The organism is Aquabacterium commune (assembly GCF_004362855.1).
GTDB classification, from domain to species: Bacteria; Pseudomonadota; Gammaproteobacteria; order Burkholderiales; family Burkholderiaceae_C; genus Aquabacterium; species Aquabacterium commune.
In genome coordinates this window covers 228,056-279,329 of sequence record NZ_SNXW01000006.1, presented here as the reverse complement: position 1 = coordinate 279,329, position 51,274 = coordinate 228,056, and the positions used below count along the sequence as shown (strand labels likewise).

Below are 51,274 nucleotides of genomic sequence, written 5' to 3'. Positions count from 1 at the left end.
ACGCTCCGAATCTGCCCTTTGAATGCAAAAATTTGTCGTCATCTGAAATAACAGCAGGCGGTCGCCGCGTCAGCGGTGGTTGTGCAGACCATCCCTAGAAGATCAGACTCAAGAAAAAATTGCCAACCTAATAAAAATCGCAGCTGAAGACTACGAAGAAGGTCAAAAGCTGAAAATCGTGATCATTGGCATAAATAAGGTTGGCAGCGAATTAATTCACCTTGTTCATGACATCGCCAAGCGTTGTGGCATACACAGAATCAAGCCAGCCCCACTCGACACAACAATTGAATTAATATCGAAAGGCGAGGAAAAATTAAACATCAAAATTTCCGATCACGAAGGCATATTTAAGGAGACAGGCGGCGACTATTGGCTAACCCAGCTGGTATGCCAGGCCATATGCCTATCGAAAAATATAACACAAACCGCCCCAACCAAGGCTGAGCTAGCACTTGACATTCCAGCCCTGCGTGCGAAGGTTACCGATAGACTCGATCATGCATATAGCGAGCCAGTAATTGAATTCTGCCGAGGAAACAGATTTAGATCAACAAACGATCCATATCTTAAGCTCTTGAAATGCGTGAGCGAGCAGGAAAGCTCAATTGTCGACCTAACTGAGCTTGCAAACGCTCACCCAGATGTACGCGGCAGCATCAACAACGTCAAAGAAAAAAGGCTTGCAATCCTTATTGATTCAAAGCCAATTTGCGAGAGATATTTCTACTACAACCCCGCAACAAAGCATTTTGCCATTGAAGACCCAGCATTATTTTATTTCATGAAGCACCTCAACTGGGATGATTTGCGAAAGAAGTGCGGATTTAGAGCCGGAGATCGCGAATTTGACTTTGACTTTGCAATTTCCTTCGCCGGCGAGAATAGGCCACTAGCACGTGCCATTAAAGCCCAACTTGAGACATTGGACTTCTCGGTATTCTTCGACGAATTGTTTGAGGCGAACTATCTTGGGCAAGCGTGGCACAAGACTTTTATGGATATATTTAGCGACAAGTCTCGATTTGTCGTCTGCCTGCTGGACAAATTCCATTTGGAAAAAATATGGCCAACCTTTGAGCGTGAGTGTTTTGTACCCCGAGTCCCCGAAGCCGCTGTGATCCCTATTTATTTGGATAATTCATCATTTCCTGGCATATCCAAAGACATCGTGGGAATCAAATTCTCACCCGATGGAGTACCGCAAGAGGATATTCAGAATAAAATTACGGACGAAATCATATACAAACTTGCAGCTCGCATCGAAAGCATTTGACCGATTTACAAATGAAGTCTAACTGTCGGTTCAACGCGGACGCGCAAGTGCCCGCAACCAAGGGCCATGCCTTCGGCATTCTCATGGCCTGTGTTGGTGCCCTACGCACCTGCGGTGCTCCGGCGCCGCTCACCTTGGTAGTTAATCCCACACCTGAATACCCCGTACGCATCACCCAATAGAACCACCACATCGACAACACGCCTCTGATGTCCGACCCATGTTGCTAACCCTGCTCATCGCCTCATTCGCAATCTCACTCCTGGGGTGGGGCACATACCTGCGTCACAAAGCCATGTCTCTTGCAGCAGCCGAGGTCGGCAAAGACCACACCACGTACATGAAAAATGTGCATGCAACACCGCGCCTCAACCGAACTTACCAAACGGGCTTGGCGCTTCATTTGTTGGCCGTGCTGATCGTCGTCATGTGGATCCTCTTGCGCAAATAGCCGCCCCGCCGTGAAACCCATCGTCACATCGCTCCTGTTATTCGTGTCGCTGACGCTCGGCACCGGCGCATTCGCTCAAACCTGGGCCACAGCCCAATCCAGGAACCCAAGCAATGGGCGTGTCATCGTTTTCCGATACGTCCAGACCTTTGCCTCTGGGTTTAGCAAGGCCCAGCAACCCATCAGGGTCATCGTGACCTGGCAGTACACATCGGAGAACGGCATGCCGACACCGGCGGAGCGCCAACGGATGGACGCATTGGAAGACCTGCTGGCGCCGGCCGTCGAAGCCACAGGCGTGGCCACGCTGGCGCTGGTGAGCACGGGCGAAGGGCTGCGCGAGTGGACTTACTACGCCAAGTCCGAGCAGGTGTTCCTCGGCAAGGTCAACCAAGCGCTCCAACGCCATCCCAAGTTCCCCATCGACATCCATGTCGCACAAGACAAGGCATGGCGCACCTACGAGCAGTTCGTCCAGCAAGTCCAGAAGCCGTAGCCGCATGCCATCACAACCACCACCCCAAACCACCCATGACCTCCCACCTCCTCCGCACCCTCGCCCTCACCTGCACGCTGGCCATGGCCGGCTGTGCCGCCACCGTCACCCGCAGTGGCCCGGCACCCGCGCCCTTGTCGGTCAGTCCGGCCGCCACGCGCGCCGTGTTCGTGCGGGTGGAGGCCGCGCCTGGCATGCCGCCCGGGGGAAACTGGGAGACCTTCAAAACCGACTGGCGCGACGGCATGGCCATCGCGGCCGGTCGCTCGGGCATGCAGGTGACGTGGTCTGACACCGAAGACGCGCGCAGCGCCGACCCAGCCGTGCTCGTCGTCGTGAAGGTGCGCAACTACCAGTACATGACGCCCGAAACACGCATTGGCCTGGGCATCCTGGCCGGCAACGCCTATGTGAACACCGAGGTCGAGTTCTACGAGCTGCCCGCCCGGAAGCTGCTGGGCAGCCGCCTGTATGGCACCACCACCAGCCCCGCCGAGGGCATCCTCTCGGCCACCACGCGCAAGCAGGTGCTGGCCATCAGCGACGAAGTCATCGCCGACATCCGCCGTTGAAACTGGCCACCTCCGGCAAGGCCCGCGCACGCAACCTCAGCCCATGAGCTCCACCCATCGCCACAACACCGGCTGGATCAGCTTGGCCCTGGCCCTGGCCACACAGGCACCAGCCCACGCCGCGCCCGCCGACACACCTGCAGCCGGCCTCACCGCCGCCCAGGTGCAAACCTACCGCGAAGGCCCCGGGCGCCAGCGCTGGATCGATGCCGCCCGGCAGATGGCGCAGTTGCGCCAGTCACCGCCCAGCACGGCCCTGGCCGACCTGTGGCGGGCGCTGGACGCCGGCGTGAACCGCCCTGCAGGCGTCAACCCGCTGCCCTTGGCCACCACGGCACAGTCCCTGCCCGAGCTGGAGGGCAAAACCGCCTGGCTGCGCGGCCAGGTGCTGGGCGGCCAGGCCGACGGGCGCTACAGCTACGCCTACGCCTTCAACCTGGCCCGCTTGGGCCGCTTCGGCGACCACCTGATGGAAGCCGCCATCTTCCTGGCGCATGGGCGTTTGGCGATGCAGATCGACACCGACCGCTGCACCGACCCGAGCGTGGCCATGGACACCACCGCGGCCTACGAAACACAGGCCCTGATGCGTGGCATGGACAGCGCCATCCAGACGCTCACGCCGCGCCAGCAGACCACCGCCTTGCTGGAAGCCGTGGTGCTGGAAGACACCCTGGGCGAGCGCCCACCCCAGTCTTGGCTGTGCGCCGCGCGCATGAACCCCTCGCACCTCACCGAGGTGCAGACGCCCAAGGGCGATGTGGGCCGCACCTTCGTCCTGAACCCGCCCCAGGCCAGCACGCTGTTCGTGGACGAGGCCACGTGGCGTGCCGCGCGGCGCCAACGGCTCGACAAGATGGCGCAAAGCCTGCTGCCCACACTGTGATCAACCCGCCCCAACACCAACCACCATGACACACACCCGCCACCGCACCGCCCTGGCCCTCCCCCTGAGCCTCACCCTCAGCCTGTGGGGCTTTGCCGCCCACGCCGGTCCGGCCATCGACCAGTTCAAGCAAGACATCGCGGCCTTCACGGCGGCCCAGGCCGCCAACCCCGACAAAACCATCCAGTACACCGACCCGCAAGGCGCGCTGGCCCGCGCGGTGCTGAACCCCGGGCGCATTCCCAGCGTGGTGGACGAAGCCCTGGCGGAGCCCAACGGCGCCGACCAGATCAAAGCCGCGCTGGAGGCCTACAAGCCCATCTCCAACAGGTACGCCGGGGCGTTCGAGCGCTTGCCCGGCAAATACGACGGGGAATACCTGGATTCTTTCGAAGCCATGTACCAAGTCACCCTGGCCGGGCTGAAGCCGCTCAAGGACGTCAAGCCGCAAGACATCCCGGACGAGACCCTGCGGCCCATGCTGGAAGCCGCCGTGAAAATGGCCGCAGCGATGCCCGCCATCTTGGTGAAGGTGCTGGAAAAGCAGGTGGACGCGGGCAAGTTCTCGGCGGATTTCACGCCGGTGGCGCGGGCGCGCATCGAAGCGCTGCGGGCAGCTCTGCCCAAGCCATGACAAAGTGATCTCCCCACGGCAGGGGGCTCCCCTTCGCTGGGATAATGCGGCCCCATGAACCCTCTGCTGCAGCGACTCCAGCCCTACCCCTTCGAACGCCTGCGCGGCCTGACCGCCGGCATCACGCCGAATGCGGCCCACCGGGCCATCAGCCTGGGCATTGGCGAGCCCAAGCACCCCACGCCGGCTTTCATCAAGCAAGCCCTCACCGACGCCCTCGACGGCCTGGCCGCCTACCCGGCCACCGCCGGTGAGCCCGCCCTGCGCGAGGCCTGCGCCGCCTGGGTGAAGCGCCGCTACGGCCTGACGTTGGACGCCGCCACGCAGATCCTGCCGGTGAACGGCTCGCGCGAGGGCCTGTTCGCCCTGGCGCAAACCGTCATCGACCCGAACCAGCACCGCGACGCGGGCGGCCCCACCGTGGTCTGCCCCAACCCCTTCTACCAAATCTACGAAGGCGCGGCCTTGCTGGCCGGGGCCCGCGTGGTGTTCGCCAATTCCGACCCGGCGCGCAATTTCGCGGCCGACTGGGGCAGCATCTCCGAGGAGGTCTGGGCCACGACGCAGCTGCTGTACGTGTGCTCGCCAGGCAACCCCACCGGCGCCGTGATGCCGCTGGACGAGTGGCAGCGCCTGTTCGCCTTGAGCGACCAGCACGGCTTCGTGATCGCCTCGGACGAGTGCTATTCGGAAATCTATTTCCGCGAAGGCGATGCGAACGGCCAAAGCGCAGCCCCCCTGGGGGGCCTGGAAGCCGCCGCCAAGCTCGGCCGCACCGACTTCAAGAACCTGATCGCCCTGACCAGCCTGTCCAAGCGCTCCAACGTGCCTGGCCTGCGCTCGGGCTTCGTGATGGGCGACGCGGCCCTGATGAAGGCCTTCCTGCTCTACCGCACCTACCACGGCAGCGCCATGAGCCCAGCCGTGCAGCGCGCCAGCGTGGCGGCCTGGAACGACGAGGCCCACGTGGTGGAAAACCGCAGGCTCTACCGCCAGAAGTTCGAGCGCGTCACGCCGATGCTGGCCGAGGTCATGAACGTGGCCCTGCCCGACGCCGGCTTCTACCTGTGGGCCGAGGTGCCAGCGCACCTGCCGGTGACGGGCGGGTTCTCGCCCGACGAATGGTTCACCCGAGAGCTGCTGGCTCAATACAATGTCGCGGTGCTGCCCGGCAGCTACCTGGCCCGCGAGGCGCATGGCGTCAACCCGGGCCGCGGCCGCATCCGCATGGCCCTGGTCGCCGGGGTGGACGAGTGCGTGGAGGCCGCCGAACGCATCCGCGCTTTCATCCAGTCCTTCCCGCGCTGACCTCCCGCGCTGACCTCCCGCGCTGATGTCCACGGCTTCAGCCCCTCCTTTTTTGCCTCCGAAGAACACACCATGAGCAACGCACTGCAAACCACCATCGACCAAGCCTGGGAACAACGCGCCGAGCTGTCCGCCGCCAGCGCCCCCGCCGAAGTCCGTGACGCCGTCAACCACATCATCGACCAGCTCGACACCGGCAAGATCCGCGTGGCCGAGAAGGTCAACGGCCCCAATGGTCTGCAATGGGAAGTGCACCAGTGGGTCAAGAAGGCCGTGCTGCTGAGCTTCCGCCTCAACGACAACGTGCCCATGGGCGACGGCGCCCTGCAGTTCTACGACAAGGTGCCCACCAAGTACGCCGGCATGAGCGCCGAGCAGCTCAAGGCCACCGGCGTGCGCGTGGTGCCCCCGGCCGTTGCCCGTCGCGGCTCCTTCCAGGCCAAGAACGTGATCCTGATGCCGTCCTATGTGAACATCGGCGCCTACGTCGATGAAGGCACCATGGTGGACACCTGGGCCACCGTCGGCTCCTGCGCCCAGATCGGCAAGAACGTCCACCTGTCGGGCGGCGTGGGCATCGGCGGCGTGCTGGAACCCCTGCAGGCCAACCCCACCATCATCGAAGACAACTGCTTCATCGGCGCCCGCTCGGAGGTGGTCGAAGGCGTGATCGTCGAAGAAAACTCGGTGATCTCGATGGGCGTGTACATCGGCCAGTCCACCAAGATCTACGACCGCGCCACGGGCGAAGTCAGCTATGGCCGCATCCCCGCCGGTTCGGTGGTGGTCTCGGGCAACCTGCCTTCGGCCGATGGCAAGTACTCGCTGTACTGCGCCGTGATCGTCAAGCGCGTGGACGCGCAAACGCGCTCCAAGACCAGCATCAACGACCTGCTGCGCGGCGCCTGATCGGCCCTTGCAGGCGATCTGCCCGTCTGAACCACATCCCAGGAGACCTTGATGAGCGGTGGCAACCTCGAACGCGTGCTGCGCCTGATGGCCGAGAAAAAGGCCTCGGACGTTTTCCTGTCGGCACGCACGCCCATCCTCATCAAGATCAACGGGCAGATCATGCAGTTGACCGACCAGGTGCTGACGCCGTCTCAGCCCCGGCAGCTGCTGGCCGAGATGGTGTCGCCCAGCCAGATGGAAGAGCTGGACGAAACCGGTGAGCTCAACCTCGGCCTGACGATTCCCGGCGTGGCCATCTTCCGCCTGAGCGCGTTCAAGCAGCGCGGCTCGGTGGCGGCGGTGTTCCGCCACATCCCTTCTGACATCCCGGCGCTCGACACGCTCAATGTGCCGCCGGTGCTCAAAGAGCTCATCCTGCAAAAGCGCGGGCTGATCTTGCTGGCCGGCGCCACGGGCACGGGCAAGAGCACCACCCTGGCGTCGATGCTGGAGTACCGCAACCAGCACATGACGGGGCACATCCTCACCATCGAGGACCCGCTGGAGTTCCTGTTCGTCAACAAGAAGTCCATCGTCAACCAGCGCGAAGTGGGCCGCGACACGCAGTCGCTTCAGGTCGGCCTGAAGAACGCGCTGCGTCAGGCGCCGGACTGCATCCTCATCGGTGAAATCCGCGACCGCGAAACCATGACGGCGGCGCTGTCGTATGCGCTGTCGGGCCACCTGGTGCTGTCCACCCTGCACGCCAACAACAGCTACCACGCGCTGGGCCGCATCCTGTCCTTCTACACGCCGGAAGCCCGCCCCGCACTGCTCAACGACCTGGCCTCGGGCCTCAAGGCCATCGTGTCGCAGCGCCTGCTCAAGGCCCAGGCAGGCCCCAATGCCGGCGGCCGCATCCCCGCCGTGGAGGTGCTGCTGAACACGCAGCTGGTGTCGGAAATGATCGAGCGTGGCGACATCTCGGCCGTCAAGGAAGCGCTGGAGAAATCCATGGCCGAGGGCTCGCAGAGCTACGAGCAGGACATCGCCCGCCTCATCAACGAGGGCATCGTCAGCCGCGACGAAGGCTTGCTGCATGCCGACTCGCCGACCAACCTGATGTGGCGCCTGCAGAACGACAACAGCCAGCAGACGAAGCTGATCCAGAAGCCGGAAGAGCAGGACCACGGCCCTTCCTTCACCGAGATCACGCTGGACGTGACCCCGGACGAGCCCGCCACAGGCTTCGGTGCCACGCGCTTCTGACCCCCGCTTTCTCCCGTTTTTCCCGGAACCGCCATGACCGCCACCCTGCGCCTCACCGAGGCGCTGATCGCCCGCCCCTCCGTCACGCCCGAAGACCAGGGTTGCCAGGCCCTCATGACCGAGCGCCTGAAGGCCTTGGGTTTCGAATGCCGCGCGCTGAGCTTCGGCCCAGCCGACGCCCCCGTGACCAACCTGTGGGCCATCAAGCGCGGCAGCGACGAGTCCGCGCCCGTGCTGGCCTTCGCTGGCCACACCGACGTCGTGCCCACCGGTCCGCTCGACCAGTGGGGCAGCCCGCCCTTCGTGCCCAGCCACCGCGACGGCCTGCTCTACGGCCGCGGCGCCGCCGACATGAAAACCTCGCTGGCCGCCATGGTCGTGGCCTCGGAAGAATTCATCGCCGCCCACCCGCAGCACAAGGGCAGCATCGCCTTCCTCATCACCAGCGACGAAGAAGGCCCCTCGGTCGATGGCACCGTGAAGGTGTGCGAGTGGCTGCAGCAGCAAGGCCAGCGCCTGGACGCCTGCATCGTCGGTGAGCCGACCTCGGTGCAGCAGGTCGGCGACATGATCAAGAACGGCCGCCGCGGTTCGCTCTCGGGCAAGCTGCGCGTCCAGGGCGTGCAAGGCCACATCGCCTACCCGCACCTGGCGAGGAACCCCATCCACGTGGTGGCTCCGGCCCTGGCCGAGCTGGTCGGCATCGTCTGGGACCAAGGCAACGAGCACTTCCCGCCGACCAGCTGGCAGATGTCGAACGTGCACGCGGGCACCGGCGCCAACAACGTCATCCCCGGCGAGGTTGTCATCGACTTCAACTTCCGCTTCTCGACCGAGTCCACGCCCGAATCGCTGCAGCAGCGCCTCAAAGACGTGCTGCGCCAGCACGGACTGGACTTCCACATCGACTGGACCTTGGGCGGCCGCCCCTTCCTGACCCGCAAGGGCCCGCTGGTGGAAGCCATGGCCGCGGCCATCGCGCAGGTCACCGGCGTCACCACCGAGCTGTCCACCACGGGCGGCACCTCGGATGGCCGCTTCATCGCGCAGATCTGTCCGCAGGTCGTGGAGTTCGGCCCCGTGAACGCCAGCATCCACAAGATCGACGAGCACGTGCGCGTCGCCGACATCGAGCCGCTCAAGGACATCTACCGCGGCACCCTGGAAAGGCTGCTCGCGTGAACGTCATCGAACTGATCGAAGCCAGCGCCCAGCGCCTGAGCGACGCCGGCGTGGCCTTCGGGCACGGCACCACCAACGCCTTCGACGAGGCCGCCTGGCTGGTGCTGTGGCGCCTGAACCTGCCCATCGATGGCCTCGACGAGGTCGCGGACCTGCCGGTCGGCACCGACCAGACCGACGCGGTCCACGAGCTCATCGGCGAGCGCATCGCCACGCGCAAGCCCGCCGCCTACCTGACGAAGCAAGCCTGGCTCCAGGGTGTGCCCTTCTATGTCGATGAGCGCGCCATCGTGCCGCGCTCCTTCATCGCCGAGGTGCTGGCCGATGGCAGCATCGACGCCTGGCTGGGGGAGCACACCCGCCGCGTGCTGGACCTGTGCACCGGCAACGGCAGCCTGGCCGTGCTGGCCGCCATGGCCTTCCCCGAGGTCACGGTGGACGCCGCCGACATCAGCGACGACGCCTTGGCCGTGGCCCGCATCAACGTCGATGCGCACGGCCTGCAAGACCGCATCACCTTGCTGAAAAGCGATGGCGTGTCTGGCGTGCGCGGGCCGTATGACCTGGTCCTGTGCAACCCGCCCTACGTCAACGCGGCGTCCATGCAAGCCCTGCCCGCCGAGTACCGCGCCGAGCCCGAACTCGCGCTGGCCTCGGGCGAAGACGGCATGGACTTCACCCGCGCCCTGTTCGCGGCCCTGCGCGCAGCGCCCGACCGATTCCTGAGCGAGGACGCCGTGCTGGTGCTGGAGATCGGCAACGAGCGCCCGAACTTCGAACGCGCCTTCCCCGAACTCGCCCCCGCCGTCACCTGGCTGCCCACGACGTCCGGCGACGACCAGCTCCTGCTCGTCACCCGCGACGCCCTGATCCTTCCCCATTGAGTCCTTCATGATCGTTCTGAAAAACGTCTCCCTGCTGCGAGGCGTGAAACCCGTCCTGGACCAGGCCAGCGCCACCCTCCACCCCGGCGAGAAGGTCGGCCTGATCGGGCGCAACGGCGCGGGCAAGTCCTCGCTGTTCTCGCTGCTGGCCGGACGCCTGCACCCGGACGCCGGTGACGTCGAGATCCCGCCCGCCTGGCTGCAACCGGGCGGCATGGCCGAGGTCGCGCAGAACATGCCCGAAACCGACGAGCCCGCCACCGACTTCGTGCTGCAAGGCGACGCCCGCCTGATGAAGGCCAAGGCCGATCTGGTTGCCGCCGAGGAAGCCGACGACGGCAACGCCATCGGCGAGGCCCACGCCAACCTGGCCGAAGCCGGCGTGTTCGACGCACCCGCGCGTGCGCAAGCGCTGCTGCTGGGCCTGGGTTTCACGCTGGAACAGGCCATGGCGCCAGTCAACAGCTTCTCGGGCGGCTGGCGGATGCGCCTGCAACTGGCCCGCGCGCTGATGTGCCCGGCCAAGCTGCTGCTGCTCGACGAGCCCACCAACCACCTGGACCTCGACGCCCTGGTCTGGCTGGAAGCCTGGTTGCAGCGCTACGAAGGCACGCTGCTCATCATCAGCCACGACCGCGAGTTCCTCGACGCCATCACCAAGGTCACCCTGCACCTCGACGACGGCAAGCTGACCCGCTACACCGGCGGCTACACGGCGTTCGAGTCGATGCGCGCCGAACGCATGAGCCAGCAACAGGCCGCGTTCAGCAAGCAGCAAGACAAGATCGCCCACCTGAGCAAGTTCATCGCGCGCTTCAAGGCGCAAGCCAGCAAAGCACGCCAGGCGCAAAGCCGCGTCAAGGCGCTGGAGCGCATGGAAAAGCTGGCCCCGGTGCTCACCGCCAGCGACTTCCAGTTCAACTTCCCTGAGCCGCTGAGCCTGCCCAACCCCATGCTCTCGCTGAAAGAGCTGGCCTGCGGCTACCACCGTGACGGCGCCGAGCCGCTCACCATCGTGTCGGGCATCAACCGCTCGGTGCTGCCGGGCCAGCGCATCGGCATCCTGGGTGCCAACGGCCAGGGCAAATCGACGGTGGTCAAAACGCTGTCGCGCATGAACAAGCTGGTCAGCGGCGAGATCACCGAGGGCAAGGGCCTGAGCATCGGTTACTTCGCCCAGCAAGAACTCGACGTACTGCGCATGGACGAAGGCCCGATGCAGCACATGCTGCGCCTGGCGCGTGAGGTCGGCCCCAACGCCCGCGAGCAGGAACTGCGCGACTTCCTGGGTCGCTTCCAGTTCACCGGCGACATGGTCAACCAGCCCGTGCACCAGTTCAGCGGCGGCGAAAAGGCCCGCCTGGTGCTGGCGCTGGTCGTGTGGCAGCGCCCCAACCTGCTGCTGCTCGACGAACCCACCAACCACTTGGACCTCACCACCCGCGAGGCGCTGAGCATGGCGCTCAATGAGTTCGAAGGCACGGTGATGCTGGTCAGCCACGACCGCGCCTTGCTGCGCGAAGTCTGCGACGAGTTCTGGCTGGTGGCCAAAGGCGAGGTCAGCACCTTCGACGGCGACCTCGACGACTACCAGAAGTACCTGGCCGACGTGGCCCGCGAAACGGCCCTGGCCGCACGGGCTGCGCGCGATGGCTCCAAGGCCCTGGCGGCGCAAACTGCACAAGCGACGGACCAGGCGGCATCCAGCCACACCGAGCCCACCGCCAGCGCCGAGCCCACCGTGTTCAACAGCAAGGGCAAGGAGGACCGCAAGGCGCAAGCCCAGGCCCGCGCCCGACTGAACGACCAGTTGCGCCCGCTGAAGGCCGAGCTGAAAAAGGTGGACGAGCGCATGGCCAAGGCCGCGGAGGAGCGCGACAAGCTCATGCAGGCGCTGGGCTCCATCAGCATCGGCCCCTCGGAGCGTGCCGACGGCGGCAAACGCCTCAAGTCGCTGGAAGAAGAGATCGAGCAACTCGAAGCGCGCTGGCTCGAACTGGGCGAGGCCATCGAGCGGGTCGGCAACTGAACAGCCACCACAGCGACCAGCCACTCGGCGCTACCATGCCGCATGCCCCGCTCCCCTCGCACCACCAGCAGCCCCAGAGCCCACAGCAACACCAGTCCCTCGGCAAGCACCCACGCTGACATGCTGCGCCTGGACAGCCAGCTGTGCTTTGCGCTCTACGCCACCTCGCTGGCCATGACCAAGCTCTACAAGCCGCTGCTGGCGCCCTTGGGCCTGACCTACCCGCAGTACCTCGTGATGCTGGTGCTCTGGGAGCGCGACGACCACACCGTGCTCGAGCTCGGCGAGCTGCTCCAGCTTGACTCCGGCACCCTCACGCCACTGCTCAAGCGCATGGAAGCGGCCGGCTGGGTGTCCCGCCAACGCGATGCCACCGATGAGCGCCGCGTGCGCATCTCGCTGACACCCCAGGGTGCCGCGCTGCGCGAACGGGCCGAAGGCGTGCCCGAGGCCATCTTCTGCCAGGCCGGGATGGCGATCGACGAGATGTCTTCGCTTCGGCGACAACTGCACGCCCTTCGGCAGCAACTCCAGGCCTGAACGACAGCCCCACACGCCGTGAGGGATTGGTGCCCTTGCGGCTGCCCAGCTCACATCATCCGCTTTAGACTGGGACCAATTCAGTTGCACACAATTGAATGACAAACACCTCAGACCTGAAAGGACACACCATGGCCTCCCCGACCCAAGTCATCTACACCGCCCACGCCACCGCCACCGGCGGACGCGATGGACGCGCCACCAGCTCCGACAACGCCCTGGACGTGGCACTGGCCCGCCCGGTGGAAATGGGTGGCAAGGGCGATGGCACCAACCCCGAGCAGCTGTTCGCCGCCGGCTACAGCGCCTGCTTCCTGGGTGCCATGGGCTTCGTCGCCGGCCAGAACAAGAAACTTCTGCCCAGCGGCACCCAGATCGCTGGCGCCGTCGGCATCGGCCCGATCCCTGCCGGCTTCGGCATCACCGTCAAGCTGAGCATCACCTTGCCCGGCATGGACCGCGCCGAGGCACAAGCCCTGATCGACGCCGCCCACCAGGTCTGCCCCTACTCCAACGCCACCCGCGGCAACATCGACGTCGTGCTCGAACTGGTCTGACGCCAACGCGGCCCAACGGCAGCAGGTGGCGGATTGCATGCCACAAACACATCCAGTTGCACCTGCTGCCAGTGGGCGGAATGCCAGAAAAAGGGTGTTAATCTCACGTTATCCCTGAGCATCCGAGATTGACGGGCGGCATCCCACCGCCTAACCTTGCGACCCATGCCTTTCACGACCCGACACTCCGGCCAGGCGGCGATTGCCACCGGTCACACTGCCGGGCCTGGATCGCAGCGCATCGCTTCTCTGGCTACCCTGCTTCTCTGTGTCGCGCTGATTTCCGGCCTCCTCTCGCAGCCTGTCCACGCACAAGCCGTGCCTCAGTCTGCGACCGTGTCCGTCACGGCGGCGCCAAGCAACACCGCGGAATCTGACGACCCCGTCGCGCGTTTCCTCGCCGACAAGGGCCTGATGCCATCCAAGCGCCCTGTGGCCGAATTGGCCCAGCAGGTGCGCAACACAGCCACCGACATCGCGTCCGAACTCGTGCTGTCGGCCATGAACTTCCTGGGCGTGCCCTACCGCCGCGGCGGTGACTCCAGGGAAACCGGCTTCGATTGCAGCGGATTCACGCGCCACGTCTTCGAAAACAGCATCGGTCTGATCCTGCCGCGCCGCGCCATCGAGCAGGCCAACTCCCCCGCGTTGATGCCGGTCCAGCAGGCCGAACTCAAGCCAGGCGATCTGGTGTTCTTCAACACCTTGCGCCACACCTTCTCGCACGTCGGCATCTACATCGGCGACAACAAGTTCATCCACTCGCCCCGCGCGGGTGGCCAAGTGCGCGTCGAAGACATGCGCCAGGCCTACTGGCAGCAGCGCTTTGACGGTGCACGGCGCGCACCGGCCGTGTCGGCGCAAAACGCCCCGACCTCGCGGAACAACTGAGTTGCGATCAGGCCCAAGGCTTGCGCGGCACAATCAGCGTCCATGAGCCTGCCCGCAGTACCGCGCCCTCACGGGGTCATCCCCATCCAGCCAGATACCAGCCTGAAGCCTGAGGCGCCTGTTCGTGTGGCCGGCGGTGAGGCTTTGCCCATGCCCGCCGCACTGGCACCCCAGGCTCCGCCCACGACGACATCGCCACGGGACCAGCGCGGCCGCGCCTTGCGCGACCTGCGCATCTCCGTGACCGACCGCTGCAACTTCCGCTGCGGCTATTGCATGCCGCGCGCTGCTTTTGGCCGCGACCACGTGTTCCTGCCGCACGAGGCCCTGCTGAGCTTCGAGGAAATCACGCGCGCCGCAGCCGCCGCCTTGCGCCTGGGCGTGCGCAAACTGCGCCTGACCGGCGGTGAACCGCTGATGCGCCGCGACCTGGAGCGGCTGATCGCCCAACTGGCGGCCCTGCGCACGTTGGACGGCACACCGCCCGAGCTCACCCTGACCACCAATGGCGTGCTGCTGACCCGCAAGGCCCAGGCCTTGAAAGACGCCGGCCTGCAGCGCCTGACCGTGAGCCTGGACGCCCTCTCCCCCGACATGTTCCAGCGCATGAGCGACAGCCAGAGCGAGGTGGGCGAGGTGCTGGCCGGCATCGAGGCCGCCCAGCGCGTGGGCCTGGCGCCGCTGAAGGTCAACATGGTGGTGCAAAAAGGCGTGAACGATGGCGAGATCCTGCCCATGGCCCGCCACTTCCGCGGCACGGGCATCGAGCTGCGCTTCATCGAGTTCATGGACGTGGGCCAGACCAACCGCTGGGACATGGCCCACATGCTACCCTCCAGCGACGTCCGCGCGCTCATCCACGCACAGCACCCGCTGCAAGCCGTCGATGCCCCTCGCCACAGCGACACCGCCGAGCGCTGGGCCTACGCCGACGGCGCAGGGCACGTCGGCTTCATCTCCAGCGTGACCCAGGCCTTCTGCGGCAACTGCACGCGCCTGCGCCTGTCCACCGACGGCCGCCTCTACACCTGCCTGTTCGCCTCGCAAGGCCATGACCTGCGCAGCCTGCTGCGCGACGGTCACACCGACGACGCCACTTTGACGCGCAGCATCGCCGCCCTCTGGCAGGGGCGCACCGACCGCTACTCCGAACTGCGCGGCCTGGACCACCCCGGCGAGCTGCCCGACGCCCCGCGCGTCGAGATGAGCTACATCGGCGGCTGAGCGCATGGCCAACATTGGCACCCCCGACGTGCCACCCACCCACACCGTCAGCGCCTGGCTGCTGGCCGGCGGCGAAGGCCGGCGCATGCAAGGCCAGGACAAAGGGTTGGTGAGCTGGCAAGGCCGCCCACTGGCCGCGTGGGTGCTGGACAGCCTCACCGCATCAGATACCGCATCCGACGCCGCATCGGCAGAAGCCTCGGCGAACGCGCAGACACGCGCGCCGGCCCGCCTGAGCGCCATCGGCATCACCGCCAACCGCCACCCGGAGCGCTACCGCGACCTGCTGGCCCGATGCGGCCCCGTGCTGCGGCAAGGCGTGCCCCTGGCGGTGCCCGGCGGCGTGCTGCCCGACGATGCCGACCTGCCCGAACGCAGTGGCCCGATGGCCGGCATCCTCACCGCCCTGCGCCACAGCCACACTGAGTGGGTGCTGGTGCTGCCATGCGACACCCCACGGCTGCCGCGCGACCTCTGGCCCAGGCTGCTGGCAGCCGCCCTCCAGCACAAGGCCGACATCGCCGTGCCCGTCACGCAGGACCCAGCCCCGGCAGACGGCAGCGACGGCACGCGCCACCAGTGGGTCTGCGCCCTCATGCGACGGCGGGTGTTCGATGGGATGCTGCGGTCATTCGTGAACGGTGAACGCAAAATCGGCCGCTGGACACAAGCCCAGCCATGGGTCGGCGTATGCTTCGACCCGGAGACCGATTTTCAAAACATGAACACCCTGGAGACACTGCATGGCCGGGACTGAGCCCACTGGGCACACACCCGCCGTGCGCATTTCGCGCGTGGCGCCAGCCCAGCTGAGCGCCTACAAAAGCCTGCGCGACGAGGCCCTGCGCCTGCATCCCGACGCCTTCGATGCCGACATCGAAAGCGAACAGGCCCGCCCGCCCGAAAGCTACCTGGGCCGGCTCGGCCTGGGCGAAACGCGCGGCGGCTCTTTCCTGCTAGGCGCCTGGCTCGGCCAGGACCTCATCGGCATGATCGGCCTGGAGCGGCAAACCCAGGCCAAGCTGCGCCACAGCGCCGAGCTCAACAGCATGATGGTCCACCCCGCCCACACCGGCAGCGGCGTGGGCCTGATGCTGATCGAAGCGGCCATCGCCGAAGCGCGCCAAGCGCTGGGCCTGGAGCAAATCGTGCTGCGCGTGAGCACCTCCAGCCAGTCGGCCATCCGCCTGTATGAACGCGCAGGTTTCCAGGGCTGCGGCGTCCTGCCGCATGCCCTCAAGCTCACCGACAAAAACGGCCAGGCGCGCTACTTCGACAAGCTCACCATGGTGCTCATCCTCTGAGCGCCCTGAGCGCCATCTGAGCGCCCCAGAAGCCGGTTCAGCGCGCCTCGGCCGCGCCCCGGTTGGCCAGGCCATCGGCCCGTTCGTTGCCCGGGTCGCCCGCGTGGCCCTTCACCCAGTGCCAATCGACTTTGTGCTGGAGCGTCAAGGCTTCCAGCCGCGTCCAGAGCTCCACGTTCTTGACCGGCTTGCCGTCGGCCGTTTTCCAGCCGCGGCGTTTCCAGCCCGTGATCCACTCGGTGATGCCCTTGCGCACGTACTCGCTGTCGGTGTAGATCGCCACGTGGCAATGCCGCTTGAGCACCTGCAGCGCCTCGATGACGGCAGTGAGCTCCATGCGGTTGTTCGTGGTCAGCATCTCGCCGCCCCACATCTCTTTCTCGTGGGGCCCACTGACCATCCACACCCCCCAGCCGCCACGGCCCGGGTTGCCCTTGCAGGCGCCATCGGTATAGACGACCACCGAGGGCTTGCTTGCCTCACTCATGCTTGCTCACGTTCCTTGTTGTGCCGCGCTGCGCGACCACGGCGGGTGCCGCGGCCGCATGCATGCGGGCTTTCTTGACCTTGCCCACCAGGTGCATGCCGCGCACCCGCTTGACGGCCACCACGAAATACACCGCGCCGAGCACGGGCCACCAGCGGTCACCCGCGTGCTCCATCCAGCGCAGCCGATCCCAGGACGATGCCTGACGCACCATGGGACGGTAACAACCGAAGCAGCCGCCCTCCACCTCCAGGTCGAGCAAGCGCAACCAGTCGCGCAGGCGCCAATAGGCGATGAACTCCCCCTGCGGCAAGACCAAGGCGGGCTTGACACCCCACCGCCCCATGCGCTGCCACAAGCCCCACAGGCTGGCCGGGTTGAAGCCGGCGATCACCACCCGCCCCTCGGGCACCAGCACCCGCTCGACCTCGCGCAGCGTGTGGTGCGGGTCGCGCGCCAGCTCCAGCGCGTGCGGCAAGACAACCAGGTCCAGGCTGTTCGATGGGAAGGGCAGCGACTCGAAGTCACAGCGCAAGCTGAACGGCGCACCGCACAACAGGCTGCTGTCGATCTCCACAGGCCCATGCACCAGGGGCGCCAGCTCGGCCGGGGGGCTCCAATGCTGGTAGGCTGTGTCCAGCGCCAGCCAACGGTGCTGCATGCGGTTGGCCCGCAAGGCGTCCAGCTCGGGCAGGCCCAGTTGCAGCGCATGGAAGCCGAAGATGTCGGCCACCAGCCTGTCCATCTGCTGCTGCTCCCACTCCAGCAGGGCCTGACCCGGCGTCAAGGCCAGCCAGGGGTGCAATTCAACGATGGGATCGACTTTGCTCATGGATCTGCTTGCCCTGCCCGCCTTCACCGACAACTACATCTGGATGCTTCACAACGGCCGCGAGGCACTGGTGATCGACCCCGGCGACGCCGCACCCGTGCAGCAGGCGCTCAGCGATGCAGGACTGACCTTGTCCGCCATTCTAGTGACCCATCATCACATGGACCATGTGGGTGGTCTGGCCGCACTGCAGCGCGAAGGCCTGCCAGTGTACGGACCTCGTCACGAAGACATCGCCGGGATCACCCACCCCCTGGGCGAGGGCGACACACTGACATGGCGCGGCCTGGACATGCAAGTGCTGGACGTGCCCGGCCACACGCGAGGCCACATCGCCTACTTCCTGCCCGATGGGCTGGGGTCGCTGGACCCGGACCCGCTGCTCTTCGCTGGCGACACACTTTTTTCAGCTGGATGCGGTCGCGTCTTCGATGGCACCATCGAACAGCTGTACGATAGCCTATCGAAGTTATCGCGCCTGCCGGATGCCACCCGCATCTGCTGCACGCACGAATACACGCTCGGCAACCTGCGGTTTGCGCAGGCGGTCGAACCCCACAACCCAGCGCTGGTCAGCCACACGGCCCACTGTGAAGCTTTGCGCGCACAGTCCTTGCCCACACTGCCCAGCACCTTGCGCGTCGAAAAGGGCATCAACCCGTTTCTGCGCTGCACCCAATCCGACGTGGTGGCCAGTGCCCTGCAGCACGGCGCCGAGGATGCCCGCCCACAGGCCATCTTTGCCGCACTGCGTCAATGGAAAAACCGTTTCTGACGATGAACGCCTTTCGCCCGATTCACCCGATTCAACGTGCCCTGCTGCTGAGCCTGACCACCGCATCCACCCTCGTGCTGTCCGCCTGCGGCAGCATGATGGAGAACCGCGCAGCCGATGCAGGACGCTCTGCCCGTGACACCCGCGACGTCCAGGAAGCACGCGAGGTGCGCCCGCTGCGCAACTTCGACCCCGACGCCCTGATCCGCCAATCGCCCACGGCCGCACGGGGTCCGGACCGCAACCTGACCCGTCAGGACCCGACCTCCGGACTGCGCGTGGACATCAACACCCCGATGGCAGCGGCCGGTCGCCAGGACAGCGCCGCGTCCGCGGAGGCGCTGGACGCCATCGGCACCCCGACGGACCCGCTGCGCCCCGACGCCACGCTGAATCTGTCCGACGCCAGCGCCACGCAAGACCTCTGGGGCCGCATCCGCAAGGGCTATGCCTTGCCGGAACTGCAATCCGACCTGGTCGCCGAGCACGAGCGCTGGTACGCCAGCCGCCCTGACTACGTGCAGCGCATGACCGACCGTGGCAGTCGCTACCTCTTCCACGTGGTCGAGGAAATCAACCGCCGCAACATGCCCACCGAGCTGGCCTTGCTGCCCTTCATCGAAAGCGCGTTCAACCCGCAGGCCATGTCTTCGGCGCGCGCTTCGGGCATGTGGCAGTTCATGCCCGCCACCGGCAAGGATTTCGAGCTCAAGCAGAACCTCTTCCGCGACGACCGCCGCGACGTGCTGGCCTCCACCCGCGCAGCGCTCGACTACCTGCAACGCCTCAACCGCATGTTCGGGGACTGGCACCTCGCCCTGGCCGCCTACAACTGGGGCGAAGGCAATGTGCAGAAAGCGATCGCGCGCAACCAGCGCCAGGGCCTGCCCACCGACTACCTCAGCCTCAACATGCCGCCCGAGACGCGCAACTACGTGCCCAAACTGCACGCCGTGCGCAACATCGTGATGCAACCCGAGCGCTTCGGGTTGAGCTTACCGCCGGTGGAAAACCACCCCTACTTCGTCAGCGTGCCCATCCAGCGCGACATGGACCTGTCCCTGGCCGCGCGCCTGGCTGGCCTGCCGCAAGACGAGTTCAAGGCGCTGAACCCCTCGCAGAACAAGCCCGTCATCCTGGCCGCCGGCACACCGCAGGTGCTGCTGCCTTACGACAACGCCAACCTCTTCGTGCACAACCTGGGCAAGCACAAGGGCCCGCTGGCCTCCTGGACCGCCTGGCAGGTGCCCAGCACCATGCGCCCCGGCGACGCCGCCAAGCGGGTCGGCATGAGCGAGACCGGCCTGCGCGAGCTCAACCACATCCCACCCAAGATGCTGGTCAAGGCCGGTTCGACGCTGCTGGTGCCTCGCTCCGAGCATCGCGAACAGGATGTCTCCGAAGCGCTCGCGGACAACGCCATGATGGCCCTGGCACCCGACCTGCCCCCACTGCGCCGCGTGAGCTTCAAGGCCGGCAAGCGCGACTCTGTGGTCAGCGTGGCCAAGCGCTACCGTGTCTCTGCCCAACAGGTGGCGCAGTGGAACCGAACTTCGGCATCGGCCAGCTTTGGCAAGGGCCAGAGCGTCGTGGTGTTCGTGCCCACGCGCAATGCCGTGACCACCAAGGTTGCGACCCACACGGGCACCCAGGGCACCCAGGCGCATCGCGCAGAGCCAGCAAGCCGCAAGACGACCTCTGTGGCGGCCTCACGCCGCGGTGCCGTTCGTGTGGCCAGCGCCGCACCGGCAGCGCGCTCGGCATCGGTGGCTCGCAGCAGCAATGGCAACGCCAAACTGCGCACGGCACCGTCACGCAACACGCGCATCCGCGTGGCCAGTGCGCGCTGAGCTTCGAGGGGGGTTGAGTCCGGACTGTTGAGCTTGGGCTGACTGGGGCTGCGAACAACCCAGCCTTCAGCGGCGGTCCATGAACGCATGGGCGATGGTGCCCAGGTCCACGTACTCCAGCTCGCTGCCCACCGGCACACCGCGGGCCAGGCGCGTGACCTTCAACCCACGGGCGCGGAGCTGCTCGCTCAGCACATGGGCAGTGGCTTCGCCCTCGGCGTGGAAATTCGTGGCCAGGATGACCTCCTGCACCACGCCATCGCTGGCGCGCTCCAGCAGCGCCGACATCCCGATGTCACGCGGGCCGATGCCGTCCAGCGGGCTGATGCGCCCCATCAGGACGAAGTACAAGCCTCGGTAACTGCCTGTGCGCTCCAGCGCAGCCTGATCGGCTGGACTCTCGACCACGCACAGCAGCTGACGCTCCCGCGCCTCGTCCAGGCACACCTCGCAAACCGGCTCGTGGCTGAAGGTGTAGCAGCGCGCGCAGTGCTTCACCTCTGACACGGCCGTCTCCAGGGCCTGCGCCAGGCGCAGGGCCGAAGGCCGGTCGTGCTGGAGCAGGTGGTAGGCCATGCGCTGCGCCGACTTCTGCCCCACGCCAGGCAGGCAGCGCAGGCTGTCGATGAGGGCGTCCAGTGCAGCGTCGGCCATGGTCGTGTCGGGGTGGTTCAGGCGTGCAAGACGGGATCAGAACGGCAGCTTCATGCCCGGGGGCATGGGCATGCCGGCGGTCAGGCGGCCCAGCTTTTCCTGGCTGGTGGTTTCGGCGCGGCGGGCGGCGTCGTTGAAGGCTGCGGCCACCAGGTCTTCCAGCATGTCCTTGTCGTCGGCCAGCAGGCTGGGGTCGATGGTCACGCGGCGCACCTCGTGCTTGCAGGTCATCACGACCTTGACCAGGCCCGAGCCCGACTGACCTTCGACCTCGATGTGGGCCAGCTCGTCCTGGGCCTTCTTGAGGTTGTCCTGCATCTGCTGGGCCTGTTTCATCAGGCCGGCAAGTTGTCCTTTGAGCATGGCTCGTCCTTTCTTGTCTGACTTTGGAAGCTGGGCACGCACTCGGGCGCGCCCCTGGGGTGGATTGTCGCCGGGAACGCTCGCAACATGCGGCCAACCGAGGCGCGGCAAGCGGTGTTCAGATCGGGACCACCGAGCCAGGCACGATCCGCGCACCCGGGTACTGGGCCAACAGACCACGCACCAAGGCATCGCCCTCGATCAGGGCCTCGGCCGCGTGCTGCCGGGCCTCGCGCGCGGCCAGGTCGCGCTGCGCGGGTGTGTTGACCGCGGCGCCCTGCGCCACATGGAGCTGCACCTCGCAGCCCAGCACCTGGGCCAGGGCCTGGGTCAGGCGATCTTTGTGCATGTCGCCGCACAGGCTGGCGCGCGGCACCTGCAAATGCCAGATGCTCAGCGCACCTTCTTGCCGCTGTGCCACGCACTGCGACTGCACGGCCAGCTCACGCACCAAGGCCGTGATCAAGCCCTGGGCCTGCATTTGCGCCACGAGTTCGGCCCAGCGGTCGGACAGCGGGTCAGGCGGCAGTTCGGCCAGTTGGCGAGACAGCGGCATGGGCGGCGCGCTGGCAGAGGCAGAGGCAGAGGCAGTGCCAGCCCCCGCAACGGCAGCAGCAGTCGATGCGTTCTCCGATGACGTGAATGCCTCAGGCGCTGCATCGGCACCATCGCCCCAGCCATCGTCAAAGCCAGGTGGCGGCCCGTTTTCCCAGGCCTCGACATGCTTCGTGCCAGACGACACCGAGGCCTCGTTGCCCATGTCGGGCGGCGCATCCAGGTGCTCGGGCGGCGCGTCGTCCCACGGCGCCGATGCCGGGCGCACGTCCCGAGCCACGGCGGATGGCACGGCAGACGCGACAGGCGGCACGGAGGGCTGCACAACAGGGGCTGCAGTCGGTGGCAAGGCGGCCCGTGTCGCAGGCGATGACGCCGCAACAATCGCCGCCGGTGTGCTTGGGGGCTCAGGCGGTCGCGGCTGAGAAGCCGCTGCCCTGGCCAGTTGCCCCGCTTGGGGCCCCCCTGTCACCACACTGCGAGGCTCGGCGGCTGTGGGGCGTGCCGCCGAGCCCTCAGATTTTGGGCTGGCGCCTGCGCCCCCTCCCGGCTTGAACGCCAACAATCGCAACAACAGCATCAGCAGGCCGCTGTATTCGTCGGGTGCCAGCGCCAGCTCGGCGCGGCCTTGCAGGCACAGGCTGTAGAACAGCTGGGTCTCGTCCTGGGCCAGCAACGGTGCCAGCTGCGTCCAGGTCTGCGCGTCCGGGTCCGTCTCATCGACCGCCTGCGCCATGGCGGGCACGGCCTGCACCACGGCCATGCGCTGCAGGCCCGCCGCCAGATCCTCCAGCGTGCCGGAGGCGGACAGGCCCAACTCGCGCAGGGCGTCCACCGCCGCGACCAAGCCCGCACCGTCGCCCGCCGCCACGGCCTCGATGATGCGCTGCACGTGCTGACGGTCCACCGACCCCAACATGCGCCGCACGGCATCTTCCTGCAAGGCACCGCCACCGAAAGCGATGGCCTGGTCGGCCAGGGACATGGCATCCCGCATGGACCCGCGCGCCGCACGGGCGAGCAGGCGCAAAGCGCCCGGATCGTGGGCGATGCCCTCGTGGTCCAGCACCTGGGCGAGGTGCAGCTGAACGGTCTGCGCCGCCATCGGCCGCAGGTTGAACTGCAGACAGCGCGACAGCACCGTCACCGGCACCTTCTGCGGGTCCGTCGTGGCCAGCACGAACTTGAGGTAGTCGGGCGGCTCTTCCAGCGTCTTGAGCATGGCGTTGAAGGCCGTGTTCGAGAGCATGTGCACTTCGTCGATCATGTAAACCTTGAAGCGCCCCACCACCGGCTTGTAAACCGCTTGCTCCAGCAACTGCGAGATCTCATCGACCCCGCGGTTGGACGCGGCGTCCAGCTCGACGTAGTCCACGAAGCGGCCTGCATCGATGTCTCGACAAGGCTGGCACTGGCCGCATGGCGTGGCGGTGATGCCGCCCTGCCCATCAGGCCCGGTGCAGTTCAACGACTTCGCCAGGATGCGCGACACCGTGGTCTTGCCCACGCCACGGGTGCCCGTGAACAGGTAAGCGTGGTGGAGTCGCTGCTGGGTGAGCGCGTTGGACAAGGCCTGCACCACATGCCCTTGGCCCACCATGGACTCGAAGCTGGTCGGCCGGTATTTCCGCGCGAGAACGGTTGTCGTCATGGCGCGATTCTAGGGGCTGGTGGCCTGCATCCACGACGGGAGGCAGTGCCGTGAGGGAGGGCAATCGTACAATCTTGCGCTCCGTTTGATACAATCCGTAACATCAGGGCTCGGAAAGTCACCCCCCATTTACCCATAAGTACTATCACAGCGTGGTGCTGGGGCATACAATTTCATTAACGCGGCTTGTCCAATACCACGCGATGCAATTCCTTGCTGCGCGTCGGGCAATCAGGCCGCATACCTTGACAGCCGGTTGACTCGCGCCGTTCCAGGCCCGGAACCCCGAGTGCAGTCGCCGCTTCATTTAACGTGGGCCAGTTGTATGTCGTTTGAAAATTTGGGTTTGGTCGAGCCTTTGCTGCGTGCGGTGCACGAGGCGGGCTACCACACCCCCACCCCGATTCAGACGCAGGCCATCCCTGCGGTTTTGACTGGCGGGGATTTGCTCGCTGGCGCCCAGACAGGCACTGGCAAAACCGCTGGGTTCACCCTGCCCTTGCTGCACCAATTGGCCACCAAGCCTTTGCCCCCAGGGCGGCGCGTGGTGCGAGCCCTGATTTTGACGCCCACCCGCGAATTGGCTGCGCAGGTGGAAGAATCTGTTCGGGTGTATGGCAAATACCTGCCACTGAAATCCATGGTGATGTTCGGTGGCGTGGGCATGAATCCGCAAATTGACGCATTGCGCCGAGGGATCGATATCCTGGTGGCCACGCCGGGCCGCCTGCTCGATCACCACCAGCAAGGCACGCTGGACCTCAGCCACGTCGAGTTTTTCGTGCTGGACGAAGCCGACCGCATGTTGGACATGGGTTTCATCCACGATATCAAGCGTGTTCTGGGCATACTGCCGGCCAAAAAACAAAGCCTGTTGTTTTCTGCCACGTTTTCAGACGAGATCAAGGCGCTGGCTGAGCGTCTGCTGAATTCGCCGAAGGTCATCGAGGTTGCGCGCCGCAACGCCACCGCAGACACGGTCGCACAGCGGGTTCACCCGGTGGACCGCGAACGCAAAAAGGACCTGCTGGCCCACCTGATCCAGACGCAGAACTGGCACCAGGTGCTGGTGTTCACCCGCATGAAGCATGGCGCCAACCGCCTGGTCGAGTTCCTGGAGAAGCAAGGCATCACGGCCATGGCCATCCACGGCAACAAGAGCCAGAGCGCCCGCACCCGGGCACTGGCCGACTTCAAATCCGGCGACCTGCGGGTGCTGGTCGCCACAGACATCGCGGCGCGGGGCATCGACATCGATCAGTTGCCGCATGTGGTGAACTTCGAACTGCCCAACGTGCCCGAGGACTACGTGCACCGCATCGGCCGCACCGGTCGGGCCGGCGCGGAGGGCGAGGCGCTGTCGCTGGTCTGCATCGACGAGGAAGGCTTCCTGTCTGCCATTGAGAAGCTCATCAAGCGCCCCATTCCCCGCGAGGTGGTGCCTGGTTTCGAGCCGGATCCGGACGCACGCCCCGAGCCCATCCAACTGGGCCGACGCGTGCTGCATGGCGGTGCAGGCACAGGCGGACAGCGCCCCTCGTCTTCGCGCGGCGGCGGTCAGGGAAGTGGCGGTCGCTCAGGTGGTTCGGGTGGCGGTGGCAGCCGTCAAGGACAAGGTCAGGGGCAGCGACAGGACGAGCGCACCCGCCAGGCCCAGCCTTTCTCCAACGCCCCCCGTCGCGCACGCAGCGGCTGAGTCCCTCGGCAAGCACATGAAAAACCCGGCCTAGGCCGGGTTTTTTGCTACAGGCGGCGCAGGCTGTGCGAGCCCGCTCGCCTGACCCAAGATCACTTGGATGCGGCACTGGCAGCGGCAGCGGCCTTCTTGGCCTTCTTGTGGTGGTGCTTCTTGACAGCCTTCTTGGCCGGCGCCGAAGCAGCCACGGGGACCGAGGCTGCGGCAGGCGCATCGGCAGCGAAAGCGCCAACGGCGAACATCGAGGTCATCAGGGCGACGATCAGTTTTTTCATGGGGTTCTCTCCAAATGGGACGGGGGGTTGCCGTTGAAAGGATTGCACGCCGGGCCTGGATTCGCAAGCCCGTGTGCCAGCAACGCCAAAGCACAGGTTCCAGTTGACAACACCGCCGGGCTGTCAATTCACCGAGGTCACATGAAAAGCCCTTCCCTCAGCCATTTGGTGGCCACCCATTTCTCGCCTTGCGTGACGGGCGCGCCGCCATGCAGGGTTTTGGTCTGGGGCGTGGGCAAGGGGTAAGCAAAAAACACCGCCGATCCCGCCACAGCATGCACGGTGACGCCCGCATCGGGGAATGTGGTGGCACCGCCGGCCATGGGCGTGTTGAGGTACATCAGCAAGGTGCCCACGCGCTGCCCGCCACGCTGCAATATCGTCGGTGTGCCGACTTGAATCGGGTCGAAATAATCGTAGTGCGGGCGGTATTCGGCGCCTGGCGGATAGCGCAGTATCTGGATGCCTTCGCCGTTTTCCACAGGCCATCGCAGCAGGGCGGCAATGCGCGCTTCGATGCGCACGCACAACGCGCTCTCGCCGCGGGCAAAAAACATGCCCTGGCTCGTGCGTGCCGCGTTGACCTCGCTGCCGCCGGTGGCGTTGACCACGGTTTCCGATCGCGTCAGGCGGGGCTGGGCCTGCGCCATCAGCTCGGTGCACTCCTCGGGGGAGAGGAAATCGCGGAACACCACGATGCGCGGGTGCTGGATCTGCAGCAGCACGGTGACATCGCGGTCGTGGGCGCGGACCACGTTGGGCTGTCCTGCGGCGATGTCGGGCATGGGCTTGACCGCCAGCTTCACCGCGTCGGCGCGGCCCTGCAACACCCCTTCCATCGCGGCGAGTGCCACATCCTCTTCCCAGCCGCTGGCGCGCATGGCCGTCAACACGGACTGGGGGCTGTGGCCCGCTTCCGCCTGGGCGATGATCCAGGCGCGCAATTCGGGGGTGATGTCCTGGGTGCGCATGGCCGTCAGGCTGCCGGGCTCGATCGGCGGCGAAACACCAGGCGATCGGGTTCGGACGCCGCTGCGTCATGGGCGTAGCCTTCGGCGTCGAAGCTCAACAAGGCCTTGAGCGTCTTGGCGCGGTGCTGGATGGCGTGGCGGGCCATCAGGCCGCGGGCGCGCTTGGCGTGGAAGCTGATGATCTTCCACTGGCCGTTCTTCCAGTCTTCGAAGACGCACTCGACCACACGGGCCTTCAGGGCCTTGCGCTTGACGGACTTGAAGTACTCCTGCGAGGCCAGGTTGACGACGAGGTCGCTGCCTTGCTCGGCCAGGCGCTGGTTGAGGTGCTCGGCCAGGCGGTCGCCCCACCAGGCGTAGAGGTCCTTGCCGCGCGGGTTGGCCAGCTTGGTGCCCATCTCCAGGCGGTAGGGCTGCATCCAGTCCAGGGGCCGCAGGATGCCGTACAGGCCGCTGAGGATGCCGACGTGTTCTTGCGCCCAATCGAGGTCAGCCGGCTTCAGGCTGGCCGCGTCCAGGCCCTCATAGACATCGCCGTTGAAGGCCAGCACCGCCTGCTTGCTGTTGGTTGCCGTGAACTTCGGTTGCCACGCGGCGTAGCGGGCCACGTTGAGGGTGGACAGCGCGTCGCTGAGGTCCATGAGCAAGGCCAGTTGCGACGGCGTGTAGGGCTTGAGCACCTCGATGAGCGCGGCCGATTCGTCGGTGAACTGCGGCAGGGTGTGGCGGGTGGTTGTGGCGGGGGTGTCGTAGTCCAGGCTCTTGGCCGGAGACAGCAGGATCAGCATGGGCGCTCTCGGGAACGGTCAATCAGGATGCGGTGGTGCGGTGGTTCAAAGCGTCGGGCCGCCGACCTCACGCTGGCAGGCGCACGGCGCATCGGTTTGCAAGGCGTCGAGCACGCGCAGGACTTCGTCCGGGTTGCGCCCGACCAGCAGGCTGTTGGCGGACACGTGGCGGATGACGTTGTCAGGATCGACGATGAAGGTGGCGCGCAGGGCGATGCCGGTGGCGCGGTCGCGCACGCCGAGTTGATCGACCAAGGCGCCAGCCTCGTCGGCGAAGGCATGGTGGCCAGGCTGGTCCAGCGCGGGCGTCTCGCGGCGCCAGCCAAGCTTCGAATGCTCGTTGTCGGTGGAGCCCCCCAACAGCACGGCGTTGTGGTCTGAGAAGGCCTTGGCCAGGGCGGCGAAGGCCTCGACCTCGCTGCCGCAGACCGAGGTGAAATCCTTGGGGTAGAAATAGATCACCTTCCACTTGCCAGGGAAGCTGGTCTCGGTGATGTCCTCGAACGCCGACTGGCCGTGTTCCTCTGGGTGCTTGAAACCTGGCTTCACGCCCACAACTTGGAACGGTTCCAGCTTGTCACCAACGGTTTTCATCTGCGCCTCCGGGCCGGGGTTTCATCGACACCCCTTCATCATAGATGTCTGCCCCCTAGAATTCATCCCTCCACCGCACAAGCACCGCATTCGCGGTCCACGACCATGGCGCTCTACCGCATCCAGGACCAGTCTCCGACCGTCCACCCCACGGCCTATGTGGCTGAGTCGGCCGACGTCATCGGCAATGTGACGTTGGCCGAGAGCAGCAGCGTGTGGTCGCACGTGACCTTGCGCGGCGACAACGAGCCCATCGTGATCGGCGCCCGTTCGAACGTGCAGGAGTCTGCGGTGCTGCACACCGACATCGGCTTTCCGCTGACCATTGCCGAGGACGTGACCGTGGGCCACCAGGCCATGCTGCACGGCTGCACCGTGGGCGCGGGTGCGCTGATCGGCATCCAGGCCGTGGTGCTCAATGGCGCCGTGATCGGCAAGAACTGCCTGGTGGCGGCCGGTGCGCTGGTCACCGAAGGCAAGGTGTTCGAAGACGGCATGCTGATCATGGGATCGCCCGCGAAAGCCGTGCGCCCATTGAGCGACACCGACCTGGCCCGTATGCACATGGGCACGGCCCTGTACGTGGCCAAATCTGCGCAATACAAGACCGAGATGGTGCGCATCGACACCCCGAAAGAGTCCCCATGAGCGAACTGCACAAATTCCTGTTCGAAGGCATGCCGGTGCGCGGCGTGCTCGTGCGCCTGACCGACTCCTGGCAGGAACTGCTGCGCCGGCGCGCTGCTGCCGAGGGCTATGACGCTCCGGTGCGCCGCCTGCTCGGCGAGATGAGCGCTGCGGGCGTGCTGCTGCAGTCCAACATCAAGTTCAATGGCGCGGTGATTTTGCAGGTGTTCGGCGAAGGCCCCATCAAGCTGGCCGTCACCGAGGTGCAGCCGGACCTGAGCTTTCGCAGCACGGCCAAGGTGGTCGGTGAACTGCCGGCCAGCGACACCGGCCGGCTGCCGCTGGACGTGATGGTGAACGTCAACGGCCACGGCCGCTGCGCCATCACCCTGGACCCGAAAGACCGCCAACCCGGCCAGCAGCCCTACCAGGGCGTGGTGCCGCTCAATGCCGCAGACGGCGAAGTGCTGCAGGACCTGAGCGCGGTGCTGGAGCAGTACATGCGCCAGTCCGAGCAATTGGACGCCAAGCTCATCCTGGCGGCGAATGACGAGATCGCGGCGGGCCTGCTCATCCAGCGCATGCCCGTCGAGGGCGAAGCGAACCTGGCCGGCACCGACCGCGCGGCCGCGGCCGAGATGGACGTGGCCGAGCAGTACAACCGCATCGCCCACCTGGCCGCCACGCTGACGGCCGAGGAATTGCTGACGCTGGACGCGCCCACCATCCTGCACCGGCTGTTCTGGGAAGAGACGCTGCGCTACTTCGAGCCGGCCACCGGCGCATCCGGGCCGCAGTTTGCGTGCTCCTGCTCGCGTGAGCGCGTGGCGAGCATGCTGCGCAGCCTGGGCAAGGCCGAGATCGACAGCATCGTGGCCGAGCAAGGTCAGGTCGAGATCGGCTGTGACTTCTGCGGCGAGCGCTACCACTTCGACCCCATCGATGCGGCCGAGTTGTTCCGCGATGGCGCCGACGTGCCGCCGGGCTCGCAGCGGCTGCAGTGAAGCGTCCAGGGCTGCGCCAGCAAGGCGCACCAGTCGGAGTTGAGCGCTGCGTCGTGCGGGTCTGAACGCAGCACCAGTTCGCGCCCATCGGCAGGATGCTGCAAGCGCAGCTCGGTGGCATGCAGCCACAGGCGCTGCAGCCCCAGGTGCTGCGCCCACCAGCGGTTGTGTGCGCCTTTGCCATGGGTGGCGTCGCCGATGATGGGGTGGGCGATGTGCTTGAGGTGGCGGCGGATCTGGTGCCGCCGGCCTGTCTCAGGCTGGGCCTCGACCAGGGCGACGCGGGTGTGTGGGTAGCGGTCCACCGGGACGTCGAGCTGCCAGGTGGCCAGGCGGCGCAGGTGCGTGAGCGCATCTTGCGGCGGGGTGTCGGGCGGGGTGTCGTCAGGGCGCAAGGGATGGTCCACGCTGAGCGACGTGCCAGGCCAGCCGCGCACCATGGCCAGGTAGCGCTTGTGCACCTGCCGTTGCGCGAACTGCTGCGCCATCGCCCGCGCAGCCTCCGGGCTCAGGCCCATCAGCAGGACACCGGAGGTGCCTTTGTCGAGGCGGTGCACCGGGAAGACGTGCTGGCCGAGCTGATCACGCAGGGTCTGCACCACAAAGCGGGTTTCGCCCGCATCCAGGCCGGTGCGGTGGACCAGCCAGCCGGCCGGCTTGTGGATGGCCAGCCAGTCGCCTTCGCGCCAGAGCACGGTCAGCGCGGGCTGGGCGCCCACATCACGGTGCGCCACCACGGGCTTCAGCCGCCGTTGCGCAAACCGCGCGTCAGCCAATGTTGCTCGCAGCTCGCGTCGTCATCGCAATGGGTGCAGACCGCACGCCAGCGCGGGGTCGCGGCTGCCGGGCCTGCTCCAGCGCCTTCGGTGCTGCGGCGCACGCGCGCAGGTGCATCCAGCATGTGATCGACCATGGCCAGGGCGTGGCGCAGGCGCTGGTTGCCCTGCCCCGCCACGATGCCAAAAGGCTGTCCGGCCTCCATCAGGGCCTGGCGCACCAGCCGGTCCACCGGCTCGCGCACCTGCGGGCCATCGCGCTGCAGGCCATCAGCCACCCAGGCCAGGTCCAGCGAGGTCAAGAGTGTGAGCTCGCAGCGCGCGTGCTCGGCCATGGCCTCGGCATACAGGCTGCGGTCGTCGAACAGCAGGTCGCTGTACACCGCGGTCATCAGGGCGGTGGTGTCGGCCAGGACCAGGGTGTGGCGCTGGGCAGCCTCGCGGATGCGCCGGCTGTGCTCGGCGGCCAAAGCGGCTTGCTCGTCGGCCCGGGGCGTGCGGCCCTGGGTGTCGCAAAAGGCGCGCAAGGTCTCGGACACGACCACGGCATCGTGACCACGTGCCAACAAGGCGCGGAACAGGTCGTGTGCCAGCGTGGTCTTGCCGGTGCTCTCGGCGCCCACGAGCGCAACGATGCGCCCCTGACGCGGCAAGGTCGTCTTCATGTGAGGGCCTCTCGGCGGCGCGGGCGCGGCAAGTGCGCACGCGCCTCGGCCAACCAGGCGCGCCACCCCACCACCGATAGCAGCGCGAACAACGCGTACAGCCACACCGTCAGCCACAGCGCCTTGTGTGCGAACAGGGCCATGCTGACCAGGTTGACCGCCAGCCAGCAGGGCCAGTTGTCCACGTATTTGCGGCCCAACAGCCATTGCCCGATGAGGCTGCCGGTGGTGGGCAGGGCGTCCCAGTAAGGCACGTCAGAATCGGTGGCATGGGCCAGCAGCGTGCCCACGAGCGGCCACAGCACGGCCAGGCTCAAACAGGCCAGCCACACACCACGCGGGCCCAAGGAGCGCACCCGCAAGGGCTGGCCATCCGGCGCCGACTCTGCGACCGCGTCCCGCAGGGCGTCATGGCCGCTGCCGTCGCTCGTGCCCCGCAACCACTGCCACCAACCCCAGGCCGACATGGCCACGAACACCAGTTGAAGCGCCGCCTCGCCATACAAGCGGCTGCGCGCGAACAACAGGCCATACAACACGGAACTGACCATGGCCAGCGGCCAGCCGGCCGGATGCACGCGCAGGTTGAAGCCCACCATGGCCAGCGACAGCGTGCAGGCCGCCAGCTCCAGCCAGCTGAAAGGCACGCCCCAGGCCGTCCATACCGGCAGCAGCCAGGGGTCGACCCAGGCCAGGTGAGCGGCCAGTGCCTCCATGCTTGAGCTCAAGGGGTGGGTGCGGGAGACGAAGCCTGCGCAGCAGGCGGCCATGGCGCGGCGCTGGGCGAGGTCGGTGGCAAGGTCCGCGGCGCTGCCGGCTGAGATGTCAACTGCACGTAGATTTCGTCAGGCTTGACCATGCCAAGCTCGGTGCGGGCCTTTTCCTCGACCATCTCCAGGCCTTCTTGCAGGTCACGGACCTCGGCGGCCAGGCGCTCGTTGCGGGCCTGGGCCTGGGCATTGACCTTCTGCTGGGCTTCCACCTGGGCGCGCAGCGACATCACGCGCGGCAACCCGCCCTTGCCGAGCCACAGCTCGACCTGGACCGCCGCCAACAGCGCCACGATGATGAAAAAGGCCACACGCATGGCGGCATTATCCACGACGCGCGCCCATGGAAAAGGGGCCCGAAGGCCCCTTTGCTGGCGTCACAGCTGCGATCAGCGCAGGTTGTAGAACGCGCTGCGGCCGGGGTACACGGCCACGTTGCCCAGGTCCTCTTCGATGCGCAGCAGCTGGTTGTACTTGCTCATGCGGTCCGAGCGGCTCATGGAGCCGGTCTTGATCTGGCCGGCGTTCAGGCCCACGGCGATGTCGGCGATGGTGTTGTCTTCGGTTTCGCCCGAGCGGTGGCTGATGACGGCGGTGTAACCAGCGCGCTTGGCCATCTCGATGGCGGCGAAGGTCTCGGTCAGGGTGCCGATCTGGTTGATCTTGATGAGGATCGAGTTGGCGATGCCCTTGTCGATGCCTTCCTTCAGGATCTTGGTGTTGGTCACGAACAGGTCGTCACCCACCAGCTGCACCTTCTTGCCCAGGCGCTCGGTCAGGTGGGCCCAGCCGGCCCAGTCGCCTTCGTGCATGCCGTCTTCGATGCTGATGATCGGGTACTTGTCCACCCAGGTGGCCAGCATGTCGGTCCACTGCTCGGCCGTCAGCTCCAGGCCTTCGCCTTCGAGGTGGTACTTGCCGTCCTTGTAGAACTCGGAGGCCGCGCAGTCCAGGCCCAGGGCGATCTGCTCACCGGCCACGTAGCCCGCGGCTTCGATGGCTTGCAGGATCAGCTGGATGGCTTCTTCGTGGCTGGCCACGGAAGGCGCGAAACCACCTTCGTCGCCCACTGCCGTGCTGATGTGCTTGTCGTGCAGGATCTTCTTCAGCGCATGGAAGACCTCGGCGCCATAGCGCAGGGCTTCGCGGAAGGTCGGGGCGCCCACGGGCAGGATCATGAACTCCTGGATGTCCAGGTTGTTGTTGGCGTGCGCACCGCCGTTGATGACGTTCATCATCGGCACGGGCAGCTGCACCGCACCCATGCCGCCGAAGTAGCGGTACAGGGGCAGGCCGGCTTCTTCGGCAGCGGCGCGGGCCACGGCCATCGACACGGCCAGCATCGCGTTGGCGCCCAGGCGGCCCTTGTTGTCGGTGCCGTCGAGGTCGATCAGGGTCTTGTCCAGGAAGGCTTGCTCGGAAGCGTCCAGGCCCAGCACGGCTTCGGCGATTTCGGTGTTGATGTGCTCAACGGCCTTGAGAACGCCCTTGCCCAGGTAGCGGGACTTGTCGCCATCGCGCAGCTCGATGGCTTCGCGCGAACCCGTCGAAGCGCCAGACGGCACGGCAGCACGGCCCATGACGCCGCTTTCCAGCAGCACGTCGCATTCCACGGTGGGGTTGCCGCGGCTGTCGATCACTTCACGGCCGATGATGTCAACGATGGCGCTCATCTCAGGTTCCTCAGGAAGATTGAAAATTTGTGGATGTGGAAAAAAATAGCCCAGGGCGAATCTGCCAGTCGGCAGCAACGGGCCGCAACTTGACTCAGTTGAAATTCGACTCCAGGAAACCGTTCTTCTTGGTGACACGGTCAAGGGCCACCAGGGTTTCGAGCAAGGCTTTCATGTGCTTGAGGGGGACGGCGTTGGGGCCATCCGACAATGCACAGGCCGGATCGGGGTGCGTTTCCATGAAGAGGCCGGCCACGCCGACGGCCACGCCGGCACGCGCCAGCACGGGCACGAACTCGCGCTGACCGCCTGACGACGTGCCCTGCCCGCCCGGCAGCTGCACCGAGTGGGTCACGTCGAACACAACGGGGGCGTTGGTCTCGCGCATGATCGCCAGCGAGCGCATGTCCGAGACCAGGTTGTTGTAGCCGAAGCTGGCACCGCGTTCGCAGGCCATGAAGTTGTCTTCGTTCAAGCCTTTTTCGCGCGCGGCGGCACGGGCTTTGTCGATGACGTTCTTCATGTCGCCAGGCGCCAAGAACTGGCCCTTCTTGATGTTCACCGGCTTGCCGCACTGGGCGACCGCATGGATGAAATCGGTCTGGCGGCACAGGAAGGCAGGCGTCTGCAGCACATCGACCACGGCCGCCACGGCGGGGATCTCGGCCTCGGAGTGCACGTCCGTCAGGATGGGCACGTTCAGTTCGCGCTTGACCTTGGCCAGGATCTCCAGGCCCTTCTCCATGCCCGGGCCACGGAAGGACGTGCCGCTGGAGCGGTTGGCCTTGTCGTAGCTCGACTTGAAGATGAAGGGGATGCCGAGCGCCGAAGTGATTTCCTTCAGGTGCCCTGCCGTGTCCATCTGCAGCTGCTCGGACTCGACCACGCAGGGGCCGGCGATCAGGAAGAAAGGGTGGTCCAGGCCAACGTCAAATCCGCACAACTTCATGGCATCGGTCCTTCTTCAAACCTTCGGTTGCGTGGCCTGGTGGGCCAGCGCAGCCTGGATGTAGGCGGTGAACAGCGGGTGTCCGCCCCAGGGGGTGGACTTGAATTCCGGGTGGAACTGCACGCCCACGTACCAGGGGTGCACCGACTTGGGCAGCTCGACCATCTCGGTCAGCTTTTCGCGCTGGGTGATGGCCGAGATGACCAGGCCTGCGGCTTGCAGCTTGTCGAGGTAGCGCTCGTTGGCCTCGTAGCGGTGGCGGTGACGCTCGGTGACCACATCGCCGTAGATCTCGTGCGCGATGGTGCCGGGCTTCACATCGGAGCTTTGCGCGCCCAGGCGCATGGTGCCGCCCAGGTCGGAGGTCGCATCGCGCTTTTGCACGGTGCCATCGGCGTCCAGCCACTCGTCGATCAGGGCGATCACGGGGTGTGGGCCTTGGGGATCGAACTCCGTGGAGTTGGCGCCTTCGAGGCCGGCCTTGTGGCGTGCGTACTCGATGGTGGCCACCTGCATGCCAAGGCAGATGCCCAGGTAGGGGATGCCGTTTTCGCGGGCGAACTGGGCCGCGCAGATCTTGCCTTCCACGCCGCGCTTGCCGAAGCCGCCAGGCACCAGGATGGCATCGAACTGCGCCAGCTGGGAGACGGTCTCGGGCGTGAGCGTTTCGGAGTCCACGTACTCGATGCGCACGCGCGCATGGTTGTGGATGCCGGCGTGGCGCAGGGCCTCGTTGAGCGACTTGTACGAATCCGACAGGTCGGTGTACTTGCCGCACATGGCGATGGTGACGTCGCGCTTGGGGTTCTCGACCTCGAAGACCAGGTTGTCCCAGCGGGACAGGTCGGCCGGCCCGGTCTGCAGCTGCAGCTTGTTGCAGATGAGGTCGTCGAGGTGCTGCTCGTGCAGCATGCGCGGCACCTTGTAAATGGTGTCGGCATCCCAGACCGAGATCACGCCCGATTCCTGCACGTTGGTAAACAGCGAGATCTTTTCGCGCTCATCGGCAGGGATGGCGCGGTCAGCCCGGCACAGCAAGGCATCGGGCTGGATGCCGATTTCGCGCATCTTCTGCACGGTGTGCTGGGTGGGCTTGGTTTTCAGCTCGCCCGCGGCCGCGATGAAGGGCACGTAGGTCAGGTGCACGAAGGCCGTGTTGTTCGCGCCGCCGCGCAGGCTCATCTGACGCGCCGCTTCCATGAAGGGCAGCGATTCGATGTCGCCCACGGTGCCGCCGATTTCCACGATGGCCACGTCCACGGCCTCGGGCGTGCCGACGCCAGCGCCGCGGCGCACGAAGTCCTGGATTTCGTTGGTGATGTGCGGGATCACCTGGACGGTTTTGCCCAGGTAATCACCACGGCGCTCCTTTTCGAGCACGCTCTTGTAGATCTGGCCGGTCGTGAAATTGTTGGCCTTTTTCATGCGCGTCGTGATGAAGCGCTCGTAGTGGCCCAGATCGAGGTCGGTCTCAGCGCCGTCGTCGGTCACGAAGACCTCGCCGTGCTGGAACGGCGACATCGTGCCGGGATCCACGTTGATGTAGGGATCCAGCTTGATCAGTGTGACCTTGAGGCCGCGAGATTCAAGGATGGCGGCCAAAGACGCAGCGGCGATGCCCTTACCGAGGGAGGACACCACACCGCCGGTGACGAAGACAAACTTGGTCATTGCGCAGGGGCGATCGACAAACAGGATCGCTGCGGTGGTAAAGCGGCATTATAGGCGGAGTGCCGCGCGGCCCGCGGACATCGTTGCCTGCAGCACCGCCAGGGCCACTGTGCGCGGCGTATCATCGGCCGCTTCGCACCACCCTCGCAGGAGCTGTTTTGCTGTTTGTCCTCCGCGTCCTGCTGCTGGCCGCCCACTTCGTGATCGCCAGCGTGATCGGCCTGCTCATCGGCCTGTGCCGCCCCTTCAACCCCGACAACAGCCGCCTGTGCGCCCGGGTGTATTCGCTGCCGGCCTTGCGGATCATGGGCGTCCGCGTGAAGCTGGAAATCGGTGATTTGATCGAGCACGCCCGCCCCGCCGTGCTCGCGGCCAACCACCTCTCCAACCACGACCTGTTCGTCTTTGGCCGCGTGGTGCCCAGGCGCACGGTCAGCCTGGGCAAGAAGAGCCTGAAATGGATCCCGCTGTTCGGGCAACTGTACTGGCTGGCCGGCAATGTGCTGGTGGACCGCGGCAACGCCATCCAGGCCAAGAAGGCCATGCTCACCACCACCGACACCCTGCAGCACAAAGACATGTCGCTGTGGGTGTTCGTGGAGGGCACACGCAGCCATGGCAAAGGCCTGGGGCCCTTCAAGAAGGGCGCCTTCCAGATGGCCATCAACGCCCAGGTGCCCATCCTGCCGGTGTGCGCCAACAACTACACCCGCACGATGGACCTGAACCGCTGGCATGGCGGCACCGTCATCCTGCGGGCCTTGCCGCCCATCGCCACCACCGGGCTGACGCTGGACGACCTGCCCGCGCTGATGGCCACTTGCCACGCGCAGATGGCCGCTTGCATCGACGAACTCGACCTCGAGGCAGCCGCGCTGACTTGACTGGCGTGGTGCCGCTGCGGCACCGACACCTCAGCCGTTGGGCGCGTGGATCTTGCTCAGCGGGTTCATGGCCTGGGCCTGGGACGCCGCCGGCAGGTTGCCCGCATCGGCCTGCTCAGCTTGCCACACCGGGTCCGGGATGGAGTCAAACACCTGGCGCAGGCGCTGTCCCCAGGTGTTGCGGATCATGCGGAAGTAGGTGTCCGACTCGTCGATGTGGATGAGGCGCTCGACCTTCAAGGCGTTGGCCTCGTACACCAGCAAATCCAGTGGCAGGCCCACCGAGAGGTTGGACTTCAGCGTGGAGTCCATCGAGATCAGCGCGCACTTGGCGGCCTCTTCCAGCGGCGTGGTCGGCGTGATGACGCGGTCGATGACGGGCTTGCCGTACTTGGACTCGCCAATCTGGAAGTAGCAGACGCCGTCGATGCCCGCCTCGACGAAATTGCCCGCGGCATAGACATTGAACAGGCGCATCGTCTCGCCCTTGATCTGGCCGCCGACGATGAGGCTGCAGTTGAAGTCGATGCCGTGCTGCTTGAGCGCCTCGGCGTCGCGGGCGTGGACCTTGCGCACGGCGCTGCCCACGATGCGGGCCACATCGAACAGGCTTTTGGCCGTCCAGATCGTGCAGGGCTCACCGTCCGAGCCTTCGATGGTTTCGCTGCCCAGCAGTTGCTTGACCGCCTGGGTGATGGCCAGGTTGCCGGCCGACAGCACGACCAGGGTGCGGTCACCGGGCTGCTCGAACACCGTCATCTTGCGGAAGGTGCTGATCTGGTCCATGCCCGCGTTGGTGCGCGAGTCCGACAGGAAGACCAGGCCGGCGTTGAGGCGCATGGCGACGCAGTAGGTCATGATGAGATCACCGATTTGAGTTTGTACAGGGCGTCCAGCGCTTCGCGCGGCGTGAGGGTGTCGGGGTCGATGGCCACAAGCAGGTTCAGTGCCTGGGCCTCGGCGGGCGTCAGGGCGTCGGCGGCAGTCTGAGCGCCTGCCGGGAGTGAGGCCCGGGCGGCATCGGCCAAACCATCGAGGTCCAGCACCGCGCCGGCCGCGCTGCCATCGCCGCCCAACTCGGCAAAGAGGTCGATCTGCTGGTCGGACGCGCGCTGTTGCGACTCCAGAGACTCGAGTGTGGCACGCGCCTGACGGATCAGGGTGTGCGGCATGCCCGCCAGGCGCGCCACTTGCACGCCGTAGCTGCGGCTGGCCGGGCCGTGCTGCAGCTCGTGCAGGAAAACGATGTCGTCGCCCGATTCGGCCACCCCCACGTGCACGTTGAGCGCGCGCGGGTGCTTCTCTGGCAAGCGGGTCAGCTCGAAATAGTGCGTGGCGAACAGCGTGAAGGACTGGTTGCGGTCGTGCAGGTGCCCGGCAATGGCGCCGGCCAGGGCCAGGCCGTCGAAGGTCGAGGTGCCGCGGCCGATCTCGTCCATCAGCACCAGCGAGTGCTCGGTGGCGGTGTGCACGATGGCGGCGGCCTCGGTCATCTCCAGCATGAAGGTGGACTGGGCGTTGGCCAGGTCGTCGGCCGCGCCGATGCGGGTGTGGATGGCGTCCATCGGCCCCAGACGGCACGAGGCCGCCGGCACGTAGGAGCCCACGGCGGCCATCAGCGCGATCAGGGCCACCTGGCGCATGAAGGTCGATTTGCCGCCCATGTTGGGGCCCGTGACGATGAGCATGCGGCGCTTGGCGTCCAGGCGGCAGTCGTTGGGGATGAAGGCCGCGCCGGTGGTCTCCATCAGGCGGGCCTCGACCACGGGGTGTCGGCCCTTTTCGATGTCGATGCAGGGGTGCGAGACGAACTCCGGCCGCGTCCAGCGCAGCGTGGCGGCGCGCTCGGCCAGGGCGGCCAGGGCGTCCAGCGTGGACAGCGCCCGCGCCAGCGCGCCCAGGGTGCCGATGTGGGCCTGCAGGAAGTCGATGAGTTGCTCGAACAGGAACTTCTCGCGCGCCAGCGAGCGGTCTTGCGCCGACAGGGCCTTGTCTTCGAAGGCCTTGAGCTCGGGCGTGATGTAGCGCTCGGCGTTCTTCAGGGTCTGGCGGCGCTGGTAGTCCAACGGCACCTTGTCGGCGTGCGACTGCGTGACCTCAATGTAGAAGCCATGCACCTTGTTGAACTGCACGCGCAGGTTGGGGATGTTGGTGCGGGCGCGCTCGCGGGCTTCGAGGTCGAGCAGGAAGGCGTCGCAGTTCTGCGAGATGGCGCGCAGCTCGTCGAGGTCGGCATCGAAACCGGTGGCGATGACACCGCCGTCGCGCAACAGCACGGCGGGCGCCTCCATGAGCACGGCCTGCAGGCGCGCGGCCACGGCCGGATCGGGCGACAGGGCCGAGCGGACCTGCTGCAACAAACCGGGCGATGCGCCGTCTTCCTGCGCCAGATCGGGCACGCGGGCCAGCAAATCGGGCAGGCCCAGCAGCGTGTCGCGCAGGCCGGCCAACTCGCGCGGGCGCACCTGGCGCAAGGCCACGCGGGCGTTGATGCGCTCGACATCGCTCATCTGGCGCAAGGCCTCGCGGATGGCGTCGAAGCCCTGGGCGTGGGTGGGTGGCGCCAGCAGGGTGGCCACCGCGTCGTGGCGGGCGCGGGCCACGCTGCGATCGCGCAGAGGCTGCGTCAGCCATTGGCGCAAGGCGCGGCTGCCCATGCCGGTGCGGCAGGTGTCCAGCAGGGAGAGCAGCGTGGGCGCGTCCTCGCCACGCAGGGTCTGCACCAACTCCAGGTTGCGCAGGGTGGATGGCGGCACATCGAGCAGCTCCGACACCCGCGGCACCTCCATCGAGGCCACGTGCGCCAGCGCCCTGCCCTGCGTGTGCTCGGCGTAGCTCAGCAACGCGGCGGCGGCGGCATGCGCCAGGGGCATCTCCTGGGCGCCCCAGCTTTGCAGGTGCTGCACTTGCAACTGCTCGCACAGCTTGCGCAGGCCCAGACCGGCATCGAACTGCCAGGTCGGGCGGCTGGTCAGGGCCACGCCGCGCGGGCCGCCTCCGGATGCCGAGCCGGCATTGAGCAAAGGCAGCAAGGCGGGCGGCACGCGCTCGCGGTCGTAAAGGATTTCAGCGGGCTGCAAGCGGGCCAGCCAGCCCACCAGCTCGCGCGCGGTGCATTCGGTCAGCCCCAGCTTGCCGCTGGACAGGCCCACCCAGGCCAGGGCGCAGGGCGTGGTGTCGGAGGGCTTGTCCTTGCCACGTTCCTTGCCCATGACGACGGCCAGCAGCAGCGCATCGGCGCGCTCGGACAGCAACTCGGTGTCGATCAGCGTGCCGGGCGTCACCACCCGCACCACCTTGCGCGCCACCGGGCCCTTGCTGGCACCCACCTCGCCGACCTGCTCGCAAATCGCCACCGACTCGCCCAGGCGGATCAGCTTGGCCAGGTAGGTCTCGACGGCGTTCACCGGCACACCGGCCATCACCACCGGCTCGCCACCCGACTGCCCGCGCACCGTCAAGGTGATGTCGATGAGGCGGTTGGCCTTGCGCGCGTCGTCGTAGAAAACCTCGTAGAAATCGCCCATGCGGTAGAACACGAGGGTGTCCGGGAACTCGCTTTTGATGCGCAGGTACTGCTGCATCATGGGCGTGTGGCCTGAGTAATCGGCCGTGGCGCTGGAGGGTGTGGGGGTGCTGGGCGTGTCCATGGGAGGGGGCATGGCTGTCGGGCGCCTGAGTCTTGCAGGCGCGCATGGAGATGCAAGTCGCCCCACAGAGCAGAGGCGGCATCTCAGGGCCGTGAGTGTATGCGCTTTGCCCAAGCGCCCTGCCCCCGGACTTTCGAGGCGCCCATGAAAAAAGCCGACCCCTGCGAGTCGGCTTGTTTTGGGCCTGAAACAGGCCGCGCTGCGTTCCGAACCCTCAGATCACCGAAGGCTCAGGATGCGTCAGACGCTGGCGATCAGTAACCGCCACGGCCACCGCCGTAGCCGCCGCCGCTGCCGTAGCCGCCACGCGAGCCGCCGCCACCGAAACCACCGCTCGGACGGTCTTCCTTGGGACGGGCCAGGTTGACGGTCAGGTCACGGCCTTCCAGTTGTTGACCGTGCAGGGCACGGATGGCAGCTTGCGCTTCTTCGGCGGTGCCCATTTCCACGAAGCCGAAGCCCTTGGAGCGGCCGCTGTCACGGTCCATCATGACCTTGGCGGATTGGACCGAACCGAATTCGGAGAAGGCGTGCTGCAGGCTTTCGTCGCGCACGGAGTAGGCCAGGTTGCCAACGTACAGTTTGTTGTTCATGGTGTGTCTTTCAAAAATGAAAAGGGATATTGAGCGGGTGCTCAGCGGAATTTGCGACGCATGGGTGCAGGTGCACCACCAGCGCGCGGTTCGAGGTGGCGGAAGGTGATGCGGCCTTTGCTCAAGTCATACGGCGAGAGCTCCAGCGACACCTTGTCGCCCGCCAGGATGCGGATGCGGTTTTTGCGCATCTTGCCGCCCGAATAGGCGACAAGGGTGTGACCGTTTTCGAGGGTCACGCGGAAGCGGGCATCGGGCAGAACTTCGTCCACCTGGCCACGCATTTCGATGAGGTCTTCCTTGGACACAGGTCTCCTAAGGTGAGGAAGATGGCTGCGCGGCGATCAGGCCGAACAGTTGGACTGACGCACGAAGCGGCGACCCTGGTCCGCGGCATAGCGGATGGCCTCGTCGTGGTTGGGAAAGCAAGGGATGAAGCGGAAGACCCGGTCATGGGTCCCGCGGCCGCGTCCACTGCGGATGGAAATCGAGGCAGCGTACTGGCCCGATTCATTGAGTTTGGCGAACGGTGACAGGCAGAACTTGTCGACCGAAAACGAGGAGGCAGGGAAAGGATTCAAAAGATTCACTGAGGGCCGCAAGGCCTGGGGGAGAATCCGCACGGCACGGAGTGCATCGAACGGAGAAGCTTGCCTGGGAAACAACCCGGTGCCGGTTCGCGGCGGAGGTCAGGTGCCTTGGGTGGCACGTTCAGCGGACTCAACCCGGAACTGTGTGTCAGGATTGGCGCTGGCGTTTCAAGCTCAGGCAGATGGCGCTGAGCAGGCAAGCAGCCTGCAGCGCTGCTCCGCACTCTAACAGCATCTTGTGAAATGTGCACACTTATTTTTGCCGCAGCGCGAAATGGCGCCTGAAACGCACAGTGTGACCGGTGGCGACAAGTGCAAAGGTGCGGCGCTAAAGTCGCAGGCAGAGCTTCACACCCCCCCACACACAACCGCGTCTCACACACGACCATGCACACGCCCTGCATACCCCGGACTTCGCCCACCGCACGCCCCTGGCAACGTGCCGCAGCGACACTGACCGCCGCGACCCTGAGCTCGGCGCTGCTCAGCGCCTGCGGCAGCACCGTCGTCAACCCGGTGACCGGTGAGGCCGAGCGCTCGGTGATGGACGAACCCGCCGAGATCACCCAAGGCCAGAAAGCCCACCAGCAGGTGCTCAAGGAGCAGCGCGCCTACGCCAACCCGAAGGTACAGGCCTACGTCAACACGCTGGGCCAGAAACTCGCGGCGCAGTCGCACCGCGCCAACCTGGCGTGGACCTTCACCGTGCTGGACAGCCCCGAGGTCAATGCCTTCGCCCTGCCCGGCGGCTACGTGTACGTGACCCGCGGCATCATGGCCTACCTCGACAGCGAAGCCGAACTGGCCGGCGTGATGGGCCACGAGATCGGCCACGTCACCGCGCGCCATGGCGCGCAGCGCGCGACACGCCAGCAAAACGCCGGGCTGGGCGTGCTGGCAGCCACGGTGCTGGGCGTGGTGCTGGAGGGTGCCGGCGTGCGCGGCGCCACCGACCTCGCGGGGCAGGTCTCGCAGACCGCCGCGGCGGGCTACGTCGCGTCGTACAGCCGCGAGCAGGAGACGCAAGCCGATGAGCTTGGCGCGGAGTACCTGGCGCGCAACCGCTATGACCCGCGCAACATGGTGGACGTCATCCAGGTGCTCAAAAGTCAGGAGCAGTTCGCAGCCGACACCGCCCGCGCCGAGGGCCGCCAGGCGCCATCGGGCAACAACTGGCTGGCGTCCCACCCCAGCAACGCGCAACGCCTGGCGGACATCCGCACCATCGCGCTGCAATACCAGACACCGCCAACGCGCTACGACGACGATGGCCGCGCGCGCTATCTGCAGACGGTCGAGGGCATGGTGTTTGGCGACAGCCGCGAGGAAGGCGTGGTGCGCGGCCCGCAATTCGTGCACGAAGGCCTGGGCATGGCCCTGACCGCGCCTTCGGGCTGGCGGGTGCGCAATGGCAGCGATGCCATCACCCTCGTCAATGCCGCGGGCGACGCCGGCCTGGTCGTGACCGTGCTGCCGCCCAGCGCCCAGGGCTCGCACGAAGACCTGCTGCGCCAGCTGCTCAAGGCCAACCAGAACCGCGTGGAAGGCAACCTGGACAAGCGCAGCCTGCACGGTCTGCCGGCCACGCATTTCGATGGCGTGGTGCGCAACGCGCAGGGTGCGGCGACGGCTGTCCATCTCACGCTGGTCGATGGGCCGCTGTCGCGCAGGTACCTGATGCGGCATCTGGGCCGTGACGCTGCCGCCTTGCAAAGGGCCGACGCGCCGCTGCGCGAAGCCGAGGCCTCGTTCCGCGCCATCACGCCGGCCGACCGCGAGGCCGCCAGGCCCTGGGTGATCAAGGCCGTGCCCTTCCCCAAGGGCGGCTTTGCGGAACTCGCGCGCAGCTCGGTCCTGGCGGCCTTCATGCCGGCAGCACAGGCTGAGGGACAGCTGCGCCTGATGAACAGCGCCTATGGCCAGGACGGCACCGATGGCGCAGGTCACATCGCCGAACCCAAGGTGGGGCAGATGGTCAAGACGATCGGGCGCTGACGCCTCCCCGGCCACCGCCAGGATCGCAAGAGTCGGGAGGACGAGGCCACACGATCGGGCTAGAGTGGGTGCCATGCCCGCCCGATTGCCCTCCGCCCCGCAGCCCACCGTGGCCACAACCGCGCACCCCTCGGCGCAAACTCCGGCGCACCGCCACACCTCGCTCGTGGCGGCGCTGTGTCGGCACATCGAGGCCGCTGAGCAGCCACCCTCGCTGAACGCGCTGGCCGCGCAGGCGCAGATGAGCCCGCACCACCTGCACCGCATCTTCAAGGCGGTCACCGGCATCACGCCCAAGGCCTATGCCGATGCCCACCGCGCCCACAAGGTGCGCGAAGCCCTGGGCGCCGGTCAGCGCATCACCGATGCCTTGCACGAAGCGGGCTTCCAGGCGCCCAGCCGCTTCTACGAAGGCGCCCGCCAGCGCCTGGGCATGACGCCCTCGGCCTTCCGTGGCGGCGGCAAAGACACGGTCGTCCACTTCGCCGTGGCGCAGTGCTCGTTGGGCGCGGTGCTGGTCGCAGCCAGCGCCTTGGGCGTGTGCGCCATCTCGCTGGGTGACGATGCCGGCGTCCTCACCCGCGAGTTGCAGGACCGCTTCCCGCAGGCCGAGCTCATCGGTGCCGACACCGACTTCGAACGCCTGGTGGCCCAGGTGATCGGGCTGGTGGAGATGCCCACGCAGTCGCACAGCCTGCCACTGGACGTGCGCGGCACGGCCTTTCAGCAGCGCGTGTGGCAGGCGCTGCGCGACATCCCGCCCGGGCAGACCGTGAGCTACACCGAGCTGGCCGAACGCATCGGCTCGCCCACATCGGTGCGGGCTGTGGCGCGAGCCTGTGCCTCGAACACCCTGGCCGTGGCCATCCCCTGCCACCGCGTGGTGCGGCTCAATGGCGACCTGTCGGGCTACCGGTGGGGCGTGGCGCGCAAGCAGGCGCTGCTGGTGCGGGAGGCCGACCCGGCGGCACCGATGGCATCCCTCGCATCGCTCACGCCCCCAGCAGACACCCCGCGCCCATGACAAGGGCCACGCCAGGCAAGCCGCCATGCGGCGCACAAACCACCCTGCGTCAGCACTTGCGCCACCCCATCAGCCTGCCTGCGAACTTCCGCCGTGACGACGTGCTGGCCTTCCACGGGCGCGACCCGCACGCCCTGGCCGAACGGGTCACGGCGTCGCGGCTGGACAAGGGCCTGGTCTGGCAAGGCGCGCCCGCGCTGCTCAGTCTGAGCTTCCAGGACGACGCCGTGCACGCCGAACTCGCCGTGGATTCAGATTTGGATGCCGGCTTGGGTGCCTGCTTGGGTGCGGATGTCGATCAGCCGCGCTTCGAGGCCATGGTGCGTCGCATGCTGGGCCTGGACCAGGACGTCGAAGGCTTCGAACGTGCGCACCGGCATCACCCTGAATTCGGCCCCGTGCTGGCGCGCCAAAGCGGCCTGCGCGTACCGGTCACGGCCTCGCCTTTCGAAGCCCTGAGCTGGGCCATCACCGGGCAGCAGATCAGTGTGCAGGCCGCCGTGGCCATCCGCCGCCGCATGATCGAGGCCTGCGGTGTCCGCCACAGCAGCGGCATCCTGTGTCACCCGCAGGCCGCGCAACTGCTGGCCCTGGGCGAGGCGGGTCTGCGCACAGCGGGCTTCACCGCCAGCAAGGCACGCACCTTGTTGTCGGTGTCGGAAGCGGTGCACAGCGGCACGCTGCGGCTGGGCGAAGGGCTCGGCGGCTGGCTGGGTGGCGATCAGAACAAGGAACAAGACAAGACCCTGCGCGCTGGGCCCAGCGACATCGCCGCCCAACTGCTGGCCATCCAAGGCATCGGCCCCTGGACGGTGAGCTACGCCCTGATGCGCGGCTTCGGCTGGCTGGACGGCTCCCTGCATGGCGACGTGGCCGTGCGGCGGGCGCTGGGGGCTTTGCTCAAGCCGAACGCTGCCTCGGCCAAACCGCCTTCACCGCGTTTTCAGCCTCTGCAGCCTGTGCCATCCCCGACGGTCACTCCGCAGGTGGCCGAAGCCTGGCTGGCGCCCCTGTCGCCCTGGCGCGCCCTGGCCGCGGCCCACCTCTGGGCCTCGCTGTCCGTGGCCGCTTGAGGCGCATCACCCGGCCAAGCCAGGGGCACTGGCATGTGCACTGGCATGTGCAGCGCCCTGTGCACGGGCCTGGGCCTCGTACCAGGGCAAGCACTGCGGGTTGGCCATCGCATCCCGGTTGACCACGCGCTCCAGCGGCTGGCCCAGAAAGAGCTTTTTGATCGGCACCTCCTGCTTCTTGCCCGACAGCGTGCGCGGGATCTCCTCCGCCTGCAGCGTCACGTCCGGCACGAAGCGCGGCGACAGCGTCTGCTGGATGGCGCCGTGGATGCGCGCCTGCAGCGCCTGGTCCAGCGCCAGGCCGGGGCGCAGCACCACGAACATCACCATGCGGCTGTCGCGCCCCAGGTACTCCAGGTCGATGACCAGGCTGTCGAGCACCTCGGGCAAGGCCTCCACGGCGTTGTAGATCTCGCTGGTGCCCATGCGCAGGCCATGGCGGTTGATGGTGGCGTCGCTGCGGCCGTAGATGATGCAGCTCTCGTCGTCGTGCACCTTCAGCCAGTCACCGTGGCGCCAGACGCCGGGGTAGGTGTCGAAGTAGCTCGACAGGTAGCGCGCATGGCCCTCGTCGCCCCAGAAATACAAGGGCATGGACGGCAGCGGCTGGGTACAAACGAGTTCGCCCACCTCGTTGTCAACCGCCTGGCCCTCGGCATTCCAGGCCGCCACCGCACAGCCCAGCAGGCGGCACTGCATGCGCCCGGGCTGCAACGGCAGCTCGCGGTGGCCGCCCACGAACGCACCGCAGAAATCGGTGCCCCCCGAAATGTTATTCCACCAGATGTCGGGTGTGCCCAGGGCCTCGAACTGCGCCGTGCCCCAGCGCTGCACGTCCTCGGCCAACGGTGAGCCGGTGGAGCCCAGCGCCCTGACCCAGCCGAGGTCACCGCATTGCGACAGGTCCACGCCCGCCTTCATGCAGTTGGCATAGAAAGCCGCGCCCGCACCGAAATAGGTGACGCGGTGGCGCGCCGCGAAGCGCCACAGCACCGTCCAGTCGGGCTGTACCTTGCTGCCGCCCGGGCTGCCATCGAAGATCACCACGGTGGCGCCATCGCACAGCCCCGAGACCTGCGAATTCCACATCACCCAGCCGGTCGAGCTGTACCAGTGGAAGCGCTCGCCGAAGCTGTTGGGCAGGTAACTCGCGCCCACATCGCCGAGCTTGCGGCCCGCCGCACCCATCATCAAGATGCCACCGTGCCCGTGGACCAGGGGCTTGGGCAGGCCGGTGGTGCCGCTGGAATAAACCACCCACAGCGGGTGATCGAAGGGCAGCCAATCGGGCTCGAAGGCTGCCACGGCCGCGTCGTCGCGGGCGGTGGCCTGGGCAAAATCCGCATCGGCCGGCACCTGGCGGCTGGCAAACGGGGTGCGCAGCACGATGAGCTTGTCCGCGCTGGGCAGGCTGTCGCGCAGGCCGGCCACCACCTCGCTGCGGTCCAGGCGCTTGCCCGCGTAGTGCACGCCATCCGCCGCGATCAAGAGCTTGGGCGCGATCTGCGTGAAGCGGTCGGTCACAGCCTGCACGCCCATGTCGGGCGCACAGACGCTCCAGATGGCGCCCACGCTGGCGCAGGCCAGGAAGGCCACGATGGCTTCGGGCACGTTGGGCAGGTAAGCGGCCACGCGGTCACCGCCTTGCACGCCCATCTCGCGCAGGGTCAGGGCCAGCGAGGCCACCTGGCGACGCAGCTCGGGCCACGACACCTCGCGCACCTCGCCCAGTTCGTTCTCGCTGACGATGGCAGGCACGCCCGCCGCATGGGCCGCGTCCACGTGCCGCAACACGCGTTGGGCGTAGTTCACCTGCGCACCTTCGAACCACCGCGTGCCGGGCATGGGGTCGGCGCTGCGCACCGCCGTGTGGGGCGTGGGCGAGCGCATGCCGTCGTAGTCCCACAGGCTCTGCCAGAAGGCGTCGGGCTCGTCCACCGACCAGCGCCACAGCGCGCGGTAATCGGCAAACCGCAGACCGCGGGTCTGGTGCAACCAGTCCTGGTACAGGCGGACGATCGGGACGTAGGGCGGGCGGACAGCACTCATGGGACGAACGTCAAGGCACACGGAGTGGCCATCATCCCTGGCGTGACATCGGCTGACAACGGGGGCTGGCCCTGTGTCGCGAAATGTCACAATGCGGGCTTGTTCCTGGCTGAGCCGCCTGCGGCACCCACCCCGTGATCGTCCGTCCCCGCCCCAACTGGCTGCGCATGCTCTTCGTGCGGCGCGGCTCCCTGCTTTTGCAGATCCTGCCCCAGCTGCTGGTGATTTTCGCCATCTCGATCGGGGTGGTGATCTTCCATGGCGAGCTGCTCAACCGCAAGATCACGTTGACGGCCGTGCCGTTTTCGCTGGTGGGCGTGGCCCTGGCCATCTTCCTGGGCTTTCGCAACAGCGCCAGCTATGACCGCTACTGGGAAGCCCGCAAGCTCTGGGGCAAGCTGCTGACCGACGGGCGCAACGCGGCGCGGCAGTGGGTGTCGTTCACGCGCGAGGACCCGCGCGCCTTCGTGCAAGGCCTGGCCGCTTTCGTGCACGCCACCCGCCACCAGTTGCGCAACACCGACCCTTGGCCCGACCTGCAACGCCTGCTGCCGCCCGAGCTGCTGCCTCGGCTGGCCGAGCGGCGCACGCCAGCACTGCAGATCCTGATGTGGCTGGCCGAACGGCTGCGCGACACCCGCGAAGCCGGCCGCATCGACCCCATCCTCGCGGCAGAACTGGACCGCTCGCTCGGCGGCCTCAACGATGCCCTGGGCGGTTGCGAGCGCATCGCCTACACCCCCCTGCCCTTCACCTACTCGGTGATTTTGCACCGCACGGTCTATATCTACTGCCTGATGCTGCCCTTCGGCCTGCTCGACGCCATCGGCGTGATGACGCCCCTGATGGTGACCTTCGTGGCCTACACCTTCTTCGCCATCGAGGCCCTGAGCGACGAAATCGAAGAGCCCTTCGGCACCATGCCCAACGACCTGGCGCTCAACGCCATGGCCATCACCATCGAGGCTGCGCTGCTGGAGATGCTGGGCGAGCGCAACCTGCCGCCCAAGCCCCAGCCGGTGAACTGCTTCCTGGATTGAGGCACGCCACAGCGCAAGCAACGGGATGCGTCCGTCGCGGCGCCGCGCCACAGTGGGACACCCCCACCCCGCGGCCACACGCTGACAAGCCGCCGACAGGAAGCCTCCCATGCACGCACCCACGCACCTCGACATCGAACCCGCCATCCACTACTGGGGCACGCCCGTGGTGCTCGTTGGCACCCGCAACCCCGACGGCTCGGCCAACCTCGCGCCGATGTCGTCGGCCTGGTGGCTGGGTTGGAGCTGCATGCTGGGCCTGGACGCCAGCTCACAGACCACCGAGAACCTGCAACGCACAGGCCAGTGCGTGCTGAACCTCGCCGACGCCGGCATGGTGGCCGCGGTGGACCGGCTCGCCCTGCTGACCGGCTCGGCCGCAGTGCCCATCCACAAGCAGATGCTGGGTTATCGCCACGAGGCCGACAAATTCTCGGCGGCCGGACTGACTGCCCAGGCTGCCGTCGATGTGGACGCCCCGCGCGTGCGCGAATGCCAGGTGCAGCTGGAGGCCAGCGTGGTGGACATGCGCCCCTTCGCCGCCCAGGACCCGCGGATGCCCGTGGCGGCATGCATGGTGGAGTTGCGCCTGAGCCGCGTGCACGTGGCGCCCGAGCTGCTGCACCCCAGCGACAACCAGCGCATCGACCCCGACCGCTGGCATCCCTTGATCATGAGCTTTCGGCAGTTCCACACCGTGGGCCAGCGCCTGCAAGCCTCCCGGCTGGCAGAAACGCCCGAAGGCTTCTATGCACCGTGGCGCCGCGGCAAACGGCGCGCCGCTGCCGGCACCGCCGCCTGAAGCCCACGCCCGATCGGCTTGCCTCAGAAGGGCGCGTCGTCCCTGCCACGGGGCGCCTGGCTCGGCGTGCTGCTGCCATCGCCCAGGCCACTGGCCAACTCGGCCGCCTTGGCCGAAGCGGTGATGCGGGTGCGCTTGGGCGCCACCGGCTCGGCCTCGGGCTGAGGTGCGGCGGTGGCGGCTTTCAGCGCTTCCAGGGCGGCGTCGTGGGCATCGACATCGGCCGCAATGGCATCGGTCTGGGTGCCACGGGCGCTGCGACCGCCCCGGGGGGCTTCGCCCGAATCGCCCTCCGGCGCAGCCGCCGTCTCGGCGATCACGCGGGTGTAGGGCGCCAGGGTTTTGACCAGCTGGCCGTAGATGCGCGGCGAACCCGCCAAGATTTCACGCTGGTAAAGGAAGTCAGGCTCACCCGTGAAGTTGCCCACCAGGCCACCGGCTTCGGTGATCATCAGCGAGCCTGCGGCCACGTCCCAGGGGCTCAGGCCGGTCTCGAAGAAACCATCGAGGTAGCCCGCGGCCACGTAGCAGAGGTCCAGCGAGGCTGCACCCGGGCGACGCAGGCCGGCGCACTGCACCATGACCTCTTCGAACATCTTCATGTAGCGCTGGAAGTTGTCGCCCTTGCGGAAGGGGAAGCCCGTGCCGATGAGCGACTCCAGCATGCGCGTGCGCTTGGAGACGCGGATGCGGCGGTCGTTGAGGTAGGCGCCCTTGCCCTTCGAGGCGTAGAACAGGTCGTTGCGGGTCGGGTCATAGACCACGGCCTGCTGCACCTGACCGCGGTAGGCCAGCGCGATGGACACGGCGTACACGGGGAAGCCGTGGATGAAGTTGGTGGTGCCGTCCAGCGGATCGATGATCCAGACGTACTCGGAGTGCTTGGCACCCTGCGAGCGGCCCGACTCTTCGGCCAGGATGCCGTGGCCGGGGTAAGCCTCGAGGATGGTGTCGATGATCGCCTGCTCTGCTGCCTGGTCCACCTCGGTGACGAAGTCGTTGTGCGACTTGGCGGTCACTTGCAGCCGCTCGATGTCGAGCGATGCCCGGTTGATGATCGCCCCGGCTGCGCGTGCAGCTTTGATGGCGATGTTGAGCATGGGATGCAAGGCTTGGGACATGGTATGACCAGCAAAAAAATCGAACAACGTCGATGGAGCTCGTGGGCCGGTCGGAATGCGACGGCGAACGAGGAGGCGGGGGCGCAGCGGTGACCAAAGAACGGGGGGAGAATCGAGCATTCTATCGAACTGCGCCGTTTTTTGCACCCCCCTCTTTGGCGCTTTCCTTTGGCGCCCTGCCCCACAGCCCCTGCCCATGTCCACTGCTGCACAGCCTGACCCCACCCGCTTCGTCCTGATCGGCACCAGCCACCCCGGCAATGTGGGCGCCACCGCCCGCGCCATGAAGGTCATGGGCTTTTCGGAGCTGGTGCTGGTGCGCCCCCGTTTTGCCGACGTGCTGGTGCAGGAAGACACCGTGGCCATGGCCAGCGGCGCCGCCGACATCCTGGTGCGTGCGCGCACCGTGGACACCGTGGCCGAAGCGCTAGAG

The 51,274-nt window shown here is 66.7% G+C and carries 53 protein-coding genes (1 of these 53 only partly in view); 30 read left to right on the top strand and 23 right to left on the bottom strand.

The window, feature by feature from the left end; all coding sequences use genetic code 11:
* Positions 1-79: 79 nt before the first annotated feature.
* The 18 genes from EV672_RS12225 to EV672_RS12140 all read left to right on the top strand — a co-directional run bounded on the left by EV672_RS12225 (position 80) and on the right by EV672_RS12140 (position 16,394).
* Positions 80-1,276 (top strand): TIR domain-containing protein, encoded by a 1,197-nt coding sequence (locus EV672_RS12225; protein WP_133609562.1) that lies wholly within the window; start codon positions 80-82, stop codon positions 1,274-1,276.
* Between the two features lie 220 nt (positions 1,277-1,496).
* On the top strand, positions 1,497-1,727 hold the full coding sequence (locus tag EV672_RS12220; RefSeq protein ID WP_133609560.1) for a hypothetical protein: 231 nt from the start codon (positions 1,497-1,499) through the stop codon (positions 1,725-1,727).
* A gap of 10 nt (positions 1,728-1,737) precedes the next feature.
* Complete coding sequence (locus EV672_RS12215; protein ID WP_133609559.1) at positions 1,738-2,223, top strand: DUF695 domain-containing protein; 486 nt, start codon at positions 1,738-1,740, stop codon at positions 2,221-2,223.
* Between the two features lie 35 nt (positions 2,224-2,258).
* Positions 2,259-2,795: a hypothetical protein gene (locus EV672_RS12210; protein WP_133609557.1), complete on the top strand. Its 537-nt coding sequence runs from the start codon at positions 2,259-2,261 to the stop codon at positions 2,793-2,795.
* A gap of 43 nt (positions 2,796-2,838) precedes the next feature.
* Positions 2,839-3,681 carry a hypothetical protein gene (locus EV672_RS12205; RefSeq protein WP_133609555.1) on the top strand — a complete coding sequence of 281 codons (843 nt, stop codon included), beginning with the start codon at positions 2,839-2,841 and terminating at the stop codon, positions 3,679-3,681.
* Positions 3,682-3,706: 25 nt separating this feature from the next.
* Positions 3,707-4,315, top strand: coding sequence for a hypothetical protein (locus EV672_RS12200; RefSeq protein WP_133609553.1), 609 nt, complete (start codon positions 3,707-3,709; stop codon positions 4,313-4,315).
* A gap of 54 nt (positions 4,316-4,369) precedes the next feature.
* Positions 4,370-5,623, top strand: coding sequence for a succinyldiaminopimelate transaminase (gene dapC, locus EV672_RS12195; protein WP_133609551.1), 1,254 nt, complete (start codon positions 4,370-4,372; stop codon positions 5,621-5,623).
* A 72-nt stretch (positions 5,624-5,695) separates the two neighbouring features.
* Positions 5,696-6,532, top strand: a complete 837-nt coding sequence (gene dapD, locus EV672_RS12190) for a 2,3,4,5-tetrahydropyridine-2,6-dicarboxylate N-succinyltransferase (RefSeq protein ID WP_133609549.1) — start codon at positions 5,696-5,698, stop codon at positions 6,530-6,532.
* Between the two features lie 51 nt (positions 6,533-6,583).
* Positions 6,584-7,783: a PilT/PilU family type 4a pilus ATPase gene (locus EV672_RS12185; protein WP_133609547.1), complete on the top strand. Its 1,200-nt coding sequence runs from the start codon at positions 6,584-6,586 to the stop codon at positions 7,781-7,783.
* A 33-nt stretch (positions 7,784-7,816) separates the two neighbouring features.
* A complete protein-coding gene (gene dapE, locus EV672_RS12180; RefSeq protein WP_133609545.1) occupies positions 7,817-8,965 on the top strand; it encodes a succinyl-diaminopimelate desuccinylase in 1,149 nt (382 codons plus the stop codon).
* Complete coding sequence (gene prmB, locus EV672_RS12175; protein ID WP_133609543.1) at positions 8,962-9,849, top strand: 50S ribosomal protein L3 N(5)-glutamine methyltransferase; 888 nt, start codon at positions 8,962-8,964, stop codon at positions 9,847-9,849. The genes dapE and prmB overlap by 4 nt, the downstream gene beginning before the upstream one ends.
* Positions 9,850-9,856: 7 nt before the next feature.
* The gene (locus EV672_RS12170; protein ID WP_133609541.1) at positions 9,857-11,878 is read left to right on the top strand and encodes an ABC-F family ATP-binding cassette domain-containing protein; all 2,022 of its coding nucleotides are present in this window, start codon (positions 9,857-9,859) and stop codon (positions 11,876-11,878) included.
* Positions 11,879-11,920: 42 nt separating this feature from the next.
* Positions 11,921-12,418, top strand: a complete 498-nt coding sequence (locus tag EV672_RS12165; RefSeq protein ID WP_133609539.1) for a MarR family winged helix-turn-helix transcriptional regulator — start codon at positions 11,921-11,923, stop codon at positions 12,416-12,418.
* Positions 12,419-12,549: 131 nt separating this feature from the next.
* The gene (locus EV672_RS12160) at positions 12,550-12,975 is read left to right on the top strand and encodes an organic hydroperoxide resistance protein (protein ID WP_133609537.1); all 426 of its coding nucleotides are present in this window, start codon (positions 12,550-12,552) and stop codon (positions 12,973-12,975) included.
* Between the two features lie 318 nt (positions 12,976-13,293).
* Entirely contained in the window at positions 13,294-13,866 is a 573-nt protein-coding gene (locus tag EV672_RS12155; protein ID WP_243738659.1) for a C40 family peptidase, read from the top strand.
* Positions 13,867-14,016: 150 nt separating this feature from the next.
* The gene (gene moaA, locus EV672_RS12150) at positions 14,017-15,090 is read left to right on the top strand and encodes a GTP 3',8-cyclase MoaA (protein WP_133609631.1); all 1,074 of its coding nucleotides are present in this window, start codon (positions 14,017-14,019) and stop codon (positions 15,088-15,090) included.
* Between the two features lie 4 nt (positions 15,091-15,094).
* Positions 15,095-15,847, top strand: coding sequence for a molybdenum cofactor guanylyltransferase (mobA, locus tag EV672_RS12145; protein ID WP_133609533.1), 753 nt, complete (start codon positions 15,095-15,097; stop codon positions 15,845-15,847).
* Positions 15,834-16,394: a GNAT family N-acetyltransferase gene (locus tag EV672_RS12140; RefSeq protein WP_133609531.1), complete on the top strand. Its 561-nt coding sequence runs from the start codon at positions 15,834-15,836 to the stop codon at positions 16,392-16,394. The genes mobA and EV672_RS12140 overlap by 14 nt, the downstream gene beginning before the upstream one ends.
* A gap of 37 nt (positions 16,395-16,431) precedes the next feature.
* On the opposite strand, the gene rnhA is transcribed toward EV672_RS12140, so the two are convergent.
* Both rnhA and EV672_RS12130 read right to left on the bottom strand, forming a co-directional pair.
* Positions 16,432-16,881: a ribonuclease HI gene (rnhA, locus tag EV672_RS12135; RefSeq protein WP_133609529.1), complete on the bottom strand. Its 450-nt coding sequence runs from the start codon at positions 16,879-16,881 to the stop codon at positions 16,432-16,434.
* Entirely contained in the window at positions 16,874-17,713 is an 840-nt protein-coding gene (locus EV672_RS12130; RefSeq protein ID WP_133609527.1) for a class I SAM-dependent methyltransferase, read from the bottom strand. The genes rnhA and EV672_RS12130 overlap by 8 nt, the downstream gene beginning before the upstream one ends.
* Between EV672_RS12130 and gloB the strand changes: the two genes are divergently transcribed.
* Complete coding sequence (gene gloB, locus EV672_RS12125) at positions 17,712-18,488, top strand: hydroxyacylglutathione hydrolase (protein ID WP_133609525.1); 777 nt, start codon at positions 17,712-17,714, stop codon at positions 18,486-18,488. The genes EV672_RS12130 and gloB overlap by 2 nt on opposite strands.
* A complete protein-coding gene (locus tag EV672_RS12120) occupies positions 18,470-20,338 on the top strand; it encodes a transglycosylase SLT domain-containing protein (RefSeq protein ID WP_341770487.1) in 1,869 nt (622 codons plus the stop codon). Before gloB ends, EV672_RS12120 begins: the two co-directional genes overlap by 19 nt.
* A gap of 66 nt (positions 20,339-20,404) precedes the next feature.
* On the opposite strand, the gene recR is transcribed toward EV672_RS12120, so the two are convergent.
* The 3 genes from recR to dnaX form a co-directional block, all read right to left on the bottom strand.
* The gene (gene recR / locus EV672_RS12115) at positions 20,405-20,992 is read right to left on the bottom strand and encodes a recombination mediator RecR (RefSeq protein ID WP_133609523.1); all 588 of its coding nucleotides are present in this window, start codon (positions 20,990-20,992) and stop codon (positions 20,405-20,407) included.
* 36 nt (positions 20,993-21,028) lie between these two features.
* Positions 21,029-21,355 carry a YbaB/EbfC family nucleoid-associated protein gene (locus tag EV672_RS12110; protein WP_133609521.1) on the bottom strand — a complete coding sequence of 109 codons (327 nt, stop codon included), beginning with the start codon at positions 21,353-21,355 and terminating at the stop codon, positions 21,029-21,031.
* A gap of 118 nt (positions 21,356-21,473) precedes the next feature.
* The gene (dnaX, locus tag EV672_RS12105; protein ID WP_133609519.1) at positions 21,474-23,561 is read right to left on the bottom strand and encodes a DNA polymerase III subunit gamma/tau; all 2,088 of its coding nucleotides are present in this window, start codon (positions 23,559-23,561) and stop codon (positions 21,474-21,476) included.
* 325 nt (positions 23,562-23,886) lie between these two features.
* Here dnaX and EV672_RS12100 point away from each other — a divergent pair, with 325 nt between their 5' ends.
* Positions 23,887-25,257, top strand: coding sequence for a DEAD/DEAH box helicase (locus EV672_RS12100; protein WP_133609517.1), 1,371 nt, complete (start codon positions 23,887-23,889; stop codon positions 25,255-25,257).
* A gap of 92 nt (positions 25,258-25,349) precedes the next feature.
* Here the strand turns inward: EV672_RS12100 and EV672_RS12095 are convergent, their stop codons facing one another.
* From EV672_RS12095 to EV672_RS12080, 4 genes are all read right to left on the bottom strand, one after another.
* Positions 25,350-25,532, bottom strand: a complete 183-nt coding sequence (locus EV672_RS12095) for a hypothetical protein (RefSeq protein ID WP_133609515.1) — start codon at positions 25,530-25,532, stop codon at positions 25,350-25,352.
* A 137-nt stretch (positions 25,533-25,669) separates the two neighbouring features.
* Positions 25,670-26,503 (bottom strand): 2OG-Fe(II) oxygenase, encoded by an 834-nt coding sequence (locus tag EV672_RS12090; RefSeq protein ID WP_133609513.1) that lies wholly within the window; start codon positions 26,501-26,503, stop codon positions 25,670-25,672.
* Between the two features lie 5 nt (positions 26,504-26,508).
* Positions 26,509-27,291 (bottom strand): peroxide stress protein YaaA, encoded by a 783-nt coding sequence (gene yaaA / locus EV672_RS12085; protein WP_133609511.1) that lies wholly within the window; start codon positions 27,289-27,291, stop codon positions 26,509-26,511.
* 45 nt (positions 27,292-27,336) lie between these two features.
* Positions 27,337-27,885, bottom strand: coding sequence for a redoxin domain-containing protein (locus EV672_RS12080; RefSeq protein ID WP_133609509.1), 549 nt, complete (start codon positions 27,883-27,885; stop codon positions 27,337-27,339).
* A gap of 105 nt (positions 27,886-27,990) precedes the next feature.
* Here EV672_RS12080 and EV672_RS12075 point away from each other — a divergent pair, with 105 nt between their 5' ends.
* Positions 27,991-28,533 (top strand): gamma carbonic anhydrase family protein, encoded by a 543-nt coding sequence (locus EV672_RS12075; RefSeq protein WP_133609507.1) that lies wholly within the window; start codon positions 27,991-27,993, stop codon positions 28,531-28,533.
* Entirely contained in the window at positions 28,530-29,516 is a 987-nt protein-coding gene (gene hslO / locus EV672_RS12070) for an Hsp33 family molecular chaperone HslO (protein ID WP_133609505.1), read from the top strand. Before EV672_RS12075 ends, hslO begins: the two co-directional genes overlap by 4 nt.
* Here the strand turns inward: hslO and EV672_RS12065 are convergent.
* The 7 genes from EV672_RS12065 to pyrG form a co-directional block, all read right to left on the bottom strand.
* Positions 29,435-30,250, bottom strand: a complete 816-nt coding sequence (locus EV672_RS12065) for a pseudouridine synthase (protein WP_243738658.1) — start codon at positions 30,248-30,250, stop codon at positions 29,435-29,437. The genes hslO and EV672_RS12065 overlap by 82 nt on opposite strands.
* Positions 30,251-30,258: 8 nt before the next feature.
* Positions 30,259-30,957 (bottom strand): AAA family ATPase, encoded by a 699-nt coding sequence (locus EV672_RS12060; protein ID WP_133609503.1) that lies wholly within the window; start codon positions 30,955-30,957, stop codon positions 30,259-30,261.
* Positions 30,954-31,685, bottom strand: coding sequence for a nicotinamide riboside transporter PnuC (gene pnuC, locus EV672_RS12055; protein WP_243738657.1), 732 nt, complete (start codon positions 31,683-31,685; stop codon positions 30,954-30,956). Before pnuC ends, EV672_RS12060 begins: the two co-directional genes overlap by 4 nt.
* Positions 31,682-32,044 (bottom strand): cell division protein FtsB, encoded by a 363-nt coding sequence (gene ftsB, locus EV672_RS12050; RefSeq protein WP_133609501.1) that lies wholly within the window; start codon positions 32,042-32,044, stop codon positions 31,682-31,684. Before ftsB ends, pnuC begins: the two co-directional genes overlap by 4 nt.
* Before the next feature lie 72 nt (positions 32,045-32,116).
* Positions 32,117-33,400: a phosphopyruvate hydratase gene (eno, locus tag EV672_RS12045; RefSeq protein ID WP_133609499.1), complete on the bottom strand. Its 1,284-nt coding sequence runs from the start codon at positions 33,398-33,400 to the stop codon at positions 32,117-32,119.
* A gap of 94 nt (positions 33,401-33,494) precedes the next feature.
* A complete protein-coding gene (gene kdsA, locus EV672_RS12040) occupies positions 33,495-34,349 on the bottom strand; it encodes a 3-deoxy-8-phosphooctulonate synthase (protein ID WP_133609497.1) in 855 nt (284 codons plus the stop codon).
* A gap of 15 nt (positions 34,350-34,364) precedes the next feature.
* Positions 34,365-36,020: a CTP synthase gene (gene pyrG / locus EV672_RS12035; RefSeq protein WP_133609495.1), complete on the bottom strand. Its 1,656-nt coding sequence runs from the start codon at positions 36,018-36,020 to the stop codon at positions 34,365-34,367.
* A 158-nt stretch (positions 36,021-36,178) separates the two neighbouring features.
* Between pyrG and EV672_RS12030 the strand changes: the two genes are divergently transcribed.
* Positions 36,179-36,904, top strand: a complete 726-nt coding sequence (locus tag EV672_RS12030; RefSeq protein WP_133609493.1) for a lysophospholipid acyltransferase family protein — start codon at positions 36,179-36,181, stop codon at positions 36,902-36,904.
* 30 nt (positions 36,905-36,934) lie between these two features.
* On the opposite strand, the gene EV672_RS12025 is transcribed toward EV672_RS12030, so the two are convergent.
* The 5 genes from EV672_RS12025 to EV672_RS12005 form a co-directional block, all read right to left on the bottom strand.
* Complete coding sequence (locus tag EV672_RS12025; protein ID WP_243738656.1) at positions 36,935-37,762, bottom strand: proteasome-type protease; 828 nt, start codon at positions 37,760-37,762, stop codon at positions 36,935-36,937.
* Positions 37,759-40,566, bottom strand: a complete 2,808-nt coding sequence (gene mutS, locus EV672_RS12020) for a DNA mismatch repair protein MutS (protein WP_424923150.1) — start codon at positions 40,564-40,566, stop codon at positions 37,759-37,761. The genes EV672_RS12025 and mutS overlap by 4 nt, the downstream gene beginning before the upstream one ends.
* Before the next feature lie 242 nt (positions 40,567-40,808).
* Entirely contained in the window at positions 40,809-41,147 is a 339-nt protein-coding gene (rbp, locus tag EV672_RS12015; protein WP_133609491.1) for an RNA-binding regulator, read from the bottom strand.
* 41 nt (positions 41,148-41,188) lie between these two features.
* Positions 41,189-41,455, bottom strand: a complete 267-nt coding sequence (gene infA / locus EV672_RS12010) for a translation initiation factor IF-1 (protein ID WP_133609489.1) — start codon at positions 41,453-41,455, stop codon at positions 41,189-41,191.
* Positions 41,456-41,491: 36 nt separating this feature from the next.
* Entirely contained in the window at positions 41,492-41,770 is a 279-nt protein-coding gene (locus EV672_RS12005) for a DUF6566 family protein (protein WP_243738655.1), read from the bottom strand.
* A gap of 354 nt (positions 41,771-42,124) precedes the next feature.
* Between EV672_RS12005 and EV672_RS12000 the strand changes: the two genes are divergently transcribed.
* From EV672_RS12000 to EV672_RS11990, 3 genes are read left to right on the top strand one after another with little or no spacing between them, the layout of a single operon-like run.
* Positions 42,125-43,732: a M48 family metalloprotease gene (locus EV672_RS12000; RefSeq protein WP_133609487.1), complete on the top strand. Its 1,608-nt coding sequence runs from the start codon at positions 42,125-42,127 to the stop codon at positions 43,730-43,732.
* The gene (ada, locus tag EV672_RS11995; protein ID WP_133609485.1) at positions 43,653-44,756 is read left to right on the top strand and encodes a bifunctional DNA-binding transcriptional regulator/O6-methylguanine-DNA methyltransferase Ada; all 1,104 of its coding nucleotides are present in this window, start codon (positions 43,653-43,655) and stop codon (positions 44,754-44,756) included. Before EV672_RS12000 ends, ada begins: the two co-directional genes overlap by 80 nt.
* Complete coding sequence (locus EV672_RS11990) at positions 44,753-45,829, top strand: DNA-3-methyladenine glycosylase family protein (RefSeq protein ID WP_133609483.1); 1,077 nt, start codon at positions 44,753-44,755, stop codon at positions 45,827-45,829. The genes ada and EV672_RS11990 overlap by 4 nt, the downstream gene beginning before the upstream one ends.
* 6 nt (positions 45,830-45,835) lie before the next feature.
* On the opposite strand, the gene EV672_RS11985 is transcribed toward EV672_RS11990, so the two are convergent.
* Entirely contained in the window at positions 45,836-47,878 is a 2,043-nt protein-coding gene (locus EV672_RS11985) for an acetoacetate--CoA ligase (protein ID WP_133609482.1), read from the bottom strand.
* Positions 47,879-48,012: 134 nt separating this feature from the next.
* Here EV672_RS11985 and EV672_RS11980 point away from each other — a divergent pair, with 134 nt between their 5' ends.
* Together EV672_RS11980 and EV672_RS11975 are read left to right on the top strand one after the other, a co-directional pair.
* Positions 48,013-48,918, top strand: coding sequence for a bestrophin family protein (locus EV672_RS11980; protein ID WP_133609481.1), 906 nt, complete (start codon positions 48,013-48,015; stop codon positions 48,916-48,918).
* A 109-nt stretch (positions 48,919-49,027) separates the two neighbouring features.
* Positions 49,028-49,720, top strand: a complete 693-nt coding sequence (locus EV672_RS11975) for a flavin reductase family protein (RefSeq protein WP_133609479.1) — start codon at positions 49,028-49,030, stop codon at positions 49,718-49,720.
* Between the two features lie 23 nt (positions 49,721-49,743).
* Here EV672_RS11975 and EV672_RS11970 read toward each other — a convergent pair whose 3' ends face one another.
* Positions 49,744-50,841 carry an inositol monophosphatase family protein gene (locus tag EV672_RS11970; RefSeq protein ID WP_133609477.1) on the bottom strand — a complete coding sequence of 366 codons (1,098 nt, stop codon included), beginning with the start codon at positions 50,839-50,841 and terminating at the stop codon, positions 49,744-49,746.
* 196 nt (positions 50,842-51,037) lie between these two features.
* Between EV672_RS11970 and EV672_RS11965 the strand changes: the two genes are divergently transcribed.
* Positions 51,038-51,274 carry the 5' end (the start) of an RNA methyltransferase gene (locus tag EV672_RS11965; RefSeq protein ID WP_133609475.1) on the top strand. 513 nt of this gene lie beyond the right edge of the window, so the window shows 237 of its 750 coding nt (coding positions 1-237); its start codon is at positions 51,038-51,040; its stop codon lies off the right edge, out of view.

Bases quoted from the DNA above. Each gene is read 5' to 3' on its own strand.
- EV672_RS12220 (WP_133609560.1), top strand. From the start codon at position 1,497: ATGTTGCTAACCCTGCTCATCGCCTCATTCGCAATCTCACTCCTGGGG.
- EV672_RS12210 (WP_133609557.1), top strand. From the start codon at position 2,259: ATGACCTCCCACCTCCTCCGCACCCTCGCCCTCACCTGCACGCTGGCC.
- EV672_RS12205 (WP_133609555.1), top strand. From the start codon at position 2,839: ATGAGCTCCACCCATCGCCACAACACCGGCTGGATCAGCTTGGCCCTG.
- EV672_RS12200 (WP_133609553.1), top strand. From the start codon at position 3,707: ATGACACACACCCGCCACCGCACCGCCCTGGCCCTCCCCCTGAGCCTC.
- dapC (WP_133609551.1), top strand. From the start codon at position 4,370: ATGAACCCTCTGCTGCAGCGACTCCAGCCCTACCCCTTCGAACGCCTG.
- dapD (WP_133609549.1), top strand. From the start codon at position 5,696: ATGAGCAACGCACTGCAAACCACCATCGACCAAGCCTGGGAACAACGC.
- EV672_RS12185 (WP_133609547.1), top strand. From the start codon at position 6,584: ATGAGCGGTGGCAACCTCGAACGCGTGCTGCGCCTGATGGCCGAGAAA.
- dapE (WP_133609545.1), top strand. From the start codon at position 7,817: ATGACCGCCACCCTGCGCCTCACCGAGGCGCTGATCGCCCGCCCCTCC.
- EV672_RS12170 (WP_133609541.1), top strand. From the start codon at position 9,857: ATGATCGTTCTGAAAAACGTCTCCCTGCTGCGAGGCGTGAAACCCGTC.
- EV672_RS12165 (WP_133609539.1), top strand. From the start codon at position 11,921: ATGCCCCGCTCCCCTCGCACCACCAGCAGCCCCAGAGCCCACAGCAAC.
- EV672_RS12160 (WP_133609537.1), top strand. From the start codon at position 12,550: ATGGCCTCCCCGACCCAAGTCATCTACACCGCCCACGCCACCGCCACC.
- moaA (WP_133609631.1), top strand. From the start codon at position 14,017: ATGCCCGCCGCACTGGCACCCCAGGCTCCGCCCACGACGACATCGCCA.
- mobA (WP_133609533.1), top strand. From the start codon at position 15,095: ATGGCCAACATTGGCACCCCCGACGTGCCACCCACCCACACCGTCAGC.
- EV672_RS12140 (WP_133609531.1), top strand. From the start codon at position 15,834: ATGGCCGGGACTGAGCCCACTGGGCACACACCCGCCGTGCGCATTTCG.
- rnhA (WP_133609529.1), bottom strand. From the start codon at position 16,881: ATGAGTGAGGCAAGCAAGCCCTCGGTGGTCGTCTATACCGATGGCGCC.
- gloB (WP_133609525.1), top strand. From the start codon at position 17,712: ATGGATCTGCTTGCCCTGCCCGCCTTCACCGACAACTACATCTGGATG.
- EV672_RS12130 (WP_133609527.1), bottom strand. From the start codon at position 17,713: ATGAGCAAAGTCGATCCCATCGTTGAATTGCACCCCTGGCTGGCCTTG.
- EV672_RS12120 (WP_341770487.1), top strand. From the start codon at position 18,470: ATGGAAAAACCGTTTCTGACGATGAACGCCTTTCGCCCGATTCACCCG.
- recR (WP_133609523.1), bottom strand. From the start codon at position 20,992: ATGGCCGACGCTGCACTGGACGCCCTCATCGACAGCCTGCGCTGCCTG.
- EV672_RS12110 (WP_133609521.1), bottom strand. From the start codon at position 21,355: ATGCTCAAAGGACAACTTGCCGGCCTGATGAAACAGGCCCAGCAGATG.
- dnaX (WP_133609519.1), bottom strand. From the start codon at position 23,561: ATGACGACAACCGTTCTCGCGCGGAAATACCGGCCGACCAGCTTCGAG.
- EV672_RS12100 (WP_133609517.1), top strand. From the start codon at position 23,887: ATGTCGTTTGAAAATTTGGGTTTGGTCGAGCCTTTGCTGCGTGCGGTG.
- EV672_RS12095 (WP_133609515.1), bottom strand. From the start codon at position 25,532: ATGAAAAAACTGATCGTCGCCCTGATGACCTCGATGTTCGCCGTTGGC.
- EV672_RS12090 (WP_133609513.1), bottom strand. From the start codon at position 26,503: ATGCGCACCCAGGACATCACCCCCGAATTGCGCGCCTGGATCATCGCC.
- yaaA (WP_133609511.1), bottom strand. From the start codon at position 27,291: ATGCTGATCCTGCTGTCTCCGGCCAAGAGCCTGGACTACGACACCCCC.
- EV672_RS12080 (WP_133609509.1), bottom strand. From the start codon at position 27,885: ATGAAAACCGTTGGTGACAAGCTGGAACCGTTCCAAGTTGTGGGCGTG.
- EV672_RS12075 (WP_133609507.1), top strand. From the start codon at position 27,991: ATGGCGCTCTACCGCATCCAGGACCAGTCTCCGACCGTCCACCCCACG.
- hslO (WP_133609505.1), top strand. From the start codon at position 28,530: ATGAGCGAACTGCACAAATTCCTGTTCGAAGGCATGCCGGTGCGCGGC.
- EV672_RS12060 (WP_133609503.1), bottom strand. From the start codon at position 30,957: ATGAAGACGACCTTGCCGCGTCAGGGGCGCATCGTTGCGCTCGTGGGC.
- ftsB (WP_133609501.1), bottom strand. From the start codon at position 32,044: ATGCGTGTGGCCTTTTTCATCATCGTGGCGCTGTTGGCGGCGGTCCAG.
- eno (WP_133609499.1), bottom strand. From the start codon at position 33,400: ATGAGCGCCATCGTTGACATCATCGGCCGTGAAGTGATCGACAGCCGC.
- kdsA (WP_133609497.1), bottom strand. From the start codon at position 34,349: ATGAAGTTGTGCGGATTTGACGTTGGCCTGGACCACCCTTTCTTCCTG.
- pyrG (WP_133609495.1), bottom strand. From the start codon at position 36,020: ATGACCAAGTTTGTCTTCGTCACCGGCGGTGTGGTGTCCTCCCTCGGT.
- EV672_RS12025 (WP_243738656.1), bottom strand. From the start codon at position 37,762: ATGACCTACTGCGTCGCCATGCGCCTCAACGCCGGCCTGGTCTTCCTG.
- mutS (WP_424923150.1), bottom strand. From the start codon at position 40,566: ATGCCCCCTCCCATGGACACGCCCAGCACCCCCACACCCTCCAGCGCC.
- rbp (WP_133609491.1), bottom strand. From the start codon at position 41,147: ATGAACAACAAACTGTACGTTGGCAACCTGGCCTACTCCGTGCGCGAC.
- EV672_RS12000 (WP_133609487.1), top strand. From the start codon at position 42,125: ATGCACACGCCCTGCATACCCCGGACTTCGCCCACCGCACGCCCCTGG.
- ada (WP_133609485.1), top strand. From the start codon at position 43,653: ATGGCCAGGACGGCACCGATGGCGCAGGTCACATCGCCGAACCCAAGG.
- EV672_RS11990 (WP_133609483.1), top strand. From the start codon at position 44,753: ATGACAAGGGCCACGCCAGGCAAGCCGCCATGCGGCGCACAAACCACC.
- EV672_RS11985 (WP_133609482.1), bottom strand. From the start codon at position 47,878: ATGAGTGCTGTCCGCCCGCCCTACGTCCCGATCGTCCGCCTGTACCAG.
- EV672_RS11975 (WP_133609479.1), top strand. From the start codon at position 49,028: ATGCACGCACCCACGCACCTCGACATCGAACCCGCCATCCACTACTGG.
- EV672_RS11970 (WP_133609477.1), bottom strand. From the start codon at position 50,841: ATGTCCCAAGCCTTGCATCCCATGCTCAACATCGCCATCAAAGCTGCA.